56 protein-coding genes (1 of these 56 running past the window's edge) are annotated in these 57,324 nt (G+C 63.9%); 14 read left to right on the top strand and 42 right to left on the bottom strand.

Annotation, left to right across the window (positions count from 1 at the left end):
- On the bottom strand, positions 1-390 hold the 5' portion of the coding sequence (locus tag BLV45_RS17410; RefSeq protein ID WP_090535185.1) for a fimbria/pilus chaperone family protein. Its footprint begins 384 nt before the window's first position; only the first 390 of its 774 coding nucleotides appear in the window; it begins with the start codon at positions 388-390; its stop codon lies beyond the left edge, outside the window.
- Positions 391-871: 481 nt separating this feature from the next.
- Here BLV45_RS17410 and BLV45_RS17405 point away from each other — a divergent pair, with 481 nt between their 5' ends.
- Positions 872-1,567 (top strand): hypothetical protein, encoded by a 696-nt coding sequence (locus tag BLV45_RS17405; protein WP_245753348.1) that lies wholly within the window; start codon positions 872-874, stop codon positions 1,565-1,567.
- A 57-nt stretch (positions 1,568-1,624) separates the two neighbouring features.
- Here BLV45_RS17405 and BLV45_RS17400 read toward each other — a convergent pair whose 3' ends face one another.
- Positions 1,625-4,114 (bottom strand): autotransporter outer membrane beta-barrel domain-containing protein, encoded by a 2,490-nt coding sequence (locus BLV45_RS17400; protein ID WP_090535183.1) that lies wholly within the window; start codon positions 4,112-4,114, stop codon positions 1,625-1,627.
- 293 nt (positions 4,115-4,407) lie between these two features.
- Here BLV45_RS17400 and BLV45_RS17395 point away from each other — a divergent pair, with 293 nt between their 5' ends.
- Positions 4,408-5,079 carry a DUF1120 domain-containing protein gene (locus tag BLV45_RS17395; protein ID WP_176954191.1) on the top strand — a complete coding sequence of 224 codons (672 nt, stop codon included), beginning with the start codon at positions 4,408-4,410 and terminating at the stop codon, positions 5,077-5,079.
- Between the two features lie 365 nt (positions 5,080-5,444).
- Positions 5,445-6,107 carry a DUF1120 domain-containing protein gene (locus BLV45_RS17390; RefSeq protein ID WP_090535181.1) on the top strand — a complete coding sequence of 221 codons (663 nt, stop codon included), beginning with the start codon at positions 5,445-5,447 and terminating at the stop codon, positions 6,105-6,107.
- Between the two features lie 124 nt (positions 6,108-6,231).
- Here BLV45_RS17390 and BLV45_RS27160 read toward each other — a convergent pair whose 3' ends face one another.
- Positions 6,232-6,648 (bottom strand): hypothetical protein, encoded by a 417-nt coding sequence (locus BLV45_RS27160; RefSeq protein ID WP_176954190.1) that lies wholly within the window; start codon positions 6,646-6,648, stop codon positions 6,232-6,234.
- 169 nt (positions 6,649-6,817) lie between these two features.
- Between BLV45_RS27160 and BLV45_RS17385 the strand changes: the two genes are divergently transcribed.
- Positions 6,818-7,492, top strand: a complete 675-nt coding sequence (locus BLV45_RS17385) for a DUF1120 domain-containing protein (RefSeq protein WP_176954189.1) — start codon at positions 6,818-6,820, stop codon at positions 7,490-7,492.
- Positions 7,493-7,596: 104 nt separating this feature from the next.
- On the opposite strand, the gene flgL is transcribed toward BLV45_RS17385, so the two are convergent.
- The 12 genes from flgL to flgB form a co-directional block, all read right to left on the bottom strand.
- Positions 7,597-8,811, bottom strand: a complete 1,215-nt coding sequence (gene flgL, locus BLV45_RS17380) for a flagellar hook-associated protein FlgL (RefSeq protein ID WP_090535179.1) — start codon at positions 8,809-8,811, stop codon at positions 7,597-7,599.
- A gap of 14 nt (positions 8,812-8,825) precedes the next feature.
- Positions 8,826-10,823: a flagellar hook-associated protein FlgK gene (gene flgK / locus BLV45_RS17375; protein WP_090535178.1), complete on the bottom strand. Its 1,998-nt coding sequence runs from the start codon at positions 10,821-10,823 to the stop codon at positions 8,826-8,828.
- Positions 10,824-10,983: 160 nt separating this feature from the next.
- Complete coding sequence (locus BLV45_RS17370; RefSeq protein WP_090535177.1) at positions 10,984-11,745, bottom strand: flagellar brake protein; 762 nt, start codon at positions 11,743-11,745, stop codon at positions 10,984-10,986.
- A gap of 271 nt (positions 11,746-12,016) precedes the next feature.
- On the bottom strand, positions 12,017-12,946 hold the full coding sequence (gene flgJ, locus BLV45_RS17365; protein ID WP_090535176.1) for a flagellar assembly peptidoglycan hydrolase FlgJ: 930 nt from the start codon (positions 12,944-12,946) through the stop codon (positions 12,017-12,019).
- A gap of 9 nt (positions 12,947-12,955) precedes the next feature.
- Complete coding sequence (locus tag BLV45_RS17360; protein WP_407671036.1) at positions 12,956-14,182, bottom strand: flagellar basal body P-ring protein FlgI; 1,227 nt, start codon at positions 14,180-14,182, stop codon at positions 12,956-12,958.
- On the bottom strand, positions 14,179-14,889 hold the full coding sequence (gene flgH / locus BLV45_RS17355) for a flagellar basal body L-ring protein FlgH (RefSeq protein ID WP_090535175.1): 711 nt from the start codon (positions 14,887-14,889) through the stop codon (positions 14,179-14,181). The genes BLV45_RS17360 and flgH overlap by 4 nt, the downstream gene beginning before the upstream one ends.
- 53 nt (positions 14,890-14,942) lie before the next feature.
- Positions 14,943-15,731, bottom strand: coding sequence for a flagellar basal-body rod protein FlgG (gene flgG, locus BLV45_RS17350; protein WP_090535174.1), 789 nt, complete (start codon positions 15,729-15,731; stop codon positions 14,943-14,945).
- 41 nt (positions 15,732-15,772) lie between these two features.
- Positions 15,773-16,531: a flagellar basal-body rod protein FlgF gene (flgF, locus tag BLV45_RS17345; RefSeq protein ID WP_090535173.1), complete on the bottom strand. Its 759-nt coding sequence runs from the start codon at positions 16,529-16,531 to the stop codon at positions 15,773-15,775.
- Between the two features lie 23 nt (positions 16,532-16,554).
- A complete protein-coding gene (locus BLV45_RS17340; RefSeq protein ID WP_090535172.1) occupies positions 16,555-18,063 on the bottom strand; it encodes a flagellar hook protein FlgE in 1,509 nt (502 codons plus the stop codon).
- A gap of 33 nt (positions 18,064-18,096) precedes the next feature.
- Positions 18,097-18,807, bottom strand: coding sequence for a flagellar hook assembly protein FlgD (locus BLV45_RS17335; protein ID WP_090535171.1), 711 nt, complete (start codon positions 18,805-18,807; stop codon positions 18,097-18,099).
- A gap of 11 nt (positions 18,808-18,818) precedes the next feature.
- Entirely contained in the window at positions 18,819-19,247 is a 429-nt protein-coding gene (gene flgC / locus BLV45_RS17330) for a flagellar basal body rod protein FlgC (RefSeq protein ID WP_090535170.1), read from the bottom strand.
- A 109-nt stretch (positions 19,248-19,356) separates the two neighbouring features.
- Positions 19,357-19,848: a flagellar basal body rod protein FlgB gene (gene flgB, locus BLV45_RS17325; protein ID WP_090535169.1), complete on the bottom strand. Its 492-nt coding sequence runs from the start codon at positions 19,846-19,848 to the stop codon at positions 19,357-19,359.
- 237 nt (positions 19,849-20,085) lie between these two features.
- Between flgB and flgA the strand changes: the two genes are divergently transcribed.
- From flgA to BLV45_RS17310, 3 genes are all read left to right on the top strand, one after another.
- Entirely contained in the window at positions 20,086-21,441 is a 1,356-nt protein-coding gene (gene flgA / locus BLV45_RS17320) for a flagellar basal body P-ring formation chaperone FlgA (protein ID WP_090535168.1), read from the top strand.
- A 154-nt stretch (positions 21,442-21,595) separates the two neighbouring features.
- Entirely contained in the window at positions 21,596-21,958 is a 363-nt protein-coding gene (gene flgM, locus BLV45_RS17315) for a flagellar biosynthesis anti-sigma factor FlgM (protein ID WP_090535167.1), read from the top strand.
- Between the two features lie 95 nt (positions 21,959-22,053).
- Positions 22,054-22,503, top strand: coding sequence for a flagella synthesis protein FlgN (locus tag BLV45_RS17310; protein ID WP_090535166.1), 450 nt, complete (start codon positions 22,054-22,056; stop codon positions 22,501-22,503).
- Positions 22,504-22,629: 126 nt separating this feature from the next.
- On the opposite strand, the gene BLV45_RS17305 is transcribed toward BLV45_RS17310, so the two are convergent.
- The 22 genes from BLV45_RS17305 to flhD form a co-directional block, all read right to left on the bottom strand.
- On the bottom strand, positions 22,630-23,364 hold the full coding sequence (locus tag BLV45_RS17305) for an RNA polymerase sigma factor FliA (RefSeq protein ID WP_090535305.1): 735 nt from the start codon (positions 23,362-23,364) through the stop codon (positions 22,630-22,632).
- Positions 23,365-23,394: 30 nt separating this feature from the next.
- A complete protein-coding gene (locus BLV45_RS17300; RefSeq protein ID WP_090535165.1) occupies positions 23,395-24,261 on the bottom strand; it encodes a MinD/ParA family ATP-binding protein in 867 nt (288 codons plus the stop codon).
- A complete protein-coding gene (gene flhF / locus BLV45_RS17295; RefSeq protein ID WP_143130440.1) occupies positions 24,254-26,302 on the bottom strand; it encodes a flagellar biosynthesis protein FlhF in 2,049 nt (682 codons plus the stop codon). Before flhF ends, BLV45_RS17300 begins: the two co-directional genes overlap by 8 nt.
- 293 nt (positions 26,303-26,595) lie before the next feature.
- Entirely contained in the window at positions 26,596-28,692 is a 2,097-nt protein-coding gene (flhA, locus tag BLV45_RS17290) for a flagellar biosynthesis protein FlhA (RefSeq protein WP_090535164.1), read from the bottom strand.
- On the bottom strand, positions 28,689-29,897 hold the full coding sequence (gene flhB, locus BLV45_RS17285) for a flagellar biosynthesis protein FlhB (RefSeq protein ID WP_090535163.1): 1,209 nt from the start codon (positions 29,895-29,897) through the stop codon (positions 28,689-28,691). Before flhB ends, flhA begins: the two co-directional genes overlap by 4 nt.
- Positions 29,898-30,117: 220 nt before the next feature.
- Positions 30,118-31,362, bottom strand: coding sequence for a DUF3443 domain-containing protein (locus tag BLV45_RS17280; protein ID WP_407671027.1), 1,245 nt, complete (start codon positions 31,360-31,362; stop codon positions 30,118-30,120).
- Positions 31,363-31,387: 25 nt separating this feature from the next.
- Entirely contained in the window at positions 31,388-31,924 is a 537-nt protein-coding gene (locus tag BLV45_RS17275) for a DUF2844 domain-containing protein (protein ID WP_176954197.1), read from the bottom strand.
- 246 nt (positions 31,925-32,170) lie between these two features.
- Positions 32,171-32,887: a protein phosphatase CheZ gene (cheZ, locus tag BLV45_RS17270; RefSeq protein WP_407671026.1), complete on the bottom strand. Its 717-nt coding sequence runs from the start codon at positions 32,885-32,887 to the stop codon at positions 32,171-32,173.
- 2 nt (positions 32,888-32,889) lie between these two features.
- The gene (gene cheY, locus BLV45_RS17265; protein ID WP_090535160.1) at positions 32,890-33,285 is read right to left on the bottom strand and encodes a chemotaxis response regulator CheY; all 396 of its coding nucleotides are present in this window, start codon (positions 33,283-33,285) and stop codon (positions 32,890-32,892) included.
- 72 nt (positions 33,286-33,357) lie between these two features.
- Positions 33,358-34,443, bottom strand: a complete 1,086-nt coding sequence (locus tag BLV45_RS17260; protein WP_176954188.1) for a protein-glutamate methylesterase/protein-glutamine glutaminase — start codon at positions 34,441-34,443, stop codon at positions 33,358-33,360.
- A 5-nt stretch (positions 34,444-34,448) separates the two neighbouring features.
- Complete coding sequence (cheD, locus tag BLV45_RS17255; protein ID WP_090535158.1) at positions 34,449-35,204, bottom strand: chemoreceptor glutamine deamidase CheD; 756 nt, start codon at positions 35,202-35,204, stop codon at positions 34,449-34,451.
- A complete protein-coding gene (locus BLV45_RS17250; protein ID WP_090535157.1) occupies positions 35,201-36,139 on the bottom strand; it encodes a CheR family methyltransferase in 939 nt (312 codons plus the stop codon). Before BLV45_RS17250 ends, cheD begins: the two co-directional genes overlap by 4 nt.
- A gap of 45 nt (positions 36,140-36,184) precedes the next feature.
- Positions 36,185-36,427, bottom strand: coding sequence for a DUF6429 family protein (locus tag BLV45_RS17245; protein ID WP_088176765.1), 243 nt, complete (start codon positions 36,425-36,427; stop codon positions 36,185-36,187).
- Complete coding sequence (locus BLV45_RS17240) at positions 36,424-37,518, bottom strand: IS630 family transposase (RefSeq protein WP_088176764.1); 1,095 nt, start codon at positions 37,516-37,518, stop codon at positions 36,424-36,426. The genes BLV45_RS17245 and BLV45_RS17240 overlap by 4 nt, the downstream gene beginning before the upstream one ends.
- Before the next feature lie 81 nt (positions 37,519-37,599).
- Positions 37,600-39,489 carry a methyl-accepting chemotaxis protein gene (locus BLV45_RS17235; protein WP_090535156.1) on the bottom strand — a complete coding sequence of 630 codons (1,890 nt, stop codon included), beginning with the start codon at positions 39,487-39,489 and terminating at the stop codon, positions 37,600-37,602.
- A 46-nt stretch (positions 39,490-39,535) separates the two neighbouring features.
- Positions 39,536-40,063: a chemotaxis protein CheW gene (gene cheW, locus BLV45_RS17230; protein WP_090535303.1), complete on the bottom strand. Its 528-nt coding sequence runs from the start codon at positions 40,061-40,063 to the stop codon at positions 39,536-39,538.
- Positions 40,064-40,096: 33 nt separating this feature from the next.
- On the bottom strand, positions 40,097-42,358 hold the full coding sequence (gene cheA, locus BLV45_RS17225; protein WP_090535155.1) for a chemotaxis protein CheA: 2,262 nt from the start codon (positions 42,356-42,358) through the stop codon (positions 40,097-40,099).
- Between the two features lie 67 nt (positions 42,359-42,425).
- Positions 42,426-42,803 carry a response regulator gene (locus BLV45_RS17220; RefSeq protein WP_090535154.1) on the bottom strand — a complete coding sequence of 126 codons (378 nt, stop codon included), beginning with the start codon at positions 42,801-42,803 and terminating at the stop codon, positions 42,426-42,428.
- Between the two features lie 87 nt (positions 42,804-42,890).
- Positions 42,891-43,901 (bottom strand): flagellar motor protein MotB, encoded by a 1,011-nt coding sequence (motB, locus tag BLV45_RS17215; protein WP_090535153.1) that lies wholly within the window; start codon positions 43,899-43,901, stop codon positions 42,891-42,893.
- A gap of 21 nt (positions 43,902-43,922) precedes the next feature.
- Complete coding sequence (gene motA, locus BLV45_RS17210; protein WP_090535152.1) at positions 43,923-44,783, bottom strand: flagellar motor stator protein MotA; 861 nt, start codon at positions 44,781-44,783, stop codon at positions 43,923-43,925.
- A 260-nt stretch (positions 44,784-45,043) separates the two neighbouring features.
- Positions 45,044-45,625 (bottom strand): flagellar transcriptional regulator FlhC, encoded by a 582-nt coding sequence (flhC, locus tag BLV45_RS17205; protein ID WP_090535151.1) that lies wholly within the window; start codon positions 45,623-45,625, stop codon positions 45,044-45,046.
- A gap of 73 nt (positions 45,626-45,698) precedes the next feature.
- Entirely contained in the window at positions 45,699-46,019 is a 321-nt protein-coding gene (gene flhD / locus BLV45_RS17200) for a flagellar transcriptional regulator FlhD (protein WP_090535150.1), read from the bottom strand.
- A gap of 640 nt (positions 46,020-46,659) precedes the next feature.
- Here flhD and BLV45_RS17195 point away from each other — a divergent pair.
- Positions 46,660-47,724, top strand: a complete 1,065-nt coding sequence (locus BLV45_RS17195; protein WP_090535149.1) for a glycosyltransferase family 4 protein — start codon at positions 46,660-46,662, stop codon at positions 47,722-47,724.
- Positions 47,725-47,920: 196 nt separating this feature from the next.
- Here BLV45_RS17195 and BLV45_RS17190 read toward each other — a convergent pair whose 3' ends face one another.
- Complete coding sequence (locus tag BLV45_RS17190) at positions 47,921-48,223, bottom strand: H-NS histone family protein (protein ID WP_090535148.1); 303 nt, start codon at positions 48,221-48,223, stop codon at positions 47,921-47,923.
- A gap of 287 nt (positions 48,224-48,510) precedes the next feature.
- On the opposite strand from BLV45_RS17190, the gene aqpZ reads away from it, so the two are divergent.
- Complete coding sequence (aqpZ, locus tag BLV45_RS17185) at positions 48,511-49,251, top strand: aquaporin Z (protein ID WP_090535147.1); 741 nt, start codon at positions 48,511-48,513, stop codon at positions 49,249-49,251.
- Between the two features lie 121 nt (positions 49,252-49,372).
- Here the strand turns inward: aqpZ and BLV45_RS17180 are convergent, their stop codons facing one another.
- Positions 49,373-50,194, bottom strand: coding sequence for a Cof-type HAD-IIB family hydrolase (locus BLV45_RS17180; protein ID WP_090535146.1), 822 nt, complete (start codon positions 50,192-50,194; stop codon positions 49,373-49,375).
- 73 nt (positions 50,195-50,267) lie between these two features.
- Positions 50,268-51,149 (bottom strand): BadF/BadG/BcrA/BcrD ATPase family protein, encoded by an 882-nt coding sequence (locus BLV45_RS17175; RefSeq protein WP_090535145.1) that lies wholly within the window; start codon positions 51,147-51,149, stop codon positions 50,268-50,270.
- A gap of 156 nt (positions 51,150-51,305) precedes the next feature.
- Here BLV45_RS17175 and BLV45_RS17170 point away from each other — a divergent pair, with 156 nt between their 5' ends.
- Together BLV45_RS17170 and BLV45_RS17165 are read left to right on the top strand one after the other, a co-directional pair.
- Positions 51,306-51,902, top strand: a complete 597-nt coding sequence (locus BLV45_RS17170; protein ID WP_090535144.1) for a DNA-3-methyladenine glycosylase I — start codon at positions 51,306-51,308, stop codon at positions 51,900-51,902.
- Between the two features lie 207 nt (positions 51,903-52,109).
- Positions 52,110-52,535 (top strand): hypothetical protein, encoded by a 426-nt coding sequence (locus BLV45_RS17165; protein ID WP_090535143.1) that lies wholly within the window; start codon positions 52,110-52,112, stop codon positions 52,533-52,535.
- Between the two features lie 199 nt (positions 52,536-52,734).
- Here the strand turns inward: BLV45_RS17165 and rpsU are convergent, their stop codons facing one another.
- On the bottom strand, positions 52,735-52,947 hold the full coding sequence (gene rpsU / locus BLV45_RS17160; RefSeq protein ID WP_074262890.1) for a 30S ribosomal protein S21: 213 nt from the start codon (positions 52,945-52,947) through the stop codon (positions 52,735-52,737).
- A gap of 328 nt (positions 52,948-53,275) precedes the next feature.
- Positions 53,276-54,220, bottom strand: coding sequence for an aldo/keto reductase (locus BLV45_RS17155; RefSeq protein ID WP_090535302.1), 945 nt, complete (start codon positions 54,218-54,220; stop codon positions 53,276-53,278).
- A gap of 250 nt (positions 54,221-54,470) precedes the next feature.
- Between BLV45_RS17155 and BLV45_RS17150 the strand changes: the two genes are divergently transcribed.
- The 3 genes from BLV45_RS17150 to BLV45_RS17140 all read left to right on the top strand — a co-directional run bounded on the left by BLV45_RS17150 (position 54,471) and on the right by BLV45_RS17140 (position 57,214).
- The gene (locus BLV45_RS17150) at positions 54,471-55,289 is read left to right on the top strand and encodes a flagellin domain-containing protein (RefSeq protein WP_090535142.1); all 819 of its coding nucleotides are present in this window, start codon (positions 54,471-54,473) and stop codon (positions 55,287-55,289) included.
- A 173-nt stretch (positions 55,290-55,462) separates the two neighbouring features.
- On the top strand, positions 55,463-56,881 hold the full coding sequence (fliD, locus tag BLV45_RS17145) for a flagellar filament capping protein FliD (protein WP_090535141.1): 1,419 nt from the start codon (positions 55,463-55,465) through the stop codon (positions 56,879-56,881).
- Between the two features lie 36 nt (positions 56,882-56,917).
- A complete protein-coding gene (locus tag BLV45_RS17140; protein WP_090535140.1) occupies positions 56,918-57,214 on the top strand; it encodes a flagellar protein FliT in 297 nt (98 codons plus the stop codon).
- Positions 57,215-57,324: the final 110 nt, after the last annotated feature.

Genomic DNA, 57,324 nt, shown 5'->3' with positions numbered 1-57,324 from the left:
GGTCATCGTCACGCGCGCACCCGCTTTCGGATCGCGCGGAGGAATGCCTTCGAAGACGGCGCGTTCAAGCCGTTCTACCGTCAGCGGCGTCTTGTTCTGCAAAACGAAACGCACTGTCTGCGTCTGGTTGCCTTCAACGCGCGCAACCGGCGGCGTCACGACGACCAGGTTTTCCTGGTCTTCCTCGATGTGCGTGATCGACGTGTAAAGAAGCTGCGGCGTGTTTTCGCTGTTCTTCACGTTCATCGTGGCTTCGCCATCCGCTTCATTGACAAGCACGACCGATGTTTCCGGCACCATGCCGGTTGCCATTGCGACATTCGCAAAGCCGGCGAGCATGGCTGCGGCGATAACGACGTTGCGGAGTTTGAAGTGGATTGACGATTTCATGATTGAGGCTCCTTAGGTTCGGTCGTTGCCTGATTGCATCGACGCTTGTCTCGATGCATCCAGTTTGGAAGAACCGGGGAGCCTTCTGAATCGCAGAATCTTTAAATCTCGAATTACCGCTTTGATGACAGCCACCGGAGATGCGAGGTGATACGCCACATGCGACATGGACGCGCAAAACTCGTAAAACTACGATGGAAACTTCGGGCGCGGCTACGTAAGGTCATCGGTCAACTGAACATCACGGCCGGGGACCGCTTTGCCAAATCGATCTACTTCTGATTCTGACGAACGGCGTCAGACGACCCTCACAACGGCGTACGCTGAAGCGTCGGCACTCAATGCCATGCATCGCGATGCGCTGACGGATTTCCTGCGCGCACCATCGGCCGTTCCACTACCGAGCGGCGCACGACCGCTGTACTGGCTTGGACGTTTGCGCCAGTGGCGGGGCATAGAACTGGATCAGGACGGCAGTGCGATGCCCGACTGGTCCGCGCTGCGAATGGGTGTACTTGAGGCGCTCGCCGGCACCTATGCACTGGCGCTATACGAAGACGTCTGGCGCGGGCCACGCCGCCGGCAGATATACGACCGCGACATGGCATTGCTGATCGCCATGCTCGTCACGCTCGGGTGGCCAGATCTCGCTACGCACGCCTTGAAGTGCTGGTTTGGAAGCGACGTGAATCACGCGGGGCATACGGTTCCAGGCGGCATTACCGGCATGATCGTCAGCGTCGCTGGCAAAGGACTCGGCGTGCCTGTGGTGCCATGTACGTTTCAGAAAGGAGAAGAACTGCTTGTCGAGATGATCGAGGCGTGGGACGCGGATGATTCCGTCTTCATGCCACTCGCGGTACAACTCGCCGACCGGCATCTTTCTCACTGTCGCCAGGACTCGGGACAGATGCGCTTCGACTTCGATCATCCGGTCGAACAGGCAATGCCCATCGAACTGCTGATGTTGCTGCGATTGCGTAGCGAGACTTCCATTCCGGACGCGCTGAGCAAACATCCTGCGCTTCAGCATCCTGCCGCGACACTGGCCGATCCTCAACCGCCGGTGCTGTCGTCGCGTTGTCGCACGTTCATCGACTGTGTAAGCCGCGTATTGCCGGCTTGCGAAACACTCGTTGCCGCGATCGCAAACCAGGCCGAACTTTTGAGCGCGTAGTAACTGAAACGGCCGTCGTGATTTCCCACGACGGCCGTTCATTTCTTTTTCCGCTTCTTACCAGACGTAACGCATGCCACCCGTCAGCGCCCACGGTTTCTCGATTTTCTGGCCCTTCGCATAGCTGTACTCGCCATAAAGGTGGAAGGACTTCTTGATCTGCGCTGTCATGCCGACTGCGATTTCACCGCGCGTGCCGGACAGATCGTTGGAGAACGCGATGCCGTTGACGTACGCGGGGTTGCTGTGTGCGAACTCGTTGATAAACGCGAGCTTCGCGTACGGCTGGATCACGCTGCCGTCCCCAAGCTCGATGTTCTTGCCCGCCGCCGCGCCGATCTTGCCCTGCAGCGATGCGCTTCGACCATTCGTCGCCTGCATGCCGTTGTCGAGCGCAAAACTGCTGCCGCTAGAGAACAGGCCCGCGAGTTGCACGTACGGTTCGACGAACCAGTTATTCTGAACGCCAATGTGACGCCCGAGTTCCAGCGAACTGCCAACACCGTAATTCAGGTTATTGCCGTGCGTTCGAACGCCGTCGCTCATGGTGGCGTCGCCGCGGTTTGCAAAGCGGCTCGCCTGCAACACGGCATCAGCGTAATAACCGTCGTTGCGCAGCCACGTTACGTAGCCGCCGATCGTCTGGCTTTCCACTGTGCCGTCAGCACCCGGCATGAAGTTCAGATGTGCATTCGTGTATCCGAAGCTGCCGCCGACCAGCACCTTGCCGCTGGAAACAGCGAGTTCATGATCGGCACCCAGCGCAAAGCCGCTCTGGTCCTGCGTGAACGGCTGACCCGCCGCGCTGGAGACCCGATAGCGCGAACCATAGCCCCGCGCCCATGCGCCGCTGCCTTGCCCCTGGCGGCGAAGTTCGCCCATGCGCGTGCGCAGCACATCCATCTGCTCGTAAGCAACGGTGGCGGGTGCGGTGAACAGGCCCAGGATCGTCGCGGTCGATGGCGTAATCACCGGCGTGTTGTCCGGTGTATTCGACGACGGCGTATCCGGTGTGTTGCCCGACGGGTCGACCGGCGTAACCGGCGTGTCGCCTGGCGTGTTTTGCAGATACCAGTCGCTTCCCTGCTGCGCGAGACGGTATTCATAGACCCCTGCGTCGACCTTGTCACCCTGCAGCGAGAACGTGGCCGGCCCGCCTGCGGTCTGCACGACCTTCAACTTGCCGCCAGGCGCATCGGGTTCGCGCCCGGTATTGCGCACCTGCAGCTGATGCTGGCCTGACGCGGTGCCCTGAACGTCGATCAGATCGCCATGCACCTCGCCGAGATCCGTGTGGATCGCGAACGTACCCTGCCCGCTCAGATTCCCCGCGACGGTGAGTGTCTTGTCAATGCCGTTATCGAGGACAACCGTGCCGCCGCTCAGACTCAGGTTGCCGATCGTATTGCTTTGGGGCAGGGCCCACGTGGCACCGTTGCTGACCGAAACGTCACCGACGCGAACCAGATTGCCTGTGAGCGTTGCGCGATCGGTGAGCGATACGTTAGCGCCATTCCGGTCGTCGGCGACGACGTCACCCTGGAGATTCGACGCAAAGACGTTGAAGTTCGCCGTGCTGCCGGGCCCGACGTGCAGGAGGTTGCCGTCGGAACCATGCAGCGCGCTGGCGCCCGCAACGCTGATATCGGTGTGACTCGCCGACGAAGCAAAGATCGCCGAGCCATTGAGTCCCGTTACCGAAGTGTCGGTCAGACTGATCGTGTTGTTGCCCGGCGTTGCGCCGGGGATCAGGGCCGCGGTGATGCCGTGCGTCGAGCCCTGAACCGATGAGCCACCATCGAGGACAAGAGACGCATCGCCCACCATGTTGACCCCCACGCCCGCAGTACCTGTGACCGCAACATTGTGGCCGGTGAACGCCGAATTCTGCTGGCGCACTTCCACGCCTTTCGGCCCGGTGATGCTGCTATCGGTTGCCGTCACCTGTGCGCCGGCGCTGATAAATGCGCCGGTGTTCGCGCCTGCTTCGACGGTGACGCGTTGCAGGTCGATCGTCGCTCCCGTCCCGGCGAGCACGCCCCAGCCGGCGCTGCGGATTGTCCCGTCGCTGACCGTGACGGCGGAATTCGTTTCGGCTTGCAGCCCGGCGTAACTCGTGCCGGCGGTGCTTTCGAACAGCACGTTTCGAAACGTACCGATGCTGCCGTTTTTCAGGCGCACGGCGTCGCCGAGGTCGGCGGCCTCACCGTTGTTGCGGATGATCGTTTGCACGCCTGGTGTCGTTGCGGCGGCTACGTCGACCGAGCCGCCGTTCACCAGCAGGCCGTGAGTGGCAATTTGCGTGTTCGAGTCCATGAGGACCTGTGCGCCGGTGCCGGTATAGCCCGTGCGGACACCGTTCAAGATCGCGCCAGATTGCATCTGCAGCGTCGCCGCGTTTTGAAGTTCGTAGTCGTCGGGCGTGGTCTGCGCAGTGACCATACGTGTGCCGCTGGGCACGAGTACAAATGCTTGCGCCGATGTACCGGCAGCCAGCAGCGAGACGGCGATCGCAAAGGGCGCTCGCCTGAGAGGTAGAGAAAACATGGGAGTCCTTCCGGTTGAGCGCTGATGCCTGCTCAGGACGGAAGGCACGCGCGGAACGCGGATTCTGGACAAAACTACGAGCTGGATAAATCGTAGTTTTACGATTTATGGAGATGAAGGAACGGAGTTCAATGCCGCGTATCCGGTCGCGCCACAGATCGTTGCGCCAGCGTGGATTTCAGGAAACGGCGATTCAGAAATCCGGCGCCAGGACTCAGAATTCCCTCCTGGACACGGCGTGAACACGAAACAACCGGGTTCTTCTTTTCTTAACTCACATGAAAACACAAATCATGAAAATCGTTTCAAAGAACACTCTCCTGGCCTGCATGCTGGCCGCTGCTTCGTGCGGCGCCTTTGCTGTTGAGTCGGTGGATCTGAAGATCACCGGTACGATCGTGCCGCCGTCGTGCACGCCTACTCTGAGCGGTGGCGGTACTGTCGATTTCGGTCGCATTCCCGCCGCATCACTTAGTGCGACAGCGTTTAAAAATGCGGGAACAAAAACCACTACCCTGAACCTCACGTGCGACGCGCCGACGCGAGTTGCGCTTCAGATCATCGATGATCGTAGCGGCACGACGGTCCCTGGCTTGATGTCCACAATCAACGGTTATTTGACAACTGACCCTGCGCAGTTCGGTCTCGGATCTGTAAGTGGGAAAAATATCGGCTCGTACACAATGTTTTTGCAGACCCCGAATGTCATGCCGGGTTCATACACAGGCTTTAGCAGGTCGGCAAACAACGGTGCTAGCTGGGTGAGCCTCGGTCAGAATTTCCGGATGACCGCCGGCAACCTCCTTAGCTGGAGCAATACGAACGGCGGTACACCTGTCGCAATTACGAGCGTGACGCAGCGAATCGACGTCCAGGTCGGCCTGAACAAAACTGGCAATCTCCCGGATCTGAAGCAGGAAGTCCCGCTTGACGGTATGGCAACCTTCTCGGTGGTCTATCTGTAAGCCGAGCTTACTTCGAAAAAACTGCCGGTTCGTCAGGATTTGAAGGGTTTTGCTTACTGACCCACGGCAGTCGTATTCTGCGGAAAACCGTCTCCTTAATCTTCGTTTCGTTAAGCCGCGCACTCGTGTTTGTAGACGCTGCTATCTCTAAAGCCTCTCTCGTGGCCGGTGAATTGATGCACGTTCACCCGAATGATCATCGCTCAGATAACAACCTGATGAGAATGCGAGATGAACTTGCGACCGCACATTTAACGATTTTACGATTCAAGGGAACGGGATAAACATCGAGAATTTGCATTAAGGACGCAGCACGATCGCGACGGTCAGCTTCTTCCTTCTCATCAACCTTGAAAGAGCTACTCATGAAATTCATTACCAAAAACACCCTTCTGGCCGCATTGCTGTCCGCTGCCTCTGTCGGCGCATTCGCTGCCGGGTCGGTCGACCTTCAGGTGATCGGTACGATCACCCCGGCATCCTGCACGCCGACCCTCTCGGGTGGCGGCATCATTGACCTCGGCACGATCAGCGGCGGTACCATTGCTGCGAACGCCTTCACGAACCTTGGCACGCACTCCAGCGCACTGACGATCACCTGCGACCAGCCGGCCCGCGTGGCAGTGCATGTCGTCGACGATCGCACAAGCAGCGTCGTGCCGGGCATCGCCAGCACGCTCGTCGCAGGCCTGACGGACGCTGACGCGTTCGGTCTCGGCACGGTTGGCACGGCTAACGTCGGTTCGTACACGCTTGGCTTCAGCGACCCGACCGCGGACGGCACCGCTGGCAGCGGCGCAATCTCGCTCGACAACGGCACGACCTGGGCCGTTGCAACGGACGCCAACCGCAACCTGAACACGAACAAGCTGGCAACGGCATCGGACGCGAACGGTGTGCCGAAGGCATTCACGACGATGACGACCAACCTGAACGCCGTGATCGGCATCAACAAGCGCAGCGCGCTGCCGGCAACGCAAGACGTGCCGCTCGACGGCCTGGCAACCATCTCGATGGTCTACCTGTAATACGCAGTAGCATGTGAGCCGGAGACGCCCTCTCCGGCTGTCGCTCCGGTGACACGTATGAAAAGCGGCCCGAGTCTTCACAAACCCGGGCCGTTCTCACATCTAAACCACAAAAACCGCTACATCAATTCCCGATGTAGTTAGACAGCGACGTCTTCTGGATCATCGAGAACCCCTGCTGCGCCGCCTGCAGCGAAAACTGCGTCATCGTGTACTTGCTGGTCACCTGTGTCAGATTCGTCTGCGTCAAATCCGCCAGGTTGCTCTGCGTCTGCAACGCGCCGTCACTTCGTTTTGCCGTCCGCCCACCGATGCCTGAACCGTGATCACGTTGTTCAACGTGTTCGCCAGTTTGCCCATCGCCGTCAAGAGCGCATTCGTCAGGTTTGCCGTGCACGCGCCCGGAGTGACCGGCGTCTGCAATGCCGTCACCGCTGCATCGATATTCGCGAACACGTCGGTGCCCGCCTGTGTGGCCGGCGTCAGCGAGAACGAATCGCTGGCATCCAGGTTTCACGATCCTCAGGACTGGTTTCGACACGATGCCCGCTCGCTTTGCATCGCGTGGGGACATTCATCGCCGCAAGGAGCCGCATTTAACGAAACTACGATTCAACGAACCGGGGCGAACACGCAGAATTCAGTTCAAGGATTCGGCGTACACCCAACCAGTCGGGTTCTTTTTCTCACCAACCTTGAAAGAGCCATTCATGAAACTCGTTTCGAAAAACACCCTTCTGGCCGCCCTGCTGGCCGCAACTTCGGTTGGTGCGTTCGCCGCTGATACTGTTGACTTGAAGATTATCGGTACGATCGTGCCGCCGTCATGCACGCCGACGATCTCCGGCGGTGGTGTAGCCGATTTCGGTCGTATTCCCGTCGCTTCGCTCAGCGACACGGCCGGCACGCTTTTGACGGCCAGGACGGCCTCGCTGACCGTGACCTGCGATGCTCCGGCACGGGTTGGACTAACGACACTTGATAACCGCGCCGGAACGCTCGGCGTAAGCGCGAAAACCGTTCTGTTGGGCGCCGACGACCAACGCCTCGGCGTCGGTCTGGTAGGCGGCAAAACGGTAGGCGCTTACAACGTCAAAATATTGAAGGACGGCATTATCGCTGACGGGAATGCTGCTGACGGCATCTACTCGCAAAACGGTGGCGCCACTTGGGCTCCTCAAATTCATCCCTATGGCGACATCATTCAGCCAGGTATTCGAACCCATGGATGGGCGAACGCCGGCCAGACAGTTCCGGCAGCGTTCAGCACGATCACGCAGCCGATCGAAGTCGACCTGGCTCTTAATGCAAAGTCCGACATGCCCTCGCTGAATCAGGAAGTACCTATCGACGGCCTGGCCACGTTCTCGCTGGTCTATCTGTAATCGGTTAGTAACGCACCATCAAGCAAAACGGCCCGGGTCTTCACAGACCCGGGCCGTTCTCACATCCGCACCACGCAAACCGCGATATCGCGCAAACCGCTACATCAATTCCCGATGTAATTAAACAGCGACATCTTCTGGATCATCGAGAACCCCTGCTGCGCCGCCTGCAGCGAAAACTGCGTCATCGTGTACTTGCTGATCACCTGCGTCAGATTCGTCTGCGTCAAATCCGCCAGATTGCTCTGCGTCTGCAGGTTGTTGCTCTGCGTGACCGTCTGCAACGCCGTCACTTCATTTTCCCGTCCACCCACCGATGCCTGAACCGTGATCACGTTGTTCAACGTGTTCGCCAGCTTGCCCATCGCCGTCGAGAGTGCATTCGTCAGGTTTGCCGTGCCCGCGCCGGGCGTGACCGGCGTCTGCAATGCGGCCACCGCTGCGTCGATATTCGCGAACACGTCCGTGCCCGCCTGCGTGGCCGGCGTCACCGAGAACGAATCGCCTGTTGCCGGCGCACCCGAAATCGCCACATTCTGGCCGCCCAGCGTAATCGCCGCGCCCGCGGTAAACGTCTGCGCCGCGGTCGTCGTGCCCGCGGTGACGTTCGTCACCGTGTAAGTCGTCGGGCTCGTGAAGTTGATCGTGTACTTGTCCGCGTTCGTCGGATCGGCCGCATTGGTCGTGCTCACCCCACCGATCGTGCCCGAGCCGGTGTTGGTCGCAGCGCCGGTCGGAACCGAGTTCGTGCCGGTCGGCGAAACGCCGAGGAACACTGTCGCGCCGTTGTCGCCGGCTGCGATCTGACGCGTGCCCGTCACCTGCACGTACTGCACGCCGCTGTCGCCGTTGTACTGCACCCCGCCCGCCGCGTTCGTGCCGAACGGCTGCGACGTCGTCTGGTAACCCGCGAACAGGAAGTTACCCGAGCCGTCGGTGGCATTCGCCTGCGACAGCAGCTGGCCGCGCAGACCCTGCAACTGGGTCGCGAGCGCGCTGCGGTCGCCGTCGTTCAGCGAGCCGTCGCCGGCGCGCACGAGCAGCGTGTTGATGTTCGTCAGGATCGTGTTGACGGTGCCGAGCGTGGAATCTTCCGACTGCAACGACGAAAGCGCCGCGTTCTGGTTGCTCGAGAACTGCGACAGCGTCGCGGCCTGCATGCTCAGCTGCACGGCCTGCGCCGCGCCCACCGGGTTGTCCGACGGCGTCGCAAGGCTCACGCCGCTCGACAGTTGCTGATACAGCTGCGTGAGCTGGCTTTGCTGATCGTCCATCGTCTGGACGTTCATGCCGAAATACTGGGTCGTGGAAATGCGCATGGTCGTTCAACGCCTCAATTAAAGATGCCGAGGATGGTCTGGAACAGCGTGTTGGCGGTCTGGATCACCTTGCTGTTCGCCTGATACGCCTGCTGGTATTGCAGCAGGTTCGCGGCTTCCTCGTTGATGTTCACACCCGAAACCGATTGCTGCGCGGTCGTGATCTGCGTGACGAGCGAGGCCTGCGCCTTGCTCGACGCCTCTACGTTGTTCGTCTGGTTACCGATGTTGTTGACGTAGTTCGCGTACGCGTTCGTCAACGTCACCGTGCCGCCGTTCAGCTGCTTCGCCGTGACGAGCGCGGACAGCAGTTGCGCGTTGCGGCCGTCGTTGCCGCCGCCGGTGTTCGCCGCGATCTTGAACGTGTCGTTGTTCGAAGGCGCGCCGCTCAGGCTCACCGTCACGCCGTTCATCCAGCCGCCCGCCGGCGGAGCGCCCGCGCCAGCGTTGATCGTCAGCGTCGCGCCCGTCGCCGGGTTGTACGGCACGCCCGTGCCGGCCGTGGTGATCGTGACCGTCGAAGGCGGCGTGCCGCCCACCGTGACGACCGAGCCCACCGGGAAGCCAGTCAGCTCGCCCGTGCCGGCGTTGTACGTGAGCGTCGTGCTCGACGTCGGCAGCGTGTAGCCCGTCGACACCGAACCCTGCGTGATCTCGCCGGTGCCGCTGTTGGTCGACGCCTTGGATGCCAGCACCGGCGCCGAGGCCGCGATCGCGGAGCCATTGGAAGTCGTCAGCGCGAAGTTGTTCAGCGCGCCGCGCGTCGGCTCGATGGCGAACTTGTCGCCCGCGTTCATCGTGCCTGTCATCGAAAGCTGCAGGCCGCCGATCGTCGACGGAAGGCTCGTCGACTGGCCGATGAGCGTGCCCGTCGCGGAATCCGTCAGCGTGTAGTTCGTGCCGTCGAAGGCGAGCGTGTAGTCGCTCGTCGTCGGCTGCGCGGCGTTCGCGAACGATACGTTCAGCGTGGCCGTGCTGGTGTTCTTCGAGTTGGCGTAGACGGCCGGCGAGCCGACCGTGAAGAGCGCGCCACCCTGGTTGCCCGACAGGTCGATACCGAGCGCGTTCTGCGCGTTCACCTGCGCGGCGAAGCTCGTCGCGATCGCGCCGAGCTGCGCTTCGGCCGGATCGAGCGACTGGCTGCGAAACGTGAGCAGTCCGCCAAGCTGGCCGCCGATGTCCGACGAATCCGGCAGGACCTGCGGCGTCGGTGCCGGGTTCGCACCGACGAGGCCGGCGTACGTCACCGACAGTTCGGTCGGATCGGACGGCGACGTCTGCGTCGAAAGATTGAAGCTCTTGTCGCTCATCACGAGCGGCTGGCCGTTGCTCATGAACACGCTGTAACCGCTGCTGTTCTGCACGACCTGCACGCCGACGAGCGACGACAGGTTCGACACGGCGAGATCGCGCTGGTCCATCAACTGGTTAGGCGGCTGCCCCGAGGTGCTCTGCGCGGCGATCTGCGCGTTCAGCGCCGCGATCTGCGCGGTGTACGTGTTGACCTGGGCGACGGTATCGGTCAGTTGCGTGTTCACGCTGGTGCGCAACTGGTCGTACTGCTGGCCGGCGGCGTTGATCTGGTCGGCGAGCGCCTGCGCGTTGCTCATCGCGCTCTGGCGCATCGCGTTGTCGGATGCATTGTTCGCGACGTTCTGCAAACCGGTGAAGTAGCTCGTGATCGCCGTCGAAATACCCGAGGTCGGGCTGCCGACCAGGTTGTTCAGCTGCGAAATCATGCTGTAGTACGTGGACAGCGAACCGGCGCCCGACTGCGCGGTGTTCAGCTGGGTCGCCAGATACTGGCTCCACTGGCGCTGGACGGTCGTCGTCGACACGCCTTGCGGCAGGTATCCGGAACCGGTGTACTGCCCGCTCGTTTCCGAGTAGACAGGACGCTCGATCGAATAGCCGGGCGTTGCCTGGTTCGCGATGTTCTGACCGGTCGTCGTCAACCCCCATTGGGCTGCGTTGAGTCCGCTGAGGCCGATGCTGAAAAGGTTACTGGACATGCGTCATCCTGAAAGGCGCCGCTGATGCGCCGCCGAGTTGACCGAACATCATGTATATCGGCCCTTCCGCGAAAACATTGAGGGCCAATTGTGTCGCGCGAGGCGATTTTCGCGCGCGCCGCGCGGCTGATTCAGGTTCTACAGGCTGGCGCCGTAACGCTTAGGCGCGCACCAGCGAGCGCCGCTTCATTTCGAGCTGTGTGATAAGCCGTTGAAGCGTGTTCTCCGCGCTGCCCGGTAGCGTGACGAAACGGAAACCCAGTTGATAGCGCGTCGTGCCGTTCGGCTGCGTCATCGAGCGATGTGAAACCAGTTCGAGGTCGAGATTCAGCGTGCCGAGCGCGCCGAGCATCAGCTCGCAATCGGCGAGCACCGCGCCCATCGGCAGTTCGGCGATGCGCTCGTCGTTCGTGCGTATGCCGACGCCACCCAGCGACAGGTCATGCACGTCAAAACGGAACGCGCTGCCGTCCGCGAGCTGGCCCTTGCAGATATACGGATTGAGCACGGGCGCATCGACGCGGAAATACTCGCGGCGCTGCACGTAGAACAGCACTTCAGGGAATTCGGACACGTAGGCCGGACGACCTTCGTATTGCGTTTCACGCGGCGTGGCGGTCGAGAACTCGACGCGAACGCCATCCGGCGACGCATGAAAGCGGCCGCGCGGCGCGGCAAGCAAACCCGCGTTCTGCTCGGGAAGGCCGCCCCAGTCGAAGGTGAAAGTCCGCGCGCGCACGTCCACGTCGAGGATCTTCGTGACGAGCTGGCCGCCCTTGTACTGCACGGTCAGAAAATCGCCGCGGCTGGCGAGGTTGCGCAGCTGGACGCCGATTTCCAGCGGGTTCCGGCGGCCGAAATCATTACCGCTTTCGGCGTCTTCTGCCGGAGTCTTGTCGCCGTTCGACGGGTTGGTATCCATGTTCTTGCCAGTGTGCCTGTTCTTGCGGGCGGTCTACCAGGCCGGGAGGGCGGCCTTTGAAGCAAGCCGCCGTCCGTCGCCTGTCAACGCGCGGTCAACCGGAACATCTTCACTCCTTTCCGGTATCGGATGTAACTGATTAGCGGCAGCACGAGCCCAAAGTTTAGGGGGTTGTCGTTAAATTTTTCCGGCAAACGTTTAATTGATGGCAGCACGAGGCGCGGGTTCGGGGCGATGTGGCGCTGCGCCACCGCTCGTCCACAAGCCCGCTTTACCCCATTTTCTGCATGATCGAGATGAGCTTTTTCGCGTAATGCGGGTCGGTCGCGTAGCCGGCGCGCTGCATGCCGGTCGCGAAGCCGTTCACGTCGTGCGAGTTGTTGAGCACCTGCGCATATCGCGGATTCGACTTCAGCATGCTCGCGTAGTCGGTCATCGCGTCTGCATACGAATCGTAAGCCCGGAATTTCTCGACCACGCGTTGCGGCTTGCCGTGTACGTATTCCGTCGTGACGGTGGACACCGTCTTGCCGGTCCAGTCCTTCGTCGCCTTGATGCCGAAGACGTTGTGGCTCGTCGAGCCGTCCACCTTCTTGATCTCGCTCTTGCCCCAGCCCGATTCGAGCGCGGCCTGGCCGATGATGAAGCGCGCCGGAATGCCGGTCGCTTCGCTCGCCGCCTGTGCCGGCGCGGCGAGCCGGTCGACGAACGCATCGACTTTCGGCGAGCTGCCGTCGCCCTTCATCGGCGGCGTCAGCGCGCTGTTCGCCGAATAGCCGCGGCCGGACTGCAGCGCGCCGTTGTTCGCCGGATTCGCGTACGCCTTCGCGAGCGCGTTGAGCGCGGCGTTGTTGCCCGAGTTCGCGTCGCCGGTCTGCATGCCGGAATTGCGCATCAACTGCTTGAGCATCGCATCCGCCACGCCGATGCCCTTGTTCGACATCTGCTGCGCGAGCTGCTGGTCCATCATCGACGTGAACGTGGCCGTGTCGTGCGAATCGAACGGACCGTCGTGCGGCGTCGCATCGCGCATGCTCTTCAACATCATCTGCGTGAACACGGCGTCGAACTGCTTCGCCGCCGACTTCATCGCTTCCTGCGGCGAGTTCTTCGCCTGGGCGCGCAGTGCGTCGAAACCCTGTACGTCGAGCGCGAAGCGTTGCGACAGGTCGTTCGCCGCGCTGGTGGGATCTGAATTCATCATGGTTCCTTAGATGATTTCGAGGTCGGCGCGCAACGATCCGGCCGCCTTCATGGCCTGCAGGATCGACATCAGATCCGCGGGCGTGGCGCCGAGTGCGTTGAGCGCCTTGACGACGTCGGCGAGATTCGCGCCCGCGCTGACGTATTTGATCGCGCCGCTATCCTGCTTGAGCTGGATCTGCGACTGCCGCGCGACCACCGTCTGGCCGTTCGAGAACGCGCCCGGCTGGCTCACCACCGGCTGCGTATTGACGACCACCGAAAGATTGCCGTGCGCGACCGCGCAGTTTTGCAGCGTCACCATCTGGTTCATCACGATCGAACCGGTGCGCGCGTTCAGGATCACCTTCGCGGCGGCCTGCGCCGGTTTCACATCGAGGTTCTGCAACTGCGCCATGAACGACACCTGCTGCGCGGGATCGGTCGGCGCGCGCAGCTGGATCGTGCGGCCATCCAGCGCGACCGCGGTGCCGAAGCCGAATGCGTTGTTCACGGCGGCGGTGATGCGCTGCGTCGTGTCGTAATCCATGTCGTTGAGTTCGAGCTGCATCGTGCCCGCCTGCGAGATCGTGGTCTGCACCGCGCGCTCGACAATCCCGCCGTTCGTGATGCGGCCGGCCGCGAGCTGGTTGACCTGCACCCGGCTGCCGTTCGCGCTCGCGCCCGCGCCGCCGACGGCCATGTTGCCCTGTGCGAGCGCATAGACCTGGCCGTCCGCGCCCTTCAGCGGCGTGAGCAGCAGCGTGCCGCCGCGCAGGCTCTTCGCGTTACCGAGCGACGACACCGTCACGTCGATCGCTTCGCCGGGCCGCGCGAATGGCGGCAACGTCGCCGTCACCATCACGGCGGCGACGTTCTTCAGCTGCATGCTGGTGAGCGCCGACGTACCGGTGTTGTTCGATCCGGCGGACTGGTTGTTGATCGAGATGCCGAGGTTCGCGAGCATGTTCGCGAGCGTCTGCGTCGTGAACGGTGTTTGCGTCGTCTGGTCGCCCGTGCCGTCGAGGCCGACGACCAGGCCATAGCCGATCAGCGGGTTGTCGCGCACGCCCTGGATCGACACGAGGTCTTTCAGGCGCTCCGCATGCGCGACGGACGTGCTGAGCGGCAGCGCCACGCATGCCAGCACGAAGAGCGCGAGCGCGCGGCACGCGCTGCGCAGACGCGAGGTGCCTGATGTGCCGGAAGTGCGCGCAGGGCCCACGCGGCGGAAAAGTGCGGAGCTCATGATCACCACGGCGACAGGTTAAGGAAGAAGCGTTGCAGCCAGCCCATGGTCTCGGCCTCGTTGATATAGCCCTTCGCGGAATATTCGATCTTCGCGTCGGCAACCTGGGTCGAGTACACGGAATTCAGGCCGGAGATCGTGTTCGGATTGACGACACCCGAAAAGCGCACGAACTCGTTACCCTGGTTGATCAGCATCTGCTTTTCGCCGCTCACGATCAGGTTGCCGTTCGGCTCCACGCCGGTCACGGTCACCGTGATCGTGCCGTTGAACGTGTTCGACGCGTTCGCGCCGCCTGCCGCCTTGAACGTATTGTCACCGCTCGCGTCGAGGTTCACCTTGCCGAACAGGCCGCCGAGGAACCCCGCGGTCGGCACGCCGAACTTGGTCGTGCCGTCGCGGTTCGCATTCGCACCGGATGACTTCGTCGCGTTGATGTTTTCCGCGATCACGATGGTCAGGATGTCGCCGACGTTGCGCGGCCGCTGGTCTTCAAAGAGCGGCCGGCCTGCGTAACCCGGATTGAAAATCGAGCCGGGCGACTGCTGCGAGGGCGGCAGCGGCGGGGCGGCCGTCATCGGCTGCTGCGTGATCGGCTGCGTCGGCACGAGCGCGCATCCGCCGAGGACGGTGGCGAACGTGCCGGCGAGCGCGACGAACCGCGCCGCGCGGGCGCCGCGCGTGATTGCCGGGATACGTGTGAAGTGCGACATCGTGATTACCGTCTCTATTACCGTCTCTGTTAACCCTGTCATTTACCGGTCGGTCAGACCGGCATCTGGCTCAGGGTTTGCAGCATCTGGTCGGAGGTCGTCACGGCCTTGCTGTTGATTTCATACGCGCGCTGGGTCTGGATCATGTTGACCAGTTCCTGCACGACGTTCACGTTCGACGCTTCCACATAGCCCTGATTGAGCGAGCCCGAGCCGTTCAGGCCCGGTTGCGAGACGATCGGCGCGCCCGACGACGACGTTTCGGCGAACAGGTTTTCACCCTTCGCGTCGAGGCCGGTCGGGTTGATGAAGGTGGCGATCTGCATCGAGCCGATCTGCGTGCTCGTGCTCGACCCCGCCTGCGTGATCGACACCACGCCGTCGCTGCCGATCGTGAGCGAGGTGGCGTTCTGCGGAATCGTGATGGCCGGAATGACCTGATAGCCGCTCGACGTCACGAGCTGGCCCTGCGAGTTGGTCTGGAACGAGCCGTCACGCGTGTAGGCGTTCGAGCCGTCCGGCATCAGGACCTGGAAGAAGCCCGCGCCGTTGATCGCGACGTCCTTCGAGTTGCCGGTCTGCTGCAGGTTGCCCTGCGTGTACAGGCGCTCGGTTGCGACCTGCTGCACGCCCGTGCCGACCTGAAGGCCGGACGGCAGTTCGGTCTGCTGCGTGGAGTTCGCGCCCGGCTGGCGGGTGGTCTGATACAGCAGATCCTCGAACACCGCGCGCGAGCCCTTGAAGCCGTTCGTGCTGACGTTCGCGAGATTGTTCGAGATGACGTCCATCTGCGCCTGCTGCGCATTCATGCCGGTTGCGGCGATATAGAGTGAGCGGTTCACGGTGATTCTTCTCCTGAGCGCAGGCGTGCCTGCAGTCCGTATTAACTGAAGTCGAGCAGCTTGTTGGCCGACTGTTCATTCTGGTCGGCGGACTCGATCATCTTCGTCTGCATCTGGAACTGACGCGCGTTGGTGATCATCGAGACCATCGCCGCAACCGGGTTCACGTTGCTGCCTTCGAGCGAGCCTGCCGCGACCACGACGTTCGGATCGGCGTCGGCGGGATTGCCGTCGCTGGTGTGAAAGAGGCCGTCGTCGCCGCGCGTCAGCGTGCCCGGATCCGGGTTCACGAGCTTCAGCTGGTCGACGAGCGCGATCGACGTCGGCGGATCGCCCGGGATCAGCGCGGAAACCGTGCCGTCCTTGCCGATGGTCACTTCCGAACCCGGCGGCACCGACAGCGGGCCGCCGTTGCCGACCACCGGCAGGTTGGTCGCGGTGACGATCTGGCCGTTCTCGTCGACGTGCAGGTTGCCCGCGCGCGTGTACGCTTCGTTGCCGTCGGGCGTCAGCACCGACAGCCAGCCCGGGCCCTGAATGGCGACGTCGAGCGGGTTGCCGGTCTGCTGGATCGGGCCGGGCGTGAAATCCGCGCCCGGCGTCGACGACAGCACGAAGGTGCGCGTCGTGTCGTTGTTGATGGTGCTGCCGTCGCCGAACGCCATCGGCACGGCCCGGAAAGTCGCGAGCTGCGCGCGAAAACCCGTTGTCGAGGTGTTCGCGAGGTTGTTCGCGACCAGTGCCTGCTGTTCGAGCGCCTGCGTGGCGCCCGACATCGCGGTGTATATGAGCCGGTCCATGATGGTATCGGTGCGTGCTGCGCTTACAGGTTGATCAACGTGTTATCGACGGCCTGCTGGGTCTTGATCGTCTGCGCGTTCGCCTGGTAGTTGCGCTGCGCCGTGATCAGGTTCACCAGCTCGCTCGTCAGGTCGACGTTCGAGTTTTCCACCGCGCCGCCCTGCAGCGTGCCGTGGTTCGTGCTGCCCGGCACCGAGATCTGCGCGACGCCCGAGGCGGCCGTTGCACCGTACTGGTTGTTGCCGAGATCGACGAGACCGTTCTGGTTCGCGAAGTTCGCGAGCACGATCTGGCCGAGCGCTGCCGTCTGGCCGTTCGAGTAGTTACCCGTCAGCGTGCCGTCCTGGCCGATCGTGAAATTCGTCAGCGTGCCGGCGGCGAAACCGTTCTGGTCGAGCGAGTTCGTGCCGTCCTTGCTGCCGAACTGCGTCGTGCCGCCGATGCGCAGTTGCAGGCTTTGCGGCGTGGCCGAACCGTCGGTGGTCGGGATCGAGAAATTGAATGCCAGCGGCGTGGCGGTGGGGTTGCCCGCATTGTCGGTGGTGCTCACCAGGTTGCCCGAGGTGTCGAACTTCGCCGTGCCGATCTTCGACGCCGTGCCGGTCGAGACACCCGCGTACACGTCCCACGAGCCCGCGGCCGTCTTCACGAAGTACATGTCGACCTGCTGCGCGCCGCCGAGCGAGTCGTACACCGGCACCGAAGTCGGATAGCTGTAGGTCGTGTTGTCGGTCTGGTTGAACGGCACCTGGGTCGGTTTCACGGTAAAGGTGTCGCCGTTTGCCGGCGTGGCGCCCGCAAGCGTGAGCGTTTCACCGGTGCCGAGCGTGATCGCCGTGCCCGTCGTGTAGGTTGCAGGGGCGGACGCCGGGCCACCATTGACGGATACGGTATACGTCGTCGGGCCGGTGAACGTGACCAGATAGGTATTCGCATTCGTGCCGGCCACGTTGCTGGTGATCGCCGCGGTGCCAGTCAAACCGGCCGTATTGGTGCCCCCGGGTGTCGTCGTCGGCGTACCCAGAACCAGCGGATCCTGCGCGTTCAGATTGAGGCCGGCCGTGATGGTGGTGGTCGTCGTCGGCGGGATGTTCGCGGTCGGCACCTTCAGCGGCACCGTGTTCGCCGAGTTGATGATGCCGTTCGCGTTGGCCGCGTAGCCCATCAGCTCCAGGCCGTCGGCGTTGATGATGAAGCCGTTCTTGTCGAGCTGGAACACGCCGTTACGCGAATACGTCAGCGAGCCGTTGTTCGACATCTGGAAGAAGCCGTTGCCGTTGATGGCGACGTCGAGCGCCTGGTTCGTCGTGTTGATCGTGCCCTGCGAAAACTGTTGCTGCACCGACGCGAGACGCGAACCGATACCGATCTGCGTGTTCACCGCGGTGGCCACCGAATTCGCGTACATGTCGGCGAACTGCGCCGAGCCCTGCTTGAAACCCACCGTGTTCGCGTTGGCGATGTTGTTGCCGATCACGTCGAGGTCGCTCGACGCGCCAGCCAAACCACTCAAACCTTGCTGGTAACCCATGACGGTCTCCGTATCTGAAGTATCTGGATGCAGTTAGATGATGGCCGCAATGGTGGTCAGTCCGACCGTGCTGCCTGTCGACAGCACGAGACCCGCCGTGCCGTCCTTCTGTTTGATCACGCCCTGAACCGTGCCGGCGGACAGCGTCGTCGCCGTCGCGGCCTTGCCGCCGACCGTGCCGGTCGCGGAAATCGTGTAGGTGCCGTCCGGCAGTGCGTTGCCCGACTTGTCGATTGGCGTCCAGCCCACCGGCACCGTGCCCGCCGACTGCTTGCCGAGGTCGAGCGTGTTGACGATCGTGCCAGCCGAGTTCTTGATGACGATCTGCAGGTCGGACGCGTCGTTCGCGAGCGTGACGCCGAAGCCGGTCGCCTTGCCGCTTGCCACCTGGAACGTGTTGCCCGGGGCGAGCACCGTCGAGCCGATCAGGTTCGCGGCCTGCGTCTGCTGGCCCGCGGTCAGTTGCGTCGAGAGCGACGTGAGCGACGTGTTCAGCTGGCTGATACCCGTCACGGTGTTGATCTGGGCCAGCTGCGAAGTCATCTGCGAGCTGTCCATCGGATTCGTCGGATCCTGGTTCTTCATCTGCGCGATGAGCAGCTGCAGGAACGTGTTCTGCAGGTCCGAGCCGCTCGTCGCGCTCGAGGACGAACTGGAAGACGAACTGTTCGTGCCGTTCATCGTGTCCAGCAACGTCTGCGACACGGTCGCGCCGTTGTTGCCGATTGTGGTGTTGGTCGTCAAGGAAATGCTCCTCAGGTTCCGATCGTTAGCGTTTTCAGCATCAGCTGTTTCGCGGTATTCAGGGTTTCAACGTTGGCCTGATACGAGCGCGAGGCCGAAATCATGTTGACCATTTCCTGCACCGGATCGACGTTCGGCAACGTGACGTAGCCATCGGCGTTCGCGGCCGGGTTGCCCGGTTCGTACGACGTTTTCATCGGCGTCGGGTCGTCGATGACGCCCGTCACCTGGACGCCGCCGATCTGCTGGCCGGAGCGCGTGCGTGCACCGCCCGCGATCGGGCTGACGCCGAACACGACCTGCTTGGCCTTGTACGGCTGGCCGTCGGGACCGGTGGTGCTGTCCGCGTTCGCGAGATTCGACGCCGTGACGTTGAGCCGCTGCGACTGGGCGGACATCGCCGAACCGGCGACATTGAAAATATTCATCAGGGAAGGCATGGCTTCTCGACCTCTCTTGCCGGTGTGCCCGGCTATTAATCCCGTAGCGTGTGGTTTCTGGCGGTACCCGAATCAGATGCGGTAATGCGTGATGTTCCTGCGCGCCTGCTTACGTGCCCGACGTGATCGCCGAGAGCATGGTCTTGATCTGTTGCGACAACACTGTCATGCCCGACTCGAAATGCAGCGAGTTGTCGGCGAAGTTCACGCGTTCCGTGTCGAGATCGACGGTGTTGCCATCGAGCGACGGTTGCGCCGGAATGCGGTACCCGACCGTGCCGAAGTCGTCGGTCGGACCACCCGTGGCCTGAAGGGTCTGCTTGCCCGGCAGATGTCCTGGCTGCGTCGACACCATCGACATGCCGCTCGTCACGCCGGCGGGTTGCGCCATCGCGAGCGTCGAGCTGTTCGACGCGCCCTGGGCGGTGCCGCCGCTCTTTTTCAGCGCGCCGGCAAGCGCCGACGAAAAATCGATATCGCGCGCCTTGTAGCCGGGCGTGTCGGAGTTGGCGATATTGGAAGACAGCAGCTCCTGACGGTAGGCGCGCACGTCGAGCGCCTGACGGCCAAAAGCGAATTCGGCATCGAGTTTGTCCAGCATTGATCTTTCCCCATGACGGTCCGGGGCTTCCTGATCGGCCGATGTGCGCGTTGCGCGAGGCGCGGCGAACGATGATGGCGACCATGAAGGCCTTTTTGCATGTGATGCATCTTAGGGGCCGGCGCCAGGTGGCAATCGGACGAATAACCGGGGAAGGGGGCCTCTATTCAACGTTTGCCTGAGAGGGCCGCTCTCTAGAATGCGATTCGTACCAATGCATTCCGATGGAGAAACACCATGTCCCTGCCCGCTTCCGTTCTCCCGCACACCGCGCGCCGCGCCGGTGCGCGTACCGCGCGGACGCTGGCGGCGTGGCTCGTGCTCGCCGTTGGTGCTGCCGGCGTGGCGTTGCCTTCGTCCGCATCCGCGGAGGACGCCGGCGGCCCGATCGTGATCGCGGGCCCCGCCGAGACGAATCCGGGCGCGCTCGCGGCAATGGCCGAACGCATGGATGCGCCGGTGCCCACGGCAGCGGCGCAGCGCGCGGCGATGGGTGCAACCCGGACGCCGGCTGGCCTCGCATCATCGAACGATGGCAACAACACCGACCGGTTCGCCAGCGCAGCCCATGCGGATGGCGCGATCGTCATTCCGGGCGCGGGCGAAGCGCCCGCTGCCACGCCGGCGCAAGGCATGATGCGCGTCAGCATGCAGCCCGCCACGCGCGAAGTGATGCCGGTTGTCGTTACGCCCGCGCAACCGGCCGCCGTGCGCATGGCCGCGCCGGCACAACCCGTCACGGTGAACCCGCCCGCCGGCAATGCCGCCGCTGGATTCGATACGCTCGCATCGCGCGGCGAGCCGCCTCAACTAGGCGCAGGCACTGGCAACGCGACGCGTGCCGTGGGCGCTTACACAGCGGCGCGCGGCGTACCCGCTTCGCAACCGAAGACACAGGCCGCCGCGCCGCAGGTCGTTCAGCCCGTGCAAGCCAGTCAGGCCGCACAAGCCGCGCCGCCCGTTCCCGCCGGCCAGCAGGACGGCGAAGTGGTCCGCCGCGCCGCGCTCGCATTCCTCCAGCAGCAGGTCGTCGGCCTGCCGGGCAAGGTCGAGATCACGATCGCGCCGGTGTTCCCGCGCGGGCTCGCCGCCTGCACGACGCTCGAACCGTTCATGCCGACCGGCACGCGCCTCTGGGGCCGCACGACCGTCGGCGTGCGCTGTGCCGGCGCACGTCCGTGGACGATGTACATGCAGGCGCGCATCACCGTGCATGGCACCTATTACGTGGCCTCGCGCCCGATGAATCCCGGCGAGACGCTTTCCGCCGCCGACCTCGTCGCCCGTGAAGGCGATCTGACGATGCTGCCGCAGGCGGTCGTGACCGATCCGTCGCAGGCGGTCGGCTCGGCCACCACGATGCGCGTGTCCGCCGGCCTGCCGCTGCGTCTGGACATGCTGAAGAGCGCGTCGTCGGTGACGATCGGCCAGACCGTGAAAGTGGTCGCGCAAGGTCAGGGTTTTGCGATTTCGGCCGAAGGCAGCGCAATGAACAACGCGGCGCCCGGCCAGCCGGTGCGGGTGAAGACGTCCAGTGGCCAGGTGATCCAGGGAATCGTGAAAAACGGGGGAACCGTCGAGATCCAGCTCTAGTTTTTTGGGGCGGGATGGGGCGAGATGGCGCGGCACCGGCGCGCCGCGCGTGCCGTGCAGACAGGAAGAAGACCGGAAGCGGGCGGTATCGATTGAGCTAAAGTTTCGATTCGTGAATGCCGTTATTAGACTCAAATCGTTCAGGAAGCCAATCGTGAAAGTCGATTCCACATCTAGTTCAGGTCTGTCGACGTTGAAAGACGCCGCGCAGCGTACGCAGCAAGGCGGTGACGCCGCTCCGGCAAACGCGGGCGCGGGCGCAACGGCTGCGTCGGCGGCAGGCAGCGCCGCGGGTAGCGCGTCGGGCGACGCGAGCGTCAGCCTGTCGGGACTGGCCGCGCATCTGCACAGCCTTGCGGCCTCTGGCTCGGCTGACATCGACACGGCGAACATCGAGTCGATCCGTCAGGGGATCAAGGACGGGTCGCTGAAGATCGATACCGGCAAGATTGCCGATGGCGTGCTGGAAACGGCGCGCAGCCTGTTGCAACAGAAGAGTCCGTCGACCGGCAACTGATCGACGCACCCGTGCAGGGTGCGCCTCGTGCCGGGCGGCATTTGTCAAACTGGGTCCGCGTGCAACGCACGGACCAGCGTGTCTAGCGAGTTGTGATGAACGACGCCCTGCTTTCTACTGTCATCGACGAATATTCGACCGTCGAAGCCTTTGCCTCGGTTCTCGCCCTGGAAGAAAAGGCACTCACGGCGGTTGAGCCCCTCGAAACGCTCCCGCCGATCGTCGAAAAGAAAACCGAACTGGTCGGCAAGCTCTCCACGCTGGAACAATTGCGCGACGCGCAACTGGCCGAGCTCGGCTATCCGGCCGGCTGGCAGGGGATGGAACTGGCCGCGGACAGCGATGCGCGGCTGGCCGCGCAATGGTCGCTGCTGCAAAAGGCCGCGGAACGCGCGCGCCGCTCGAACACCCTGAACGGCTCGCTGATCCGCACGCGGATGGATTACAACCAGCGCGCGCTCGAAGCGCTCAACGTCGCCGTCACCACCGAACGCGTCGGGTTCTATGGCCCGGACGGACGGATTCCGGTGAACAGCGGGCTTTAAAACCGGCTTCAGGCAAGCCACGCGGTCCGTATCGCTTCCTGAATCTCACGCAGAAAAAACAACGCGGCGCCTTGAGCGCCGCGTTTCATCTTGCGATGGGTACCGATATCGCCATGCCCGCCGATATCAACCCGCCTCAGCTCCAGCCCACGCCATTTCCCGCAGCCGCGTGCGCAGTCGCGCAACCGCCTGGCTGTGCAGCTGGCACACCCGCGATTCGCTGACTTCCATCACCGCACCGATTTCCCGCAGGTTCAGCCCGCGCTCGTAGTACAGCGACATCAGCAGCTTTTCGCGTTCCGGCAGACGGTCGATCGCTTCGACCAGCGCCGAGCGCAGGCTGTCGTCGAGCAGCGCCGACAGCGGGTCCGAATGGTCGACACAGTAACGGTCGAGAAACGGCTCGTCGTCGGCGGAGCGGTCGAAGTCTTCGTAATAGATCAGCTGGCTGCCGTGCAGGTCCTGCAGCATCGCCTGATATTCGTCGAGCGGCATCTTGAGGTGATCGGCGATCTCGGTTTCGCTCGCCGAGCGGCCCAGATGCTGCTCCACTTTATGCACGGCCGTTTCCACCTCGCGCGACGTGCGGCGCAGGCTGCGCGGCAGCCAGTCGTTGCTGCGCAGCTCGTCGAGCATCGCGCCGCGAATCCGCTGGCTGGCGTAGGTTTCGAACTGCGCGCCCTGATCTTCCTTGTACCGGCTCGCCGCATCCAGCAGGCCGATCATGCCGGCCTGAATCAGGTCGTCGAGATCCACGCTCGCCGGCATCTTGGCGACGAGCTGCAGGCCGAGGCGCCGCACCAGCGGTGCGTATTTTGCCAGGACGTCGGCCTGGGAGATCTTTCCCTGAGCGTTGTACATCATGCTCCCCTTGTCTCCGCGCTTCGCCCGTCAGGCGTGCTGCGCAGACGGTTGGTCGGCGTGTTTCGCCGCTGTTACTGTCGCGGAAGCCACCCCGGGCATCCGCGACGACATCGCTGGCCGCATCGGCCAGTACTGCAGTTCTCCCGCGACCTTCCGGAAGTCGCGCGCAGCGGGCGTCGACGGAAACGCATCGACGACGCAGCGCGACAGCTCCACGGCCCGCGTCATGCGCGGGTCGGCCGTCACGCACCCTGCGTTTTCCAGCGCGACGGTCAGATACCGCCCGGCGACGCCCGCCAGATTGTCGAACGTGCTGTGCGCGTCCGCCGCGCTCTGGACGCGATTCACCAGCACCCGGAACTGCGGGATCGCGTGCGCGAAATGCAGACGCTTCATGCACGCGTACGCGTCGGTGATCGCCTGCGCGTCGATGCGCGTGACAATCAGGACGTCGTTGGCCTGCATCGCGAGCGGCGACAGCGCGCCGTCGCGGTCGAGTTCCGCGTCGATCAGCACGACGTCGGCCGGTCCGGTGAGCAGCAGCGCCAGCTGTTCCGGTGTGCAGCCTTCGCGGTTGCCGCGCGAGGCGACGAGCACGCCAAAGCCCAGCTCGTGGCGGCCGACGGCCTGCGCGAGCGTCATCTCGCCGCGCACGACCGCCGTGAAGTTGCCCGCGCCGCGCACGCCGCCGAGCATGCCGTTCACCGAGTTCTTGCCAAACCGCTCGTCGATCACCAGTACGTCGCGGCCGAGTTCCGCGAGCGCGGCCGCGAGATTCACCACCGCGGTCGTGCAACCGACACCGGGCGAGCCGCCCGTCACCGCGACGACCCGCGCGGACCGGTTGAGCAGACGGCGCAAGCCTTCCGCCTGGTCGAGCACGAACTTATCCAAAGCGAACCTCGTGCAGGTCGGCCGTCGAACGCGCCGACAGTGCCGAGAGCAGCGCGGGGACATCGTCGTCCTGCGGCACGAACGGGGAACCGTCGCGCGGAATGCAGAACGCGCTTTTGATCAGGAATTTCTTCGTCGCGACGTAGAGGTTCTCCGGCACCTTCTGCCCGGTCGACACGTAGTGCACCGGCAGCTTGTAGCGGATCACCGTGTCGAGCACGCTGCCAAGATTCGTCGCTTCATCAAGCTTCGTGAGGATGCAGCCGGCGAGCGCCTGGTTATCCGGCGACTGCTGGTAGGCCTGCACCACTTCGTTGAGCGTGTCGCCGTGGCTCGTCGCGTTCAGCAACAGCAAACGTTGCACCGGCTGGCCCGTGCCGCACAGCATCGCGATCTGGTCCGATACCGACCGGTCGCGCTGGCTCATGCCGATCGTGTCGATCAGCACGATGTGCTTGTTGCGCAGTTCGTTGAGCGCGAGTTGCAGGTCCGCGCCGTCCTTCACCGCATGCACCGAGACGCCGAGGATCTTGCCGAAAATGCGCAGCTGTTCGTGGCCGCCGATCCGGTAGCTGTCGGTCGTCAGCAGCGCCACCTTGCTCGCGCCGAAGCGCATCACGCAACGCGCCGCGAGCTTCGCCGTCGTGGTCGTCTTGCCGACGCCCGTCGGGCCCATCAGCGCGAACACGCCGCCGCGCTCCATCAGCGCGTCTTCGTTTTCGATCACCGGCAGGTTCGCGCCGAGCACCGAATGCACCCATTCCATGCCGGCGTCCATGCTGTCGACCGCCGGCAGGTTCTCGACCACCATCTTCACGAGCTGCGCCGAGAAGCCGGCGGCGAACAGATGCCGCGTCAGCGCGGCGTGCGTCGGGCTGCGGCGCTGACGGTCGGCCCACAGCAGGCCGGTGAACTGCTCTTCCATCATGCCGCGGATCGACGCGAGTTCGTTCATCACCGTTTCGTTGACGATCTGCTCCATGCGCGCCTTGATGCCGTCGGTCACGGCAGCCGCCGCGCCCGGTGGCAGGCCGGCGAGCGGATTCGCACCGGCCTTCGCACCGGCCTTCGCGCTGGTCTTCACGTCGGCCTGGGCCGGCACGGCGTGGCGCGCGGCGCGGCGTGCCGCGAGTTCGGCGGCTTCGCGCGCCCAGTCGGGCGTGGCCGGATCGTCGATTGCAGCCAGCATGTCGACCGGTGCGCCGAGGCCGCGCGCCATCGCGGCAGCCGGCGTCAGCACCGGCTTCGCGGTGTGCGCGACATCCGTCGCCGCGATGCGGCGCGCGTGATCGATCAGCCAGGGGTTCGTTTCGACCATCGTGCGTTGACGCCCCGGCGTCTCGGCGATTGCCGGCAGCGGCGTCATGACGGACGGCGGCGTGGGCATCTCGGCACGTGCGTCGATGCGGCTTTCCGGGCGTCCTGGAGCGCGGCTGTCGGCGCGCGCATCCAGACGGTTGTCGTGTCGCGCTTCGGAACGGATCTCGACACGGGCGTCATCGGTCGTGCGCGCGCTGGACGTGGCGTCCCCCGCGTGGCCTGTCATCGTGCTGCTGTCGTTCGATCCGGTTTCGCTGACCGGCGCAGCCGCGCGCTCCACGCCTGCACCGGCTTCCGGACTCGCGCCGAACACCGAGGAGAACACGTCCGGCATGTCGCTCGCGTACGGATTCGCGTACATCGACGGCATCGCCGCCGGACGCGAAGCCGGCGCACCGCCGAAGCCGGTGCTCATCGTGGCGTTGCCGGCCGTGCCGGAACCGGTGTTCGCGCCAGAATGTTCCGCGCCGCCATTCAGTCCGTGGCCGAAGTTGCCGTTACCACTATTGCCGGCGCCGGACGACGCACCGGAACCGAAGCCAACGGCGGCTCGCTGCGCGGGAGAAATCGCGGCGAGATCGCTGTCGGCGAGCGCGACGATTTCGACCGTGCCGTCTTCGATCGTGCGATTCGACAGGACGACTGCATCGGAGCCCAGTGCTTCACGAACGAGACGCAGCGCGTCACGACTCGTTGCGCCGACAAATTTACGAATGTTCAAGCTTGACTCCCGATGAGCGTCACGGACCGGCGACATACCGCTTCCCATTGAGGCTGATTATTGCGAATTAAGTCCAGCGCCCATCGATGGATAAAGACCGGGAAAGGCGGGCAATTCGCGCATTAGGCGCGTGGCGCGCACGGTGCCGGCACGCCGGGGCGGCCGCATTTGATACGCGCTCCGGCGCGCCGCGAGCGGCGCGGGAGGCAACGGGAACGGGGTATGGACGCGTGCGCGGGCCGCCGGCTCGACACCCGCGGCGCGGCAAGACGGACGGCACGGCGCGGCCGGCCTTACGCGCCAATCACATTGGCAACGCGCACGTGCCGCGTGTCGGGCACTTCCGCGTAGGACAGCACTTTCAGTTGCGGCAGGCTGCGACGCAGGAAGCGCGCGAGCATCGCGCGCAGCGCATGCTGCACGAGCAGCACGGGCGCGAGCCCCAGATGCTGCTGGCGCGTCATCGCCTTCTGCACCTCGGTCAGAAGCGTATTCGCGAGACCTGGTTCGAGGCCCGGATTCGCGCCGGTCGCGAGCGCCTGCGACAGCACCCGTTCGAGATTCGGGTCGAGGCCCATCACCTGCATGTCGCCGCTGCCCGGGAACCACTGCTGCGTGATCGCGCGACCGAGCGCGAGACGCACCGCCGCCGTGAGTTCGTGCGCGTCCGTGATCTTCGGCGCGTGTTCGGCGAGCGCTTCGAGAATCGTGCGCAGGTCGCGAATCGGCACGCCTTCTTCCAGCAGGTTCTGCAACACCTTTTGCAGCGTCGTGAGCGACAGGATCTTCGGCACCAGGTCGTCGACGAGCGAAGGCGTGTCCTTCTGCATCCGCTCGATGAGCGACTGCACTTCCTGACGGCCGAGCAGCTCCGACGCATACGTGACGACCAGGTGATTCAGGTGCGTCGCGACGACCGTGCTCGAATCGACCACCGTGTAGCCGTACACCTGCGCCTGTTCGCGCAGGTTCGTGTCGATCCAGACGGCCGGCAGACCGAAGGCCGGGTCCTGGGTGGGCGAGCCCGGCAGCGCGGCCGTCACCTGACCCGGATTGATCGCGAGCCACTGGCCCGGATACGCCTCGCCGACGCCCACTTCGACGCCCTTCAGCGCGATCCGGTAGCCGTTCGGCCGCAGTTCCAGGTTGTCGCGGATGTGGATCACCGGCGGCAGGAAGCCGATTTCCTGCGCGAATTTCTTGCGGATGCTCTTGATCCGCTTGAGCAGCTCGCCGTCGGAATTCTTGTCGACGAGCGGAATCAGCCGGTAGCCGACTTCGAGGCCGAGCGTGTCGATCATCGTCACGTCGTCCCAGCTTGCTTCCGTCGCTTCCGTCGGCGTGAGCGCGGCCGGCGCGACGTCGATGAGCGCGGCGGCGGTCCGGCTCTGCGACGCGCGCTTTTTCATCGTGCGGCCAAGCTGGATCAGGCCGCCGCCGAGCAGGATGAACGCGAAGTGCGGCATGCCAGGAATCAGGCCCATCAGCACGAGGATCGCGCCGGTGATCATCAGCACGCGCGGGTTCGTGAAAAGCTGGCCGGTGAGCTGCGTGCCGATGTCTTCGTTGGTCGCGACGCGCGAGACGATCACACCGGCTGCCGTTGAAATCACGAGCGAGGGGATCTGCGCGACGAGGCCGTCGCCGATCGTCAGCAGCGTGTAGACCTTGCCGGCCGCGGCGAAGTCCATGCCGTGCTGCACGACGCCCACGATCAGGCCGCCGAAGATGTTGATCACCATGATCAGCAGCCCGGCGATCGCGTCGCCGCGCACGAACTTGCTCGCGCCGTCCATCGAGCCGTAGAACTCGGCTTCCTGCGAGATTTCCAGGCGGCGCTTGCGCGCCTGTTCCTCGTTGATGAGGCCGGCGTTCAGGTCGGCGTCGATCGCCATCTGCTTGCCGGGCATCGCGTCGAGCGTGAAGCGCGCGGACACTTCCGCGATCCGCCCCGCGCCCTTCGTGATCACCATGAAGTTGATCACCATCAGGATGATGAAGACGACGATACCGACCGCGAAGTTGCCGCCCACGAGGAAGTGACCGAACGACTCGATCACCTGGCCCGCCGCATCCGGGCCGTTGTGGCCCTCGAGCAGCACGACCCGCGTGGACGCGACGTTCAGCGAGAGCCGCAGCAGCGTGGAGAACAGCAGCACGCTCGGGAACGCCGCGAAATCGAGCGGCTTCATCGTGTACATGGCGACGAGCAGCACCATCACCGAAAGCGCGATGTTGAACGTGAACAGCAGGTCCAGCAGGAACGGCGGCAGCGGCAGGATCATCATGCCGAGGATCATGACGATCAGCACCGGACCCGCGAGCGCGCGCAGGTTGGTGCCGCTCAATGCTTCCGGCCGTCGCGAGAGGAACCCGACGCGTGCGTTCATGCTGAGGCTCCCTTGTCTTCGTTTTCATCGCCGAGCGCGTCGGCGGCTTCCTGATCAGCTTCGTCGTCGGCGACGGCGCCCTTGTCGAGATCGGCGGGTACGTCGAACTCCGTCGGCGCGACCGGCGCTTCGCCGCCTTCGTCCCGGAACCGCTTGAGCTGGTAGACCCACGCCAGCACTTCGGCGACCGCGCCGTAGAGCGGGCCCGGAATTTCGCGGTTCAACTCGACGTTGTGATACAGCGCCCGCGCGAGCGGCGGCGCCTCGAGCAGCGGCACGTTGTTTTCGGCGGCCAGCTCGCGAATGCGCGCCGCCACGAGGTTCACGCCCTTGGCGACGACCTTCGGCGCGCGCATCTCGCCGTCCGTGTACTGCAACGCGACGGCGAAGTGAGTCGGGTTGGTCACGACGACGTCCGCCTTCGGCACTTCCGCCATCATCCGGCGCCGCGCGATCGCGCGCTGCTGCTGGCGGATGCGGCCCTTCACGTGCGGGTCGCCTTCGTTTTCGCGGTGCTCGCGTTTCACTTCGTCCTTCGTCATGCGCAACTTCTTGTGGTACGACCAGAGCTGATACGGCACGTCGAGCGCGGCGACGAGCGCCATGCCGGCCACGGTCATGCCGCAGCAGACACCAATCAGATGAACCGCGTTGGCGAACGCCTCTTGCATCGGCTGCATCCCGAGCGCGAGGATTTCATCGCGATGGCTCATGATCGCCGTGGCGCCGATGATGCCGACCACCAGCGTCTTGGCGAGCGACAGGCCAAGCTGGATCGGGCCGTTGATCGAAAACATGCGGCCGAGACCGGTGATCGGGTTGAGCCGGCTGAACTTCGGCTCCCAGGATTTCGTCGAGATCAGCCAGCCGCCGAGCGCGAGCGGCGAGAGCAGCGCGGCGGCGCCCGTCAGCGCGAGAATCGGGAACAGCGCCGACAGGCCTTCGCGACCCACCACGCCCGCGCCGATCAGCATGCGGCGCGTCTCGAAGACAGTCGCGTGGTCGAACGTGAAGGCCGCGCGCAGCATGTTCTGCGTGTGCTCGCCGATCGAACCGGACATCGCCCACGTGCCGAAAAAGCCCGCCGACAGCAGCGCAAAGGTGGAAAGCTCCCGGGAACGCGCAACCTGCCCCTCTTCCCGCGCCTTGTCGATGCGCCGGGGAGTGGCCGATTCGGTTTTGTCGAGGTCGCTATCCTCTGCCAACGCGCTCTCCAGATGATCGGGGCACCATGCCCTTTTTCAGTGAGAGCGATTATTCCCGCAGAAGTCGAGCGACGATCGGCGGATAAAGCCGGGGAAAGGGGGGTATTTCGGGGGATGAAACGCGCGGGAGGCGTTGGTGCGGCGCGGTGGCGCGGTGGTGGCGCGGCGGTATGACCGGGTACCGGGGCGGCGCCGTGTCAGGCGGAGCCGCCCCGCCCGGTCAGAACGCGATGAACGGCGCCGCACCGCCCGACGCGCTCTGATTCATGCCGAGGTACACATGGCGTCCGAAGAAAAACGGCAGGCCGAGATCGACCCAGCCGGCCCGGATGCCCTGGCCGGCCAGGTCGTTGAACGCGAAGTTGGTGCCGCTCGCGATGAGCGTCGCCGCGCTGACGACGTTCATGTTGACGGTCGCGCTCGCGCTGCCGGAGCCCTTCACCGTGAAGGGGCGCGTCTGCGCGGCCGGTGGGCAGTAGAAGCCCGGCTCGTTGCTGCCGCAGGCGGCGAGCGTCGAATCGTCGAAGAAATTGCCGTTCGAGCCCGTGTCGAAAAGCGCGACCGCGGGATTGCCGTTGAACGTGCTGCCGGGCAGATCGCCGGCGGGATCGGACAGGAAGGTCTGCGCGGCCATCAGCGTGTTGTTCGACTGCGTGTTGATGCCGAACACGAGCGTGCCCTGCGCCGACGCCGCGCCGGTATTCGACACCGGCGGAAGTTGCACGATCACGCCGTTGTTGTCGCCGGTGAATTTCGGCACCGGGTTGGTAACCTGCACGCCCGTCGTCACGGCCGTGCGCGTACAGTTGTTGCCGATACACCCGTAGTAGTTGCTGGAAGACGCGGTCAGACACGTCGTGCCGCAGTCGTTCGGCATCACGCCGATGCCGAGAATGCCGTTCACGCGCAGGTCGTCGACGGTGTTTTCCGGCACGCCGGTGCATGTCGTGGGCACGGAGGCCGCCGATAGATCACCGATGATCTGGACCGGCAGGCTGGGGGCCTGCTTCTGGCCGATGGTCACGTCGGCGGTACGCACGGAGCCCCACGTGAAACCGTCGGCGAAAGACGTGCATTCGGCCAGTTGCTGCGAGCCGTTGACCTGCGTGACCGGCAACGCCAGCGCAAGCGCCGTACTCACGATCCGCAACCCGTACGAGCCCGTGTCGAGCTGCACGTGATCGATGACCTGGCAGTTCGCCGTGCTGCCCGGCGTGCAGATCCGCACGCTCACGGTGGGAATGTTGATGACATTCTTCAGGCCCTTGTCGACGGTGATCGCGACGGTGTTCGCGGCGCCCGCCGCGATCGGCTGCTGCGTCGGGCCGGCCGGCAGCGAACTGATGCCGTCGCCGCCCGAATTGTTGCTGCTGCCTCCGCCTCCGCCGCACGCCGCGACGAGCGACGCCACGACAACCACCACCACGACCTGCATCCATCCCTTGAGCTTTGTTGTGATTTGCACGCTTCGTCTCCTGGTGGTCAAGGGATCACTGGATGTCCTGGCCGCTGACGCCCGCCGGCAGCGCCTGCGGCAGCCACGCGACGCCGGCGAACGCGCCCATGTGACCGCCGGAGCGCACCACCAGCGTGTCCTGATTGATCGCGCTCACGCCGCGCCGGCCGAGCGTCGCGCGCGAGGCCTTCACGGCGTCGACGTATTGCGGGAAGTAGCTGCCGAGCAGAGTGGCGAGATCGGGCATCTGCGGGCCCTGCCACGCGATGCCGAACACCGTCCCCGCCGACGACACATATTCGTGGACGACGGTGCCGGAGCCGAACGTCGTCTCGCGAACGGTGTAGGTGGCGGAAGCGGACTGGGAGAGCGAAGCGGAAGAAGACGCCGCGGAAGCCGCGCGAGACACAATCGACGAACCCTGCACGACGCGCGACGAGGTGGACGCCCCCGCGGGCGTGGTCATCGGACTGCCGCCCAGGCCTGCCTGGGCGGAACGGGCAGCGATCAACGTACAGCACAATCCGAGCGACGTCAGCGTGACGACGCGCGCGAGGCGACTCGATTTCAGCATTCCCTGGCTCCCCCTGGCAGTGACCGCCGGATTCGCACGGCTGCGAACCCGCAGTTCTGGAACGGGCCCGCCGGCGCGCCGCAAATCGGGTGATTCAGCGCGATTCGGGGCGCCAGCGTCCTGTCGCCGTAGTATGCCTGTGGATTATTTCAAAGAGTCTGTTTTGCCGGACGGCAAGCTCGCGTGACGGTCACCGCGCGTCACGCCACGTGAGGGCAACGCGCGCCGCCACGCGGCCGTGCATCAAAACCCGAGGCTCGCGAGCAGATCGTCGACCTGCGCCTGATCCTGCACGACGTCGGCCTTGCCTTCCGGGTTGATCTGCGGTCCGTTGAGCAGGCCTTCCGGGCTGCCCGTCGAGGAGGCCGGTTCGGAAGCCACCAGCGCGGCCGCGGTCGCCGCGAACTGCTCGCGGCGCTCCGGCGCGATGTTCTCGACCAGCACGCCAAGCAGCTGCTGCTCGATCAGGTACACGACGTCCATGATCTTCTTGATGACCTGGCCCGTCAGGTCCTGGAAATCCTGCGCGAGCATGATTTCGAGCAGTTGCGAGCTGGTCGCCGTCGTCGAATCGGGCAGGTTCTTCAGGAACGTGCGCGTGTCGCCCATCAGCGCGCGCACTTCCTCGCGTTCGATGGGCGCGGCATACCACTCGTCCCAGCGCGCCTCGAGCTGGGCCGCGTCTTTCTGCAACTGCTCCTGCACCGGCTTCGCGATCTCGATGGCGGTCAGCACGCGTTCGGCGGCCTGCTCCGTCATCATCACGACGTACTTCAGACGGTCGCGTGCGTCCGGCACGGCTTCCGCGGCACGCTCGACGTGCTTGTCGAGCCCCAGTTCGCGCATCGAATCGCGCAGCGTGCGCGTCAGTTGCCCGATGCGGGCGAGAATACGGTCGGTTGCGATATCGCTGCCGTCGTCCCGCGAATCGGCGCCTTGCGCGTCGGTCGGCTCGTTCACCATCAGCTCCCCGTCTTCGCCATCTTCTCGAGAATCTTGTTGAGCTTCTCGTCGAGCGTCACCGCCGTGAACGGCTTGACCACATAGCCGCTCGCACCGGCCTGCGCCGCCGCGATGATGTTTTCCTTCTTCGATTCCGCCGTCACCATCAGCACCGGCAGGTGCGTCAGGTTCGCGTCGGCGCGAATTTCCTTCAGCATCGCGAGGCCGTCGAGATTCGGCATGTTCCAGTCGGAAATCACGAAGTCGTAGCGGCCGCTGCGCAGGCGCGACAGCCCGACCGCGCCGTCTTCCGCCTCGTCGACGTTCGAATAGCCCAGTTCCTTCAGCAGGTTGCGAACGATCCGGCGCATCGTCGGAAAGTCGTCCACCACCAGAATTTTCATTCCCTTATCCATTTCAATTCCCTTTTCCCGTGTCTTCGAAGGTGCGGCGAGCGTCCCGCCTGTTCGTCCAGTTCCAGGCCGGCATCATACCCGCTGTACGCGGTCGCCCATCGACGCAAGACGGGCCATGACGCGCCGGCTCATGTCGGAAAGCGAGGCGATTTCGTCCGCGGCGCCCAATGCAATGGCTTCGCGCGGCATCCCGAACACGATGCAGCTCGCCTCATCCTGAGCGAGCGTGTACGCGCCCGCCTTTTTCATATCCAGCAACCCTGCCGCACCGTCGCGCCCCATGCCGGTCAGGATCACGCCGAGTGCGTTCTTGCCCGCGTGCTGCGCGGCCGAGCGGAACAGCACATCCACCGAAGGGCGGTGCCGGTTCACCGGCGGCTCCTCGGACAGGTGCGCAATATAGTTCGCACCGCTTCTTGCCAGCAAGAGATGAGCGTGGCCGGGCGCGATATAGGCGTGGCCCGGCAGCACGCGTTCACCGTGCTCAGCTTCTTTAACGGTAATCCGGCACAAACCATTGAGCCGTTGCGCAAAAGATTTTGTAAATCCGGGCGGCATGTGCTGCGCGATCAGCACGGCCGGCGCGTCCGGCGGCAACGGCACGAGCACTTCGCGGATCGCCTCGGTGCCGCCCGTCGACGCGCCGACGATGATCAGCTTTTCGGTCGACACCAGCGGATTGTTGAAGAGCGGCGCCGGGGTGGCAGGCGCCTGCGCGGGCGCGCCGGGATGCGGCGCGGGCGCGGCCTGGCGCACGCGGGCGCGGGCGGCGGCGCGCACCTTGTCGGCGAGTTTTTCGGCGTAGTCGAGCATGCCGTCACGGATGCCGACGCGCGGCTTCGTCACGAAATCCACCGCGCCGAGTTCGAGCGCGCGCAGCGTGATTTCCGAGCCGCGCTCGGTCAGCGACGACACCATCACGACCGGCATGGGCCGCAGGCGCATCAGCTTCTCGAGGAAGTCGAGGCCGTCCATGCGCGGCATTTCGACGTCGAGCGTCAACACGTCCGGGTTGTGCTGCTTGATGAGATCGCGCGCGACGAGCGGATCCGGCGCGGTCGCGACGACGGTCATGTCCGGCTGGCTATTGATGATTTCCGTCATCAGGCTACGGATCAGCGCTGAATCGTCGACACACAATACCTTGATTTTTTGCACGGCTGTCACGCCTCCTCTACGGTCCTGGCGTTGTTCTGGGTCGTCGGGCGCGTGGCGCCAGACAGTTCGATACGGGGCTTCGCCGGCGCGGCTGCGGGTGCGGAGCCGAACAGCTCGATGCGCGGCCTGCCAGCCGGCGACGCAAAGAGTTCGACCCGCTCGCGGGCCCGCGCGAGCCGGTCGGCGCGCGCTTCGGCGGTCTGCCGGGCGAGCGCCTGCTCGCGCTCGGTGACGCCCTGATCCTGTTGCAGGCGCAGCTTCTTCACCATCACCTGGCCCGTGCGCGGCATGAACGCCACCTTGCGCGGATGGCCGCCCTGCAGGTCCTCGGCGACGATGCGGATTTTTTCGAGCGCGAGATAGCGGCGCACGAACTCCGAGTTGCGATCGCCGATGTTCATCGTCGTCATGCCGGCGAGCACGGCCGCGCCGCCGAACACCTTGGCTTCGAGGCGCTCGCGCCGTCCGCCCGCCTTGATAAGCTCGTTGATCAGCACTTCCATGGCGTACGCGCCATAGCGCATCGAATCCGACGCGGCCTGCACGACGTCGGCGCCGTCATCGGGCAACATGAAGTGATTCATGCCGCCGATGCCCGCCGTGCGATCCTGGATGCACGCGGCCACGCACGAGCCGAGCACGGTGACGAGCACCATGTCTTCGGAGGTCGTATAGAACTCGTTCGGCAGCAGCTTGACGCCGGGACGCTTGAAGTGATTGTCGAAATAGAGATTGTTCGCGATCGGCAAGGTGCTGCTCATACGCTGACCTCACCCGCTGCCGGCGCGGCGTGCCGCGACGTGGCGCGCGCGCCGCCGCTGTCGCGCGTCAGTTCATAGACGGTCTGGCCGCGCAGCCTGAAGGCCTGCGTCACATACGTGAAGTTCTCGGAATGGCCGGCGAACAGCAGCCCGCCCGGCTTCACGAGCGGCTCGAAGCGCGACAGCACGTGCGACTGCGTCGGCTTGTCGAAATAGATCATCACGTTGCGGCAGAAGATCGCGTCGAACTGCGAGCGCAACGCGTAATCGCGGTCGGTCAGGTTGAGCTGGTCGAAGCGGACCATCGCGCGCACTTCCGGGCGCACCTTCACCATGCCGGCATGCGCGCCGGTGCCGCGCAAAAAGAAGCGCTTGAGCCGCTCCGGCGACAGGTGCTTGACCTGGTCGAACTGATACGTGCCGGCTTCGGCCTTGGCGAGCACCTGCGTGTCGATGTCGGTGGCGAGTACGGTCGCGCTGCGCGCCGCGCTGTCGCCGAGCGCCTCGATCAGCGTCATCGCGATCGAATACGGCTCTTCGCCCGTCGATGCCGCCGAGCACCACACCGACACCGGCGCGCTGCGCTTCTTCACGAAGTCGGCGAGGATCGGAAAGTGATGCGCCTCGCGGAAAAACGCCGTGAGGTTCGTGGTGAGCGCGTTCGTGAACGCTTCCCACTCGGCCGGATCGTTCGCCGATTCGAGCAGGTCGAGATACGACTTGAAGCTTTCGAGGCCGCGCGCGCGCAGGCGCCGCGCGAGACGGCTGTACGCCATGTCGCGCTTGTGGTCCGACAGCGAGATGCCCGCGCCGCGATGGATCAGCTCGCGGATACGTTCGAAATCCGCCGACGTGAACTCGAAATCACGTCCCTGATCACCGGAACGGATTGCGTCGGCCCGTTCGGGCCGCGGTTCTGCGCGCGTTGCCATCATGCCTGATCGCCGGTTCCTAGTGTCGTGAGTTAGAAGTTCGTTGAATCAAGACCCGGTTCTGTCCGGAATGACAAAGTGCTGATTAAAAAGTCGCTCGGACTCGCGCAGTCCTTCTTCCGTAAAGATCACGGACTTCGTCTTGTTGACCGGGTCTTCGATGAAGCCTCGTTCATGGAGTCGGTTCAGCACATCCCAGTCGAAGCCCTTCCATGCACGGTATCGGTCATGCAGGGTCAGGTAGAGAAGCGCGAGGGAAACTTCATCAATTGCGTCGGTATTGATATTCATGATGCTCCTGCCGCAGCCTTGCGGACCTGCACACAAAACCGTTCGAGGCTGGCCAGGATCGCGTCCGCCGACTTGCTCCAGACAAACGGTTTGGGGTTCGCGTTATAGACATCCAGATAATGACGGATCGCGTCTTCGAGTTGACGTGTCGACCGATGCGTACCGCGTCGAAGGTATTTTTCAGTGAGCGCGGCAAACCATCGCTCGACCTGGTTAAGCCACGACGCCGAGGTGGGCGTGAAGTGAACATGGAAGCGAGGATGACGAGCAAACCAGGCCTTGATCGAGGGTGTTTTGTGCGTGCCATAGTTGTCCATCACCAGATGCACCTCCAGGTAAGACGGCACGCTGGCTTCGATGGTGCGCAGAAAGCGCACAAATTCGCTGCTGCGATGGCGCCGATGTACCTCGCCGATTACTTCACCAGTAGCGATGTCCAGCGCCGCGAACAGGGTGGTCGTACCGTGGCGCATGTAATCGTGGGTACGTCGCTCAGGGATGCCGGGTGCCAACGGCAACATGGGTTGCGTGCGATCGAGCGCCTGAATCTGGCTCTTCTCGTCCACGCACAGCACCATGGCCTTGAGCGGCGGGTCCAGGTAAAGCCCGACGATATCTCGCACCTTGTCGACGAACATCGGATCGCTGGAAAGCTTGAACGTTTCCTGCCGATGCGGTTGCAAGCCAAAAGCACGCCAGATTCGTGTGACCGCCGTCTGCGACAATTTCATTTCGCGAGCCATCGTGCGCGTGCTCCAGTGGGTCGCTCCGACAGGCACGGACTCGAGCGTCTTCGCGATGACCGCATCGACGCGCGCGTCATCAATCGTCCTCGGTGCGCCGGGCCGTGGTGCATCGAGCAGGCCGTCCACACGATGGATCACGAACCGCGCCCGCCACTTCGAAACCGTTTGCTGTGTGACCCGCTGTTTCGCCGCAACTGTCTTGTTGTCCATGCCATCGGCACAGGCCAACACGATGCGCGCGCGCAATGCCAGGGCCTGCGCGGTCTTGCGTCGCATCGTCAGCGCTTGCAGGTCTTCGCGCTCCGAATCGCTCAGCACGAGTTCCCCTTTGGACCGTCCACTCATCGTTGCCTCCGCGTATCAAGTGCTACACAGAACACTTTAGTACGTGATCGGCATCATTCAATGAATTTTTAACTCAAGACACTAGAACGTTTCCCAGTCGGCGTCGGAGCCGGCTGTACTGGACGCAGGTGGGGGGGCCGGGCGCGCTGCCGTCTCACCTGTGCCTGCCGATGGTTTCCTCTGTTTCGCCGCGGATTCGGAACGGAGCGCTGCGGGTTCGGGCCTCAGAAGCGGTGCCGCCGCGGGTGCTGCCTGCGCGGGCGCGGGCAGCTTTGTCGCGTGTACCGCGGGCGCCGGAGCGGCCGAAGGCGTCGCCGCGGCCTGCGCGGCGGGCTTCGCCGCCGAAGCCGTCGGAATTGCCGCCGCGCGCGTACGCTGCGGCCGCGCGACACTGCTGCGCTGCTGCTCGTGAACGCCACCCACTACCCGCCAGCCGCCGACCACGGCCTGCAACTGGCGTGTCTGTTCCTCGAGCGACGCGGCGGCGGCCGCCGCTTCCTCGACGAGCGCCGCGTTCTGCTGCGTCACTTCGTCCATCTGCACGACGGCGCGGTTGACCTGCTCGATGCCGGTCGACTGCTCCTCCGACGCCGCGCTGATCTCGCCCATGATGTCGGTCACGCGGCGCACGGCCTGCACGATCTCGTCCATCGTCGTGCCGGCGCGGCCCACCAGCACCGAACCGCTCTGAACCTTGTCGGTGGACGTGCCGATCAGTTCCTTGATTTCCTTCGCCGCGCTCGCGCTGCGTTGCGCGAGGCTGCGCACCTCGCCGGCGACGACCGCGAAACCGCGGCCCTGCTCGCCGGCCCGCGCCGCCTCGACGGCTGCGTTCAGCGCCAGAATATTGGTCTGGAACGCGATGCCCTCGATCACGCCGATGATGTCGACGACCTTGTTCGAACTCGTCGCGATGTCCTGCATCGTGGTGACGACCTGGCTCACCACGTCGCCGCCGCGCGTCGCGATATCGGACGCGTTGACGGCCAGCTGGCTCGCCTGGCGCGCGTTTTCCGCGTTCTGGCGCACGGTGCCCGTGAGCTGCTCCATGCTCGACGCGGTCTGTTGCAGCGAAGCCGCCTGCTGCTCGGTGCGCTGCGACAGGTCGGTGTTGCCCATGGCGATCTCGCGCGCGCCGGTGTCGATCGAACCGGTGCTGCTATGCACAGACTTCACCATCGTCGCGAGGCTGTCCTGCATGTGCCTGATCGCGCTGAAAAGACGTCCGATTTCGTTCGTGCTGAACACTTCGACCGGATGCGTGAGGTCGCCCGAGGCGATGCGCTCGAACGCTTCGACGGCGTCGTTCAGCGGCTGCACGATCAGGCCGCGCAGCGCGAAGCGGATCAGCACGACCAGCACGAGCGCCAGCACCGTCACGCCGATGATGAGCGCTGTCATCGTCGAGATGTTCGACTGCGAGGCCCGCTGGCCGTCCAGCGCGTTCTGCTGCAGCGCCTTGACGACCGGCACGGCGGCGTTGTCGTAGGCGACGAACATCGGGCTGATCTTCGTGTCCGCGATCGCGTGATACGCCGCGAGATCGTTTGCGCGCAGCGCCGCGATTTCGGGATCGACGCCGTCGCGCATCACCGCCGTGTGGCGCGCCAGCAGCTCGTCCAGCAGCGCTGCGTCGACGCCGTTCTTCGCTGAGCCGAGATAGACCTTCCACGCGTCGTTCGACATGCCGAGCAGGACCTGCGCGCGATCGAACGCCTTCTTCGCTTCGTCGGCGTTGCCGGCCACCGTCAGCGCGTCGAAGCGGTCCAGCGAAATGCGCGAGCGCAGCATGAACGACGACGTGTCATCGAGCGCGTGAATCGCGACCAGGTCGCCACGCGCGATCGCGTCGAGCGACTGGCTCGCGCGATTCAGCGCCGTCAGTCCGAGTGCGCCGACCACCACGGTCAGCGCGACCAGAAGGGCGCCCACCGCTGTCAGCGAGGTGCGGATCGACAACTTGCCCAGCATCGTCTGTTCTCCCGTTTTACTGTCTGCTCGTGCGCGCCGGCGCGGCTTATTTGCTGATTGATTCGATCAGCGCCATTTCCCGGCTGGTCATCAGCTTTTCGATGTCCATCAGGATAAGCATGCGGCCATCGACCGTGCCGAGGCCGGTCAGGTACTCGGTCGTCAGCGTCGCGCCGAATTCCGGGGCGGGCATGATCTGGTCGGTCGCGAGCGTCAGCACGTCGGACACGCCGTCGACCACCATCCCGACCACGCGATGCGCGACGTTCAGGATGATCACGACGGTCTGGTGGTCGTACTCGACGCGGCCCAGGTGAAACTTGATGCGCATGTCGACGATCGGCACGATGATGCCGCGCAGGTTGATCACGCCCTTGATGAACTCGGGCGCGTTCGCGATGCGCGTCACGTTGTCGTAGCCGCGGATTTCCTGAACTTTCAGGATGTCGATGCCGTATTCTTCCTCGCCGAGCGTGAAGACCAGGAATTCCTGGCCGCCGGCGTCGGCCTGCCCTGCATCGCGGCGGCCATTCGTGCCGCTCACGGTCGAACTGATGGATTGGACGTCTGCCACGTAAACCCCCAAACGGTTGGGTTGGTTGATAGGTTAGGAAAGCGTGCTCAGCGCGCCGTGCGCTGCACGGTTTTCGCGGTTCAGTGCCGCGACGTCCACGATCAGCGCAACACTGCCGTCGCCGAGAATGGTCGCGGCGGAAATGCCGTGTACCTTGCGGTAATTCGTTTCGAGGTTCTTCACCACGACCTGCTGCTGGCCGACCAGCTCGTCGATCAGCATCGCGAAGCGCCTGCCCTCGGTCTGCATGATCGTGACGATGCCCTGCGTCGGGTCGACCTTCGCGCCTTCGACGGAGAACACTTCGTGAAGCGCGACGAGCGGCAGATATTCGCCGCGCACGCGCACCACGCGTTCGCCGGCGGCGACGCTGTAGATATCCTCGGCGCGCGGCTGGAGCGACTCCATCACGAAGTTGAGCGGCAGGATGAAAATCTCGCTGCCCACCTTCACCGACATGCCGTCGAGAATCGCCAGCGTGAGCGGCAACACGATGCGCGTCGTGCTGCCCTTGCCCGCGTGCGACGTGATCTCGACGTGACCGCCCATCGACTGGATGTTCCGCTTCACGACGTCCATGCCGACACCGCGGCCGGAGACGTCGGTGACCTGTTCGGCGGTCGAGAAGCCCGGCAGGAAGATCAGGTTCCAGACCTCTTCGTCGGTCATGGTTTCGCTGACCTGCATGCCCTGTTTCGCCGCCTTCGCGAGGATCTTGTCGCGGCGCAGGCCCGCGCCGTCGTCGCTCACTTCGATCACGATGTTGCCGCCGTGATGCGCGGCCGACAGCACGAGCTGCCCGGTCGAATCCTTGCCCGCCGCGCGGCGCGCTTCCACGGTTTCGATACCGTGGTCGAGACTGTTGCGCACGAGGTGGGTCAGCGGATCGATGATGCGTTCGATGAGACTCTTGTCGAGTTCGGTCGCCTGACCGAAGGTGACGAGCTCCACTTCCTTGCCGAGCTTCGCCGCGAGATCGCGCACGAGGCGCGGAAAGCGGCTGAAGACGTAATCCATCGGCATCATGCGGATCGACATCACCGCTTCCTGCAGATCGCGCGCGTTGCGCTCGAGCTGCGCCATGCCGTTGAAAAGGCGGTCGTGCAACGCCGGGTCGAACGTGCTGGTGGTCTCCGCCAGCATCGCCTGCGTGATCACCAGTTCACCGACGAGGTTGATCAACTGGTCCACCTTTTCGACGCCGACGCGAATCGAACTGCCTTCCCCGGCGTTGGCCGCCGCCGGACGGGCGGCTGCCTTGCGCTCGGCTTCCATGCCGCCCGCCGTGGCGCTGCCCTGCGCGGCAGGAGCCGGTGCAACGGCTCCTGCCGCGGGCGACACAGACGCGCTCGCCGCCTGCGCGGGCGGCGCGTCGACTGCCGCGTTCGGCACGGCGATGTCCGGCGCCCCCGCGCCTTCACCTGCCATGCTTCCCGCGTCCACCGGATCCGGAGCCGCAGTGGCGGGCGTTCCAGGTTCGCCCTCCTGCGACTCGTCCACCGGCGCTGCGCCGCGGCCAATTTCGATCTGACTGTCGTCGATCACGAAACAGCACACGGCGACGATGTCGTCGGACGACACATCGGATTCGAGCCACAGCGTCAGATCGCCGCCTGTCTTCACCTGTCCGACGATATGCCCCAGGTTGCCGAGTTCTTCCGTCAGCAGTTCCTGGTCCTTCTCACCTACTCCCCGTAGCGTGATTTTCAGATGCGGTCCGCCCGCATTGCCGGCGGCCCCGGCCGTCGCGGACGCTGCGCCGGACGGCTTTGCGCCGACTTCCTGCACGGCCTGTTCGACCACGTGCTCCGGCGCGCCTCCCGGCGACGCGGCTTCGGCCAGCGCGGGCGCGGGCGCCAGCGCCGGTGCGGCGACCTGAGCCGGTGCGGCCGCGGGCACCCCGCGGCTTTCGTTATAGAGAAACTCGAGACGCGCCTGGATCGCCTTCGCGGTCGCGGCGTCCGGCTCGGCGCTCGCGCGGTAGTCGGCGAGCTGGCCCGAGAGCACGTCCTTCGTTTCGAGGAACGTGTCGATCATGTCCTTGCGCAGCACGAGTTCGTTGTTGCGCGCGCGGTCGAGCAGCGACTCGAGAATGTGCGTCGTTTCAGTCAGTGCGGTAAAGCCGAAGGTCGCCGCGCCGCCCTTGATCGAGTGGGCCGCGCGAAAAATGGCCGCGAGGTCTTCCGGATCGGGATGGCCGATGTCGAGATTGAGCAGCAGCTGCTCCATCTGCGCGAGCAGTTCGTCCGCTTCGTCGAAGAACGTCTGGTAGAACTGAGTGATGTCGAGTGTCATGCCTGGGTCACCGCGAGAAATCCTGTCTGGGCTGGGCTGTGTCTTGTTTCGCTGCGTCCGTCACGGCTCAGACTTCGCCCGGTACGGCCAGCGCCGCGACCAGCTCGGTCAGCATGTCGGGGTCGAGCGGCTTTTCGATCCAGCCGGTCGCGCCTGCATCGCGCGCCGCCGCCTTGAATGCGTCGCCGGATTCGGTCGTCAGCACAAGGATCGGCGTCGCCTGATACGCCGGGTTGCCGCGCAGCGACGCGATCAGGTCGAGGCCGGTGCAGCCGGGCATGTGCTGGTCTGTCAGCACGAGGTCGAACGGCATTGCCAGCGCGTTCTCCAGCCCTGCCTCGCCGTCGGCCGCGAGCGTCACCTGATAGCCGGCCGTCGTCAGCGTCGCGAAGAGAATCTCCCGCATCGCCGCCGAATCGTCGATTGCCAGAATGTGCCTGATCATGAAATCCTCACTGCGCTTGCTGTGGGTTGTCCGGCCTGCCGCGCCGCCCCGGCGCCCGTGCCGGCCGGACAACCGCCTGTTGCCTTGTTACTGCGTCGCCACTGCCGGCGTCGTCCGTGGTGCAACCGTCACCGGCTGCGAGATCTTTTCCAGCAGCGGCTGCTTCGAGGAGCCCGCTGCATCCGACGACAGCGTCGTCGTCGTGGTGTCGTCCCGCATCAACGCTTCTTCCGACTTGCGGTTGAGCACGATGATGCTGATGCGACGATTTTCAGGGTCGAGCGGGTCGGCCTTGTTCAGGTTCTGCGTCGACGCAAGACCGAGCACGCGCAGCACCTTCGCTTCATCCATGCCGCCGGCGATCAGTTCGCGCCGCGACGCGTTCGCGCGGTCCGCCGACAGCTCCCAGTTGCTGTAGCCCTTCTCGCCGCCGGCGTACTGCACGGCGTCGGTGTGACCCTGCACGACGATGCGGTTCGGCACGTCGTTCAGCGTCTTGCCGATCTCGCGCAGGATGTCGCGCATGTACGGCTCGACGATGTCGCGGGCGGTGGCGAACATCGGCCGCTTCTGCGAATCGACGATCTCGATGCGCAGGCCCATCAGCGTCGAATCGATGCGGATCTGCTGCTTGAACTGGCGCAGCACCGGGTTGGCTTCGATCGCCGCCATCAGCTTCACCTGCAGGTCATGCAGGCGAACCTGCTCGCGACGCTCGAGCGAACCCTGGGTCTGGTTGACCGCGTCGTCGTCGTTGCGGGCGGCGGTCTTTTCGGCGCGCGCCGTCGAGCCGTCGCTCTGCCGCGTGATGCCCTGCTGGTCGGTCGAGATGTCGCGGCCGCCGCCTTTCAGGATGCTCGAATCCTCGGCGCTGCGATCGCCGCCCATCAGTGCAACCTTGAGCGGCTGGTTGAAGTACTCGGCGATGCCGCGCAGCTGCACCGTCGATGCGGAACTCAAGAGCCACATCAGCAGGAAGAACGCCATCATCGCGGTCATGAAGTCGGCGTACGCGAGCTTCCAGGCGCCGCCGTGCGGGCTGGACTTCCTCGGCGCCGAGCGCTTGACGACGATTGCGCGATCCTTGTCCTTGCTCATTCCCAGTCCCTGGCCGTCGCCTTATTTCGCCTTGACGCGGCGCACGTGCTCTTCCAGCTCGGTGAACGACGGGCGTTCGGTCGAGAAGAGCACCTTGCGGCCGAACTCGACGGCGATCGCCGGCGCATAGCCGTTCAGGCTGGCGAGAATCGTCACCTTGATGCACTGGAACATCTTGGTCGACTCGGTCACGCGCTGTTCGGCGAGACTCGCGAGCGGCCCGATGAGCCCGTACGAAAGCAGAATCCCGAGGAAGGTGCCGACCAGCGCCTGCGCGATCATTTCGCCGAGAATCGCCGGCGGCTTGTCCGCGGAGGCCATCGTGTGTACCACGCCCATCACGGCCGCGACGATACCGAACGCCGGCATCGCGTCGCCGACCTTCATCAGCGCGTGGGCCGGCGCCTCGCCTTCGTGATGATGGGTTTCGATTTCCTCGTCCATGAGGCTTTCGATCTCGAAGGCGTTCATGTTGCCGCCCACCATCAACCGCAGGTAGTCGGTCAGGAATTCGACGATATGGTGATCCGCCAGGATCTTCGGGTACTGCGTGAAGATCGGGCTTTTGTGCGGGTCGTCGATATCGGCTTCGAGGGTCAGCGTGCCTTCCTTGCGCGCCTTCGCGAGCAGCACGTACAGGAGCGCCATCAGCTCCATGTAGACATCCTTGTCGTATTTGGCGCCCTTGAAAAGCGTTGGTATCACGCGAAGCGTGGCCTTGATCGTCTTCGCCCCGTTGCCGAGAATGAACGCACCCAGCCCCGCACCCGCGATCATCAGTATTTCGACGGGCTGCAACAGCGCGCCAAGATGGCCGCCTTCCAGCGCATAACCGCCGAAGACGGACAACAGCGTTACGAGTGTTCCCACGAAAATCAACACTGCCGAGCCCTCACAAAGAAGCGACGGAGACCGTCGTTAAACTGGTTTACGGCACGCGGACAGAAAACTTTGGGGATAAAGGGGCCGCCCACCACGGCGTACACCCGGTGGGCTCGGGAATACGCGCCGGTCGGGCGCGCGCCGCGGGCCACGCACCGCCGGCGCGCGGACTGCCGCAGGCCGGCCCGCTCAGCCGGCCGCGCGTGGGCCGGCCTGTCTCGCTGAACGCCCGCTGCGCGCGCCTGGCCGGGCGCCCGGATTCACGCCGAGGCGACGAGAATCGAGGCGCCGGCAGCCGGTCGGGCTTTGGCCCCGGCGGCTTCCGCGGCCTTGCGGGTCTTGCCCGCCCGCGAAGGCGGCTGGCACAGCCCGCAGACGAAACCCTGCTGCGGATCGTGCGCATGCGCGACAAAATGTCCGCCGCAGCGCGTGCAGGGCGTCATCTGCACCATGCCCGAGTCGAAGAACCGCACCAGCGTCCAGGCACGCGTGAGGCTCAATACCGGCTCGTCCTGCTGCAGCTGGACGTGTTCCATATAGAGCCGGTAGCTTTTCACGATCGCCTGGATCGGGTCGCAGCCGCCCTGCAGGTTGATGAACCGGTAGATATTGAAGAACAGCGACGAATGGAAATTCGGCTGCCACGTCATGAACCAGTCTGTCGAGAAGGGCAGCATGCCCTTGGGCGGCGAGACGCCCTTCAGTTCCTTGTAGAGTCTGATCAGCCGGTCGCGCGAGAGGCTGGTTTCCGCCTCGAGGAGTTGCAGCCGCGCCCCAAGTTCGATCAGTTCGATCGCCAGGGTGATTTCCCTGACTTCCGTCATCACGCTTTTCGTTGCCATCCGCCCTCGTTCTGTCGTCCGTACCGGCTCCGGCCGGCCGGGCGGCCGACCACAGGGGACTGCGGCGTGCGTCTCAACCGATCTGCTCGGTCGGCTGGCTCGCCATCAGGATCGCCGAATGCGCCTGGGCGACGACGCCCTGTTTGCCTTTTTCAGCGAGGGACGAAAGAATGGTGTGGTCGTCGAACCGGAAGCGGCACAGCACCTGGTTCGATGCGGCCAGCTTGACGGTCTGTGCGAGCGACAGGTTGGCGAGGACGTCGGCGAGCTGGTCCGATATGCCCATGCGGAACATGCCCATAGGTTTGTCCTCACGCAGAAGACGTTGGGCCAGCAGAAGGTAGGACAGGTTTACTTCTCTGATCTCACTGAGCATTTCGCTAGTGGCGGTCATGATTCCCCCGGTTCGATCTGGCTGGTCAGGCCGTTGCGGAAACGTTTGCTCGATCGCGCGCGCCGAACACGCACGACCGGCCCGTTTATGGTCATTCCAGCATTGTGGCGAAAGCACAACCCGTCGGAAATCGGACAGACCGCCCGTCGTTCTGACGGAAATATCCATTATTAATGTAGGAGTTTTTCCTACACGATTTGCGGCGGGCCGTTTTCCGACGTAACGAAAAGTCGCGTCAAAGGCGGATGGGGCGGGATTACAGGCAGATTTAAAGCGGGCATATCCACCCGTTTCGCAATCTGGCCGTCATGCCGTGAAAGCCTTGCTCAGCGTACCTCGGCGGGACACCGTGCTACCCTTCGACTCGCCTGTCATGGGCATCGAGTCCCTTGCCTTTATTGGGTTTCCCGCATATTGAGGGAATTCTCGAGCGCCTGTTTCGCGCTGTAACAACATTAAGTGTTTGAAAAATAGCTCGAATTAGCGCACTCAATCCCGATAATGGTCCTAAGGGATAACCCGATCCGGCTCGGGCAGTCCTCGCGCGGCAAGTGGAAACGCCGCGCGGTCCGTCCGACCAGGCATTCGCCCCGCTCACCCGGGCGACGTCGAGCGAAGCCGTCTGAACAAGGAGAACCGCATGCGAATCGCACAAATCGCGCCGCTTTATGAAGCTGTCCCCCCGAAATTTTACGGCGGCACCGAGCGTGTTGTTTCTTACCTCACCGAGGCGCTGGTGGACCTCGGTCACGACGTCACGCTGTTTGCGAGCGGCGATTCGGTTACCTCCGCGGACCTGGAAGCCTGCTGGCCGCGCGCGCTGCGCCTCGATCCGACCGTGCGCGACGCGATGGCGCCGCACGTGCTGATGATGGAACAGGTGCGCCGCGTCGCCCACGAGTTCGACGTGCTGCACTTCCACCTCGACTATCTGCCGTTCCCGCTATTCTCGACGATGGACACGCCGTTTGTCACGACGCTGCACGGCCGCCTCGATCTGCCCGAGCTTCAGCCGGTGTTCGACGCGTTTTCGGACGTGCCGGTGGTGTCGATTTCGGATTCGCAGCGCCAGCCGCTGCCGCAGGCGAACTGGCTCAACACGATCTATCACGGCCTGCCGGCGCAGTTGCTAACGCCGCAGCCGCACAAGAAGCCCGAATATCTGGCGTTCCTCGGCCGTATCTGTCCGGAGAAGCGCGTCGATACAGCCATCAGGATCGCTGCTCAAAGCGGTCTGCCGCTGAAGATCGCCGCCAAGGTGGACAAGGTCGACCAGGAATACTTCAAGACCGAAATCGAGCCGCTGCTGTCGCAGGCGCACGTCGAGTTTGTCGGCGAGATCAACGAGGCCCAGAAGCCCGATTTCCTCTCCGGCGCGAAGGCGCTGCTGTTCCCGATCGACTGGTCCGAGCCGTTTGGCCTCGTGATGATCGAATCGATGGCGTGCGGCACGCCGGTGATCGCGTTCAACCGCGGCTCGGTGCCCGAGGTGATCGACCACGGCGTGACGGGCTATGTCTGCGAGGACGTGCAGGGTGCGGTCGCCGCGCTCCAGCGCATCGACGAGCTTTCCCGCAGCGAAATCCGCGCGCAGTTCGAGCGCCGCTTCAGCTCGAAGACGATGGCGCAGAATTACGTCGACGGATATACGACGCTTCTGGAAACCGCGCGCCGTCCGGTGCTGCGCCGGGTTGCGGCTGGCTGAACGATCAGCCGGTGCGTTAATTCGGGTGAATCGTCTGCGTGAATCGTTTGCCTCGCGTATGAATCGAACGATTCATTTCCCCGGCAACAAAAAGCCGCCTGAAAAGGCGGCTTTTTATTTGGCGCCAACCGGCCGTATCAAGCAATGGCCGGACAGACGCAATTCCCTTCAAAATGCTTTCGATAACCGGATGGAATTACTGTTCGATCAGGAATCGCTCACGATTTTTTCCTGCAATCCATTTTGGCGGCTTGCCGCGCCCGCTCCACGTACTGCCGGTTTTGGGATCCTGATAACGCGGCGGTAGCGGCGCTTTCCTTGGCGGCCGGCCACGCCGGGCGGCCTCGGCGAAGCCCAGATCCTGTGCCGTCAGCCCGTATTCGACGATCTTGTGACGGATCTCCGCAATCACATTCACGACTTCGGTACGACGTGCCTCTTCGGCCTGCGCCTGAAGTCGCGCTATCTGAACCTTGAGATCTGCGTATTGTGATGACATTGTGGCCTCTCCCTTATCGCGGCAGTCATTCGATCGGAGATTAGCTGCATTTAGCAGAATTCGCAATGTGTGCCAGACCCGCATATCGGGAAAACATCTGATAATTATTAAAATCCGCCGAAGTAATATTTCACGCATCATTATCCCGAAATAATCACCGGCATTTCGTCGAATTTGACAATTCTTGACAGCGTCGTCTGGTGCGTTTGCCTAAAATCCGCGACTCGAGCGCGCATTGCGTATTTCGCGATGCCGCAATGGCAGTCGACCTTTAAAGGAATACGCAAATGCAATTGTCGCGACGCGTCGCCGCCGAAATGTTCGGCACGTTCTGGCTCGTGCTCGGAGGGTGCGGCAGCGCCGTCCTGGCCGCGAGCCTTTCGGGTCCCGAACAGGGTCTGAGTATCGGCTACGTGGGTGTCGCGCTCGCGTTCGGCCTGACCGTGCTGACAATGGCCTATGCAATCGGGCATGTCTCCGGATGTCATCTGAACCCGGCCGTCAGTGTCGGGCTGACGGTCGCGGGCCGCTTCCCGGCCCGCGACCTCGTGCCGTACATCGTGGCGCAGGTGGCCGGCGCGGTACTCGGCGCGTTTGTGCTCTCGCTGATTGCCTGCGGCAAGCCGGGCTTCGACCTCGTGGCGAGCGGCTTCGCCACCAATGGCTATGACGGCCGCTCGCCCGGGCACTATTCGATGCTCGCGGCGTTCATCTGCGAAGTGGTGATGACCGGCTTCTTCCTGTTCGTGATTCTCGGCGCAACCGACCGGCGCGCGCCGGCGGGATTCGCACCGCTGGCGATTGGGTTGTGCCTGACGCTGATCCACCTGATTTCGATTCCGGTGACGAACACATCCGTCAATCCGGCCCGCTCGACAGGCCCGGCGCTGTTCGTCGGCGGTGGCGCGGTCGACCAGCTGTGGCTCTTCTGGCTCGCGCCGATGCTGGGTGCGGTGGTCGCGGGACTGGTCTATCCGGTTGTTGCGCGGGAGCGCGAGACGGCGCGCGGCGTGGAAGCCTTGAGTTGAGCCTGGCGCCTGGGCGCAGCGAAGTGCGGCGATGTTGCTACAGGCTCGGCGTGCCGCGGCGTGTCGGGCTGGCGAAGGGATTCGCCAGCCTTCAGGTTTAACTTCACCTTCGCCGCGACGATCACGACGTCAATTCGTCGTCCATGGCGAACAGCTTGCGCAGATGATGGGCCACCCCGGCCTCGAAGTTATTGCCGATTCGCGGCACCTCCGGCAGGCGCCGGATCAGATCGGGATTGGCGTTGTTCATCATGAACGGATAGCCGGCCGTTTCCAGCAGGTCGATGTCGTTCATGTTGTCGCCGAAGGCCACGCAACGTGTCGCGTCGATACCGAGGCGTTCGAGCACGACCCGCAACGCCGTGCCTTTCGACACGCTCGCCGCCATCACCTCGAGACAGTCAGGCAACGAATAGGTCACATACAGCGCCTCGCCGAACTCGCGTTCGAGATTCGCGGAAACATGCGCGAGGTCCGCCGGATCGCCGATATACAGCACCTTTGCGATGTCCTTGCCTGAGTGCTCGCGCAGGTCCATCACTTCGTACGTGAATCCCGAGTCCTGATGAAAGCGCAGCAGTTCAGGCGCGTCCCGGTCGATCAGCCATTCCTGTTCAGCAAACAGATTGACGATCACGCGGCCATGCCCACCGGTGATTTCCGGCTCGACGAGACGCCGCACGATTTCGGGCGTGAGATCCCGCGCGTACATCAGCGTGTTGTCGGGCGCATGCACCCGCGCGCCATTCGACGTCACCAGCCAGGGCTTGATACCCAGCACATCGCGGATGCCGGCCACGTCGGAATAATGGCGCCCGGTCGCGATGACAAAGTGGAGCCCCTGCGCTTCGAGCGCGCGCACCGTGGCAACGGTGAACGGGTCCACCTGATGGTCGCTGTTGAGCAGGGTTCCGTCGAGATCGGTGGCGATAACTTTGTACATATGGTGGGCAGTGCCGCTGGCTCAAAGGGCGTATTTTAACGCCCCGAACCCGCGCGCCGCGCCCGTCGCCGCTTTACGCGTTGATCCGTTGCGCTTCGATCCTTGCAAGCTGCAACCCGCCGTGGGCTGAACCGGCCAGCGGCGTGCGCAGGCGCCCATGGTACGAAGCCGGCACGTAAGGCCGCAGCGGCTCACCCAGGCCGCCGCACAGCGCGACGGGCAAGGTGCCGCGCGGATCGAGCGCGTCGATCATCTTCGCGATTTCCGCTCCGGCTTGCGCGAGCAGACGGGTGGCAAACGGATGCGTGCGATGCTGCAGGACGACGGGCGCGAGGCTCGCATAAGCCGTCTGATTGGCGGCGCAAAGCCAGACGATCAGGCTGTCGCGGTCCTGTGCGTCGACGCGATCGAGCAGCGCCTGCGCGAACGCATCGTGCGGCACGCGGCCGTCGAGCGCCTGCTGCGCGTAGACGACTGCCCGCAAGCCAAGCCAGGCACCGCTTGCTTCGTCGCCGGATGGAAAGCCGAAACCGCTCGCGATGCGCCATGGTCCGTCGCCGTCGGCCGCCGCGGCGACGCTGCCCGTGCCGAGCGCGACCACCACGCCATGGGCGCCGGCGTGCGCGCCGAGCAGCGTCGTATAGGCGTCGCTCTCGACCGCGAGCCCCGCCACTTTCGGCGCGTGATCATGGAACGCCGCGAGCCAGTCGCGATTGTTCACACCCGCCAGACCGCATCCCAGCACGCAGCGTGACCAGTCCAGCTCGAGCCCGGCGGCGGCGAACGCATCGCGGCAGGCGGCCTCGATCGCGAGCCAGGCGCGCTCGACGCCGAGGCCCAGACCCGATGGGCCGCCCGCGGCCTGCGCGAGTTCCGCACCGTGAATGTCGCCAAGGACGAGACGGGTGCCGGAGCCGCCGCCGTCGACACCGATGAGATAAAGGTCTGAAGTCATCGAATACAGTCGAATGAAAAGGATGGAGCAGAGACTATCGGGTTCAATTCGATCCGGCAATCTGCCATCCGGCCAGGTGGCGGCGCGCGCCCATTCCGCTATTCTTGCCTGGCGGCATTCGACAGATCGAACAACTCATCATGCAGGAGCGGGAAAGTGACACAACGATGCAACTGGGCGGCGACAGAAGCGCTTGCGCAATATCACGACACGGAATGGGGCGTGCCCTCGCGCGACGACCGGCACCTGTTCGAACTGCTCGTACTGGAGGGCGCGCAGGCTGGCCTGTCGTGGTCGACAATCCTCAACAAGCGCGCCGGGTATCGCCGCGCGTTCGCCGATTTCGATATCGACGCCGTGGCCCGCTTCACGCCGAAGCACATCGATGCGCTGCTACTCGATGCCAGCATCGTCCGCCATCGGGGCAAGCTCGAATCGGTGGTCACGAACGCGCGCGCGGTCCAGAAAATCCAGGCCGAACACGGTTCGCTGGCTAACTTCGTATGGTCATTTGTCGACCAGACGCCCATCCAGAACGACTGGGCAAGCTATCGGGACACACCCGCGTCGACCGCCGTTTCGGACGCACTCAGCAAGGCGCTCAAGGGATGGGGCTGCAAATTCGTCGGCACCACGATCTGCTATGCGTTCATGCAGGCCGTGGGCATGGTGAACGACCACGAGCGAACTTGTGTATGCAGGGCGGCCTGCGCCGCGCTCGGCAAAAAGGGGCGCAACCGGAAAACGGAGTAGCCGCGGCGCTCCGTTTCGCTTGCCGCCGTCGCTCGGGTCGCCTTACGCGTCACGTAGCGTGGGCGAGACCACGCTACGTGACGTAAAATTGCCCGCCCCGGGTTTCATCCACTACATATTTACCGATTTCAGTCGTTATAACTGTGAGGAAGACCGCAGGTCTTCAAATAACAACGACCGCTGCGTATCGCGCAGGGGAGATTCACCATGAAAAGCCTGAACTTCCTGACACATCAGGAGATTTTCGACCAGGCCGTCGGCCATCTGTTTGGCCAGAGGCGCGCGGCGCTACTGCCACGCGGCGGCGGCGCCTACCGGAGTCACTGCGGCGGATGCCCCGTCGGCAATTTCATCAAGCCGGGCGACTATATGACGGCGATGGAAGGCGTTCCCGTCCGCTATATCGGAAAAGATCCGCGCGACGTGCCCATTTATATGGACGTCGGCGTTGCGGCGCTCAAAAAAGCGCTGCTACGCGTGCGCATCAACATCTACGACGCAACTACCGTCGAATTGCTCAGTTGCCTGCAGAACGTGCATGACGTGTTCGGGACGTGGGAATGGCAGGAACGTCTCGTCTCGATCGCCCGGCAGTTCAGCCTGTCCGCCGAACGGGTGAAGACCGCGGCATAACGCCAGAACAGCGACAATGCCGGGAAGCGCCAGTTCGCCGGCGCCCGCTTCACGACCTCCCTGTCTCACTGTCTCGCGTGAAACCGCACATACCTGGCCATGATGGCGCGGACACGACCGCTCCCGAGCGCCCAAATGAAAACGGCGGTGTAGCTTCTTTCGAAGCTACACCGCCGTCTGGCCGTGCGTAAAAGCGTGCTTAGTGCAGCTTTTTCGGCAGTTGCTGGCTACGCAGGCGCTTGTGCAGGCGCTTCACAGCAGCAGCCTTCTTGCGCTTACGTGCCGTCGTCGGCTTTTCGTACGATTGGCGCTCACGCAACTCGGCGATCAGGCCATTCTTTTCGATTGCGCGACGAAAGCGGCGGATCGCCACTTCGAACGGCTCGTTTTCTTTCAGAAGAATCGTCGTCATGTAATTCCTAACTAAATCGCTTGATACGGTTAATTGCGTGGCGGCAACCCGCTCACGCGCCGGCACTCCGGTCGTTTCGATTCATGGCCAATAACAGGCAAACGAAACCATGGACGAAAACGAGAGGCAAAGCGGCCACGGAGGCCGGAAAAGAGAGGTGGGGAGTTCACCGCGAGAACGCGGGCAGACGCTCATGCACCACTGCGCCTGATGCCCGGCTCATCGCCGACGTTCAACCATCAATCGACCACGAAACAGGCAAAGATCTCAATTCACTCCCGATAATATCAGGAAAAACTCGTGCCCACCACCACTTTCACGAGTGCGTTCAGGCACTTGCGTCGTTCAGCCGGCGGATATCGGCGTCGGCGAGCCTCAGGTGGACCGCCGCAACAAGGCTTTTCAGCTGGTCGACCGAGGTCGCGCTGGCAATTGGGGCCGTCACACCCGGACGCGCCATCAGCCAGGCCAGCGCCACCGTGGCGGGCGTGCTGTCGTGCCGTCCGGCGACTTCGTCGAGCGCTTTCAGGATTTCGAGGCCGCGTTCGTTCAGGTATTTTTCGACCCGGCTGCCGCGGGCGCTGCTTTTCCCGAGATCCGCCTTCGACCGGTATTTGCCCGACAGAAAGCCGCTCGCAAGACTGTAATACGTCACGACACCCAACCGGTGCGCGAGCGCAACCGGTTCGATCTCCGTTTCATATGGGGCGCGATCATACAGGTTGTACTCCGGCTGGAGCAGCTGGTACTTCGGCAAGCCGTTCTGCTGCGCGACCGCGAGCGCCTCCTCGATCCGCGCGCCGCTATAGTTGGAGGCGCCGATCACCCGCACCTTGCCCGCCTCGATCAGGCGTTGGTAGGCACCTAACGTCTCGGCGAGCGGCGTTTCCGCGTCGTCGAGATGCGAAAAGTACACGTCGATGTAATCGGTTTGCAGGCGACGCAGCGAATCTTCGACTGCCGCCTGGATGTTGCCGCCCGACAGCCCTTTTCGCGCGCCGAGCATGCCCACCTTGGTCGCGAGCACGACCTTGTCGCGCCTTCCGCCCTGTTTCAGCCACTTGCCGATGATGCTTTCCGATTCGCCACCGTGGTGCCCCGGCACCCAGGCCGAATAGACGTCGGCGGTATCGATGAAGTCGAGCCCGGCGTCGACGAAGGCGTCGAGAATCGAGAACGAAGTGGCTTCGTCGGCGGACCAGCCGAACACGTTTCCGCCGAAAACCAGCGGTGCGACCTGTACCTGCGACGTGCCGATATTGCGTTTTTGCATGACTTCTCCCAGGGGAAATGCAACCGGACCGACAAGCATACGCCGCCTCGCGGATCCGCATAGGGCGGCGCTCTCCGGGTTTTCGGCCGGCCGCGGGCGGGCCCGTTCCCTCCCTCTTTTCTCTCCAGCCCCTAAAGTTTTGTTCGCGCGCCGCCGACAACCAGGAAAGGCGGGCAGCGCCACTCGTCAAATGCGCTACGCCGAACCCGAACCAGCCTAATTACATGGCGTTTTCCAAACGAGGAAGCAAATGCTGAATATCAACACCAACATTCTGTCGCTGACGGCACAGAACAATCTGTCGGGCTCGCAAAGCGCTCTGGCGCAAGCCATCAACCGTCTGTCGTCGGGCAAGCGCATCAACACGGCTGCTGACGATGCCGCTGGTAACGCAATTGCAACGTCGCAAACGGCGTCGATCAACGCGCTGACCCAGGGCGCCGCAAACGCGAACAACGCGGTGTCGATGGTGCAAACGACCAACGGCGCGCTGCAATCGACGGTCGACAACCTGCAACGTATTCGCCAGCTGGCAGTGGAAGCAGGCGACGGCTCGCTGGATTCGAAGGCACTGGCTAACCTGGACTCGGAAGTGCAAGCGCGCCTGACAGAAATTTCGCGTGTTGCATCGCAAACGACGTTCAACGGCAAGGCAGTTCTGTCGGGCGCAGGTAGCGTGACGTTCCAGATCGGTGCATTCGCTGGTCAGCAAATCACGGCATCGTTCGGCGCGACGGTGTGGAACGCGACGGGTCTGGGCGTGAACGCGTTGAGCGTTTCTTCGGCAGCGGCTGCACAAACAGCAATGACCTCGATCGACGCGGCACTGGCAAGCGTCAATACCTTCCAGGCAACGCTCGGCGCCACGCAAAACACGATGACGGCCGCCATCACGACGACGACCACGCAAGCGACGAACATGAGCGCAGCGCGCTCGCAGATCACCGACGCGGACTTCGCGACGGAAACAGCGAACCTGTCGAAAGCTCAAGTGCTGCAGCAAGCTGGTATCTCGGTGCTGGCTCAGGCAAACTCGCTGCCGCAACAGGTTCTGAAGCTTCTCCAGTAAGGCTGATTGAAGCGCGGCGTGCCCGACGACGCCGCATTGCAGGAGCCGTAGCCGTATGCGGCTCCTGCAGGAAACACAGGCAGGACCCGTGGGAGGCTTGCCTCCCACAACCCGTTTCTGCGCTTCAGCATGATTGACCCGACTTTTTTCGTATCGACGAACGGAGCATCCGCATGACCACGACGGCGTCCTCATCCACTACTGACGTAAGCAGTCTGCTAGCGCAGGCGGCACAGTCCATCATCAGCGGTTCGACCAAGTCAACGCTCGATGTCAACACGCTCGTTTCCGCTCTCGTTACCGCGAAAACAGCCGGTCAAAACGCGACGATTGTGAATAAACAGTCGCTCGACAATACCCAGCTGTCGGCCATCGGCTCGATCAAGTCGGCGCTTTCGTCGCTGCAAACCGCGCTGAGCGGCCTGGCAGACGGCTCCACGTTGTCGAGCGTCGGCGCAACCGTCAGCAGCAGCGCGATCACTGCGACGACGACGACCGGTGCGGTCGCCGGCAACTACACGATCAACGTGACGAAAGTTGCGACGGCCAACAAGATTTCCTCGCAGGCATTCACCAGCAGCGACACGATCGGCAGCGGCACGCTGACCATCGGTCTCGGCAGCACAGGCACGATGTCGCTCAACGTGACGTCGGGCCAGTCTCTGTCGGATATCGCGAGCGCGATCAACACGTCGTCGAACAATCCGGGCGTGTCGGCATCGGTCATCACGGCATCGGACGGACAGCATCTGGTCATCCAGTCGACGGCGACGGGTGCGGCCAACACGGTCTCGGTGACGGCAGGCAGCGGCCTGAATGCAAAACTGAACTCTTCCGGTTACACGACGGTGACGGCGGGTCAGGATGCGCAGTTCACCATCGACGGCAACGCCGTGACCAGCGCCAGCAACACCGTGTCGAACGCGCTGACCGGTGTGACGCTCGTCCTGTCGGCAGCCGCCATCGGCACGCCACAGACCGTGACGGTTGCAACCGATCCGACCGCAACCACGAAAGCAATCAACGACTTCGTCACGGCGTACAACAACTACGTCACCACGGCTGCTGGCCTGTCCGGCTACAACACGACCACGGCGACGGCCGGTCCGCTGCTGGGCGACTCGATGCTCAACCAGATCAACAACGGTCTCGCCGGTTTGATCAGTGGCGGCGTGACAACGGGCGGCAAGACGTTCAGTCTTTCGTCGATCGGTATCGACCTGCAGCCGGACGGCACGATGGCCGTCGATCAGAGCAAGCTCACGGCGGCCGTGAGCTCCAGCAGCCCGGCTATTGCCGGACTGTTCAACACGACGAACGGCATCGGCACGACGCTGAATTCGTTCGTGAACACGTACGTCCAGTCGAGCGGCACGATCGACCAGCGCACCGCGTCGCTGAACAGCGACCTGTCGAACCTGTCGGATCAGGCGACGGCGTTGACGGATTATCAGAACACCCTGACCGCGCAATACAACGCACAGTTCACGGCGCTGAACACGTTGATGTCGCAGATGCAGAACAACACGCAGTACCTCACGCAGCTCTTCGGTGGATCGAGCAGCGCGGGTGCGCTCGCGACCAACAAGTAAGCTGGCGCAATGGCGTCGACATCAGGAATGGAACACATGACGGACGAACCGCTGGACCGCGCGCTTGGCCTGAGCCAGGCAATCGAAGCCGCTGCCGTCGAGGGTGACTGGCTGCGCGCGGCCGCGCTCGTCGAAGAACGCTCGCCGCTCCTGATGTCGCTGAGCCCCACGCAGACGCCTGAGGCGCTGGAAAAGATCCGCACGATCCAGCGTATCGACGTCGCGATTACGGAACATGCGAAAGCGGGATCGGACCGGATCGCCTCGCAGCACAGTGAGGCGATCGGGCGCATCAAGGCTGTCAGCCTGTATCACACGACGGGCATGCTTTAAGGCAGCGACCGTTGTGACTGGACTGCGCAAGGAATAAAACGGGGGAATACAACGAACACCGCATGACAAATGTGGGATCTTTGAGTTGTTTCAAAAAGCCGCGATGCGGC

Source organism: Paraburkholderia sartisoli (assembly GCF_900107685.1).
GTDB lineage: Bacteria > Pseudomonadota > Gammaproteobacteria > Burkholderiales > Burkholderiaceae > Paraburkholderia > Paraburkholderia sartisoli.
This window is presented reverse-complemented; position numbering and strand designations above follow the sequence as displayed.

Coding starts and splice junctions, on each gene's coding strand:
- BLV45_RS17310 (WP_090535166.1), top strand. CDS start 22,054: ATGAACGACGCCCTGCTTTCTACTGTCATCGACGAATATTCGACCGTC.
- fliD (WP_090535141.1), top strand. CDS start 55,463: ATGACCACGACGGCGTCCTCATCCACTACTGACGTAAGCAGTCTGCTA.
- cheD (WP_090535158.1), bottom strand. CDS start 35,204: ATGAGCAGCACCTTGCCGATCGCGAACAATCTCTATTTCGACAATCAC.
- BLV45_RS17250 (WP_090535157.1), bottom strand. CDS start 36,139: ATGATGGCAACGCGCGCAGAACCGCGGCCCGAACGGGCCGACGCAATC.
- cheA (WP_090535155.1), bottom strand. CDS start 42,358: ATGACACTCGACATCACTCAGTTCTACCAGACGTTCTTCGACGAAGCG.
- BLV45_RS17340 (WP_090535172.1), bottom strand. CDS start 18,063: ATGGGTTACCAGCAAGGTTTGAGTGGTTTGGCTGGCGCGTCGAGCGAC.
- BLV45_RS17165 (WP_090535143.1), top strand. CDS start 52,110: ATGAAAAGCCTGAACTTCCTGACACATCAGGAGATTTTCGACCAGGCC.
- flgJ (WP_090535176.1), bottom strand. CDS start 12,946: ATGAATTCAGATCCCACCAGCGCGGCGAACGACCTGTCGCAACGCTTC.
- flgC (WP_090535170.1), bottom strand. CDS start 19,247: ATGCCTTCCCTGATGAATATTTTCAATGTCGCCGGTTCGGCGATGTCC.
- BLV45_RS17245 (WP_088176765.1), bottom strand. CDS start 36,427: ATGAATATCAATACCGACGCAATTGATGAAGTTTCCCTCGCGCTTCTC.
- aqpZ (WP_090535147.1), top strand. CDS start 48,511: ATGCAATTGTCGCGACGCGTCGCCGCCGAAATGTTCGGCACGTTCTGG.
- BLV45_RS17395 (WP_176954191.1), top strand. CDS start 4,408: ATGAAAATCGTTTCAAAGAACACTCTCCTGGCCTGCATGCTGGCCGCT.
- BLV45_RS17235 (WP_090535156.1), bottom strand. CDS start 39,489: ATGCTGGGCAAGTTGTCGATCCGCACCTCGCTGACAGCGGTGGGCGCC.
- flgH (WP_090535175.1), bottom strand. CDS start 14,889: ATGTCGCACTTCACACGTATCCCGGCAATCACGCGCGGCGCCCGCGCG.
- flgK (WP_090535178.1), bottom strand. CDS start 10,823: ATGTCCAGTAACCTTTTCAGCATCGGCCTCAGCGGACTCAACGCAGCC.
- BLV45_RS17305 (WP_090535305.1), bottom strand. CDS start 23,364: ATGTACAACGCTCAGGGAAAGATCTCCCAGGCCGACGTCCTGGCAAAA.
- BLV45_RS17405 (WP_245753348.1), top strand. CDS start 872: ATGCCCGACTGGTCCGCGCTGCGAATGGGTGTACTTGAGGCGCTCGCC.
- BLV45_RS17175 (WP_090535145.1), bottom strand. CDS start 51,149: ATGACTTCAGACCTTTATCTCATCGGTGTCGACGGCGGCGGCTCCGGC.
- BLV45_RS17240 (WP_088176764.1), bottom strand. CDS start 37,518: ATGAGTGGACGGTCCAAAGGGGAACTCGTGCTGAGCGATTCGGAGCGC.
- BLV45_RS17385 (WP_176954189.1), top strand. CDS start 6,818: ATGAAACTCGTTTCGAAAAACACCCTTCTGGCCGCCCTGCTGGCCGCA.
- motB (WP_090535153.1), bottom strand. CDS start 43,901: ATGAGCAAGGACAAGGATCGCGCAATCGTCGTCAAGCGCTCGGCGCCG.
- BLV45_RS17195 (WP_090535149.1), top strand. CDS start 46,660: ATGCGAATCGCACAAATCGCGCCGCTTTATGAAGCTGTCCCCCCGAAA.
- BLV45_RS17155 (WP_090535302.1), bottom strand. CDS start 54,220: ATGCAAAAACGCAATATCGGCACGTCGCAGGTACAGGTCGCACCGCTG.
- BLV45_RS17390 (WP_090535181.1), top strand. CDS start 5,445: ATGAAATTCATTACCAAAAACACCCTTCTGGCCGCATTGCTGTCCGCT.
- BLV45_RS17370 (WP_090535177.1), bottom strand. CDS start 11,745: ATGGATACCAACCCGTCGAACGGCGACAAGACTCCGGCAGAAGACGCC.
- flgB (WP_090535169.1), bottom strand. CDS start 19,848: ATGCTGGACAAACTCGATGCCGAATTCGCTTTTGGCCGTCAGGCGCTC.
- BLV45_RS17220 (WP_090535154.1), bottom strand. CDS start 42,803: ATGATCAGGCACATTCTGGCAATCGACGATTCGGCGGCGATGCGGGAG.
- BLV45_RS17190 (WP_090535148.1), bottom strand. CDS start 48,223: ATGTCATCACAATACGCAGATCTCAAGGTTCAGATAGCGCGACTTCAG.
- flgA (WP_090535168.1), top strand. CDS start 20,086: ATGTCCCTGCCCGCTTCCGTTCTCCCGCACACCGCGCGCCGCGCCGGT.
- BLV45_RS17400 (WP_090535183.1), bottom strand. CDS start 4,114: ATGTTTTCTCTACCTCTCAGGCGAGCGCCCTTTGCGATCGCCGTCTCG.
- flhD (WP_090535150.1), bottom strand. CDS start 46,019: ATGACCGCCACTAGCGAAATGCTCAGTGAGATCAGAGAAGTAAACCTG.
- BLV45_RS17150 (WP_090535142.1), top strand. CDS start 54,471: ATGCTGAATATCAACACCAACATTCTGTCGCTGACGGCACAGAACAAT.
- flhA (WP_090535164.1), bottom strand. CDS start 28,692: ATGAACGCACGCGTCGGGTTCCTCTCGCGACGGCCGGAAGCATTGAGC.
- flgL (WP_090535179.1), bottom strand. CDS start 8,811: ATGCGCATTTCCACGACCCAGTATTTCGGCATGAACGTCCAGACGATG.
- BLV45_RS17180 (WP_090535146.1), bottom strand. CDS start 50,194: ATGTACAAAGTTATCGCCACCGATCTCGACGGAACCCTGCTCAACAGC.
- flgF (WP_090535173.1), bottom strand. CDS start 16,531: ATGGACCGGCTCATATACACCGCGATGTCGGGCGCCACGCAGGCGCTC.
- cheY (WP_090535160.1), bottom strand. CDS start 33,285: ATGGATAAGGGAATGAAAATTCTGGTGGTGGACGACTTTCCGACGATG.
- rpsU (WP_074262890.1), bottom strand. CDS start 52,947: ATGACGACGATTCTTCTGAAAGAAAACGAGCCGTTCGAAGTGGCGATC.
- BLV45_RS17140 (WP_090535140.1), top strand. CDS start 56,918: ATGACGGACGAACCGCTGGACCGCGCGCTTGGCCTGAGCCAGGCAATC.
- flhC (WP_090535151.1), bottom strand. CDS start 45,625: ATGGCAACGAAAAGCGTGATGACGGAAGTCAGGGAAATCACCCTGGCG.